This window comes from Halorubrum sp. Ib24, from assembly GCF_002252745.1.
GTDB lineage: Archaea > Halobacteriota > Halobacteria > Halobacteriales > Haloferacaceae > Halorubrum.
This window is the reverse complement of sequence record NZ_NHOX01000032.1, coordinates 56,389-105,091: the sequence shown is the minus strand read 5'-3', so window position 1 is coordinate 105,091 and position 48,703 is coordinate 56,389. Positions and strand designations below refer to the sequence as shown.

The 48,703-nt window shown below is 69.2% G+C and carries 45 protein-coding genes and 3 pseudogenes (1 of these 48 cut by a window edge); 28 read left to right on the top strand and 20 right to left on the bottom strand.

The window, feature by feature from the left end; genetic code table 11:
* Positions 1–1,126: 1,126 nt before the first annotated feature.
* Positions 1,127–1,687, bottom strand: coding sequence for a hypothetical protein (locus DJ82_RS08695; protein WP_094581587.1), 561 nt, complete (start codon positions 1,685–1,687; stop codon positions 1,127–1,129).
* A 415-nt stretch (positions 1,688–2,102) separates the two neighbouring features.
* On the opposite strand from DJ82_RS08695, the gene DJ82_RS08690 reads away from it, so the two are divergent.
* From DJ82_RS08690 to DJ82_RS08655, 9 genes and pseudogenes are all read left to right on the top strand, one after another.
* Positions 2,103–2,972, top strand: a complete 870-nt coding sequence (locus DJ82_RS08690; RefSeq protein WP_094581586.1) for a TasA family protein — start codon at positions 2,103–2,105, stop codon at positions 2,970–2,972.
* A gap of 98 nt (positions 2,973–3,070) precedes the next feature.
* Positions 3,071–4,798, top strand: a complete 1,728-nt coding sequence (locus tag DJ82_RS08685) for a vWA domain-containing protein (RefSeq protein ID WP_094581585.1) — start codon at positions 3,071–3,073, stop codon at positions 4,796–4,798.
* A 145-nt stretch (positions 4,799–4,943) separates the two neighbouring features.
* Positions 4,944–6,632: a VWA domain-containing protein gene (locus tag DJ82_RS08680; protein WP_094525423.1), complete on the top strand. Its 1,689-nt coding sequence runs from the start codon at positions 4,944–4,946 to the stop codon at positions 6,630–6,632.
* Positions 6,633–6,845: 213 nt separating this feature from the next.
* Positions 6,846–7,598, top strand: a complete 753-nt coding sequence (locus tag DJ82_RS08675; RefSeq protein ID WP_094525424.1) for a hypothetical protein — start codon at positions 6,846–6,848, stop codon at positions 7,596–7,598.
* The gene (locus DJ82_RS08670; protein ID WP_143420530.1) at positions 7,595–9,070 is read left to right on the top strand and encodes a SipW-dependent-type signal peptide-containing protein; all 1,476 of its coding nucleotides are present in this window, start codon (positions 7,595–7,597) and stop codon (positions 9,068–9,070) included. Before DJ82_RS08675 ends, DJ82_RS08670 begins: the two co-directional genes overlap by 4 nt.
* Positions 9,070–10,265, top strand: a pseudogene (locus DJ82_RS15725) (signal peptidase I). Before DJ82_RS08670 ends, DJ82_RS15725 begins: the two are co-directional and overlap by 1 nt.
* Positions 10,265–10,870 carry a hypothetical protein gene (locus tag DJ82_RS08660; protein WP_094525426.1) on the top strand — a complete coding sequence of 202 codons (606 nt, stop codon included), beginning with the start codon at positions 10,265–10,267 and terminating at the stop codon, positions 10,868–10,870. Before DJ82_RS15725 ends, DJ82_RS08660 begins: the two are co-directional and overlap by 1 nt.
* Positions 10,871–10,872: 2 nt before the next feature.
* On the top strand, positions 10,873–11,031 hold the full coding sequence (locus DJ82_RS14805; RefSeq protein WP_158217299.1) for a hypothetical protein: 159 nt from the start codon (positions 10,873–10,875) through the stop codon (positions 11,029–11,031).
* 67 nt (positions 11,032–11,098) lie between these two features.
* Positions 11,099–11,896, top strand: a complete 798-nt coding sequence (locus DJ82_RS08655) for a ZIP family metal transporter (RefSeq protein WP_094581584.1) — start codon at positions 11,099–11,101, stop codon at positions 11,894–11,896.
* 34 nt (positions 11,897–11,930) lie between these two features.
* Here DJ82_RS08655 and thiD read toward each other — a convergent pair whose 3' ends face one another.
* The gene (gene thiD / locus DJ82_RS08650; RefSeq protein ID WP_094581583.1) at positions 11,931–12,818 is read right to left on the bottom strand and encodes a bifunctional hydroxymethylpyrimidine kinase/phosphomethylpyrimidine kinase; all 888 of its coding nucleotides are present in this window, start codon (positions 12,816–12,818) and stop codon (positions 11,931–11,933) included.
* Positions 12,819–12,903: 85 nt separating this feature from the next.
* Between thiD and DJ82_RS08645 the strand changes: the two genes are divergently transcribed.
* Positions 12,904–13,575, top strand: a complete 672-nt coding sequence (locus DJ82_RS08645) for a DsbA family protein (protein WP_094581582.1) — start codon at positions 12,904–12,906, stop codon at positions 13,573–13,575.
* Position 13,576: 1 nt separating this feature from the next.
* Here DJ82_RS08645 and DJ82_RS08640 read toward each other — a convergent pair whose 3' ends face one another.
* The 4 genes from DJ82_RS08640 to DJ82_RS08625 all read right to left on the bottom strand — a co-directional run bounded on the left by DJ82_RS08640 (position 13,577) and on the right by DJ82_RS08625 (position 18,013).
* On the bottom strand, positions 13,577–14,416 hold the full coding sequence (locus DJ82_RS08640) for a phosphatase PAP2 family protein (protein ID WP_094527665.1): 840 nt from the start codon (positions 14,414–14,416) through the stop codon (positions 13,577–13,579).
* Entirely contained in the window at positions 14,413–16,296 is a 1,884-nt protein-coding gene (locus DJ82_RS08635; RefSeq protein WP_094581581.1) for an ABC transporter substrate-binding protein, read from the bottom strand. The genes DJ82_RS08640 and DJ82_RS08635 overlap by 4 nt, the downstream gene beginning before the upstream one ends.
* Before the next feature lie 138 nt (positions 16,297–16,434).
* Positions 16,435–17,625, bottom strand: coding sequence for a hypothetical protein (locus DJ82_RS08630; protein ID WP_094525432.1), 1,191 nt, complete (start codon positions 17,623–17,625; stop codon positions 16,435–16,437).
* Positions 17,626–17,710: 85 nt separating this feature from the next.
* The gene (locus tag DJ82_RS08625; protein ID WP_094525433.1) at positions 17,711–18,013 is read right to left on the bottom strand and encodes a hypothetical protein; all 303 of its coding nucleotides are present in this window, start codon (positions 18,011–18,013) and stop codon (positions 17,711–17,713) included.
* 720 nt (positions 18,014–18,733) lie between these two features.
* Between DJ82_RS08625 and DJ82_RS08620 the strand changes: the two genes are divergently transcribed.
* The 7 genes from DJ82_RS08620 (at position 18,734) to lpdA (ending at position 26,417) form a co-directional block, all read left to right on the top strand.
* The gene (locus DJ82_RS08620) at positions 18,734–19,660 is read left to right on the top strand and encodes a replication factor A (RefSeq protein WP_094581580.1); all 927 of its coding nucleotides are present in this window, start codon (positions 18,734–18,736) and stop codon (positions 19,658–19,660) included.
* A 1-nt stretch (position 19,661) separates the two neighbouring features.
* Positions 19,662–20,324 carry an RPA family protein gene (locus DJ82_RS08615; RefSeq protein ID WP_094581579.1) on the top strand — a complete coding sequence of 221 codons (663 nt, stop codon included), beginning with the start codon at positions 19,662–19,664 and terminating at the stop codon, positions 20,322–20,324.
* 125 nt (positions 20,325–20,449) lie between these two features.
* On the top strand, positions 20,450–20,872 hold the full coding sequence (locus DJ82_RS08610) for a CopG family transcriptional regulator (protein ID WP_094525436.1): 423 nt from the start codon (positions 20,450–20,452) through the stop codon (positions 20,870–20,872).
* A 335-nt stretch (positions 20,873–21,207) separates the two neighbouring features.
* The gene (gene pdhA, locus DJ82_RS08605) at positions 21,208–22,311 is read left to right on the top strand and encodes a pyruvate dehydrogenase (acetyl-transferring) E1 component subunit alpha (RefSeq protein WP_094525471.1); all 1,104 of its coding nucleotides are present in this window, start codon (positions 21,208–21,210) and stop codon (positions 22,309–22,311) included.
* Positions 22,312–23,298 carry an alpha-ketoacid dehydrogenase subunit beta gene (locus tag DJ82_RS08600; RefSeq protein WP_094581578.1) on the top strand — a complete coding sequence of 329 codons (987 nt, stop codon included), beginning with the start codon at positions 22,312–22,314 and terminating at the stop codon, positions 23,296–23,298.
* 48 nt (positions 23,299–23,346) lie between these two features.
* Positions 23,347–24,990 (top strand): 2-oxo acid dehydrogenase subunit E2, encoded by a 1,644-nt coding sequence (locus DJ82_RS08595; protein WP_094581577.1) that lies wholly within the window; start codon positions 23,347–23,349, stop codon positions 24,988–24,990.
* Positions 24,990–26,417: a dihydrolipoyl dehydrogenase gene (gene lpdA / locus DJ82_RS08590; protein ID WP_094581576.1), complete on the top strand. Its 1,428-nt coding sequence runs from the start codon at positions 24,990–24,992 to the stop codon at positions 26,415–26,417. Before DJ82_RS08595 ends, lpdA begins: the two co-directional genes overlap by 1 nt.
* 40 nt (positions 26,418–26,457) lie before the next feature.
* Here the strand turns inward: lpdA and DJ82_RS08585 are convergent, their stop codons facing one another.
* Entirely contained in the window at positions 26,458–26,655 is a 198-nt protein-coding gene (locus DJ82_RS08585; RefSeq protein ID WP_094525440.1) for a heavy-metal-associated domain-containing protein, read from the bottom strand.
* Between the two features lie 132 nt (positions 26,656–26,787).
* Here DJ82_RS08585 and DJ82_RS08580 point away from each other — a divergent pair, with 132 nt between their 5' ends.
* On the top strand, positions 26,788–27,387 hold the full coding sequence (locus tag DJ82_RS08580; RefSeq protein ID WP_094527658.1) for an AsnC family transcriptional regulator: 600 nt from the start codon (positions 26,788–26,790) through the stop codon (positions 27,385–27,387).
* A gap of 101 nt (positions 27,388–27,488) precedes the next feature.
* Here DJ82_RS08580 and DJ82_RS08575 read toward each other — a convergent pair whose 3' ends face one another.
* Positions 27,489–28,121 (bottom strand): IS6 family transposase, encoded by a 633-nt coding sequence (locus DJ82_RS08575; RefSeq protein WP_094581575.1) that lies wholly within the window; start codon positions 28,119–28,121, stop codon positions 27,489–27,491.
* 92 nt (positions 28,122–28,213) lie between these two features.
* Here DJ82_RS08575 and trpB point away from each other — a divergent pair, with 92 nt between their 5' ends.
* On the top strand, positions 28,214–29,377 hold the full coding sequence (gene trpB / locus DJ82_RS08570; protein WP_094581574.1) for a tryptophan synthase subunit beta: 1,164 nt from the start codon (positions 28,214–28,216) through the stop codon (positions 29,375–29,377).
* 34 nt (positions 29,378–29,411) lie between these two features.
* Here the strand turns inward: trpB and DJ82_RS08565 are convergent, their stop codons facing one another.
* On the bottom strand, positions 29,412–30,029 hold the full coding sequence (locus tag DJ82_RS08565; protein ID WP_094581573.1) for an N-acetyltransferase: 618 nt from the start codon (positions 30,027–30,029) through the stop codon (positions 29,412–29,414).
* A 193-nt stretch (positions 30,030–30,222) separates the two neighbouring features.
* On the opposite strand from DJ82_RS08565, the gene DJ82_RS08560 reads away from it, so the two are divergent.
* The gene (locus DJ82_RS08560; protein ID WP_241881479.1) at positions 30,223–30,669 is read left to right on the top strand and encodes a peptidylprolyl isomerase; all 447 of its coding nucleotides are present in this window, start codon (positions 30,223–30,225) and stop codon (positions 30,667–30,669) included.
* A 569-nt stretch (positions 30,670–31,238) separates the two neighbouring features.
* On the opposite strand, the gene DJ82_RS08555 is transcribed toward DJ82_RS08560, so the two are convergent.
* Positions 31,239–31,523: a hypothetical protein gene (locus DJ82_RS08555; RefSeq protein ID WP_094522126.1), complete on the bottom strand. Its 285-nt coding sequence runs from the start codon at positions 31,521–31,523 to the stop codon at positions 31,239–31,241.
* A 246-nt stretch (positions 31,524–31,769) separates the two neighbouring features.
* Between DJ82_RS08555 and DJ82_RS08550 the strand changes: the two genes are divergently transcribed.
* Both DJ82_RS08550 and DJ82_RS08545 read left to right on the top strand, forming a co-directional pair.
* A complete protein-coding gene (locus DJ82_RS08550) occupies positions 31,770–32,978 on the top strand; it encodes a pyridoxal-phosphate dependent enzyme (RefSeq protein ID WP_094581571.1) in 1,209 nt (402 codons plus the stop codon).
* A gap of 58 nt (positions 32,979–33,036) precedes the next feature.
* Positions 33,037–33,471, top strand: a complete 435-nt coding sequence (locus DJ82_RS08545; RefSeq protein WP_094581570.1) for a hypothetical protein — start codon at positions 33,037–33,039, stop codon at positions 33,469–33,471.
* Between the two features lie 46 nt (positions 33,472–33,517).
* Here the strand turns inward: DJ82_RS08545 and DJ82_RS08540 are convergent, their stop codons facing one another.
* From DJ82_RS08540 to dgoD, 5 genes and pseudogenes are all read right to left on the bottom strand, one after another.
* Entirely contained in the window at positions 33,518–33,805 is a 288-nt protein-coding gene (locus tag DJ82_RS08540; RefSeq protein WP_094522123.1) for a lipoyl domain-containing protein, read from the bottom strand.
* Positions 33,802–33,927: pseudogene (locus DJ82_RS15720) on the bottom strand (alpha-ketoacid dehydrogenase subunit beta); the annotation flags it as partial. The pseudogene DJ82_RS15720 and the gene DJ82_RS08540, both read right to left, overlap by 4 nt.
* Before the next feature lie 29 nt (positions 33,928–33,956).
* Entirely contained in the window at positions 33,957–35,120 is a 1,164-nt protein-coding gene (locus tag DJ82_RS08535) for a hypothetical protein (RefSeq protein ID WP_094581569.1), read from the bottom strand.
* A gap of 631 nt (positions 35,121–35,751) precedes the next feature.
* A complete protein-coding gene (locus DJ82_RS08530; RefSeq protein WP_094581568.1) occupies positions 35,752–36,573 on the bottom strand; it encodes an SDR family NAD(P)-dependent oxidoreductase in 822 nt (273 codons plus the stop codon).
* Positions 36,574–36,642: 69 nt separating this feature from the next.
* On the bottom strand, positions 36,643–37,797 hold the full coding sequence (gene dgoD / locus DJ82_RS08525) for a galactonate dehydratase (protein ID WP_094581567.1): 1,155 nt from the start codon (positions 37,795–37,797) through the stop codon (positions 36,643–36,645).
* Positions 37,798–37,918: 121 nt separating this feature from the next.
* Here dgoD and DJ82_RS08520 point away from each other — a divergent pair.
* Positions 37,919–38,562 (top strand): annotated as a pseudogene (locus DJ82_RS08520) (bifunctional 4-hydroxy-2-oxoglutarate aldolase/2-dehydro-3-deoxy-phosphogluconate aldolase).
* Between the two features lie 15 nt (positions 38,563–38,577).
* Here DJ82_RS08520 and rdfA read toward each other — a convergent pair.
* From rdfA to DJ82_RS08505, 3 genes are all read right to left on the bottom strand, one after another.
* Positions 38,578–39,201, bottom strand: a complete 624-nt coding sequence (gene rdfA, locus DJ82_RS08515) for a rod-determining factor RdfA (protein ID WP_094522117.1) — start codon at positions 39,199–39,201, stop codon at positions 38,578–38,580.
* Positions 39,202–39,300: 99 nt separating this feature from the next.
* Complete coding sequence (locus tag DJ82_RS08510; protein WP_094581566.1) at positions 39,301–41,268, bottom strand: archaea-specific SMC-related protein; 1,968 nt, start codon at positions 41,266–41,268, stop codon at positions 39,301–39,303.
* Positions 41,269–41,310: 42 nt separating this feature from the next.
* Positions 41,311–42,660: a DUF362 domain-containing protein gene (locus DJ82_RS08505; RefSeq protein ID WP_094526340.1), complete on the bottom strand. Its 1,350-nt coding sequence runs from the start codon at positions 42,658–42,660 to the stop codon at positions 41,311–41,313.
* A 467-nt stretch (positions 42,661–43,127) separates the two neighbouring features.
* On the opposite strand from DJ82_RS08505, the gene DJ82_RS08500 reads away from it, so the two are divergent.
* From DJ82_RS08500 to DJ82_RS08490, 3 genes are all read left to right on the top strand, one after another.
* A complete protein-coding gene (locus tag DJ82_RS08500) occupies positions 43,128–43,889 on the top strand; it encodes an IclR family transcriptional regulator (protein ID WP_094522114.1) in 762 nt (253 codons plus the stop codon).
* Positions 43,890–43,940: 51 nt separating this feature from the next.
* A complete protein-coding gene (locus DJ82_RS08495; RefSeq protein ID WP_094581565.1) occupies positions 43,941–45,143 on the top strand; it encodes an MFS transporter in 1,203 nt (400 codons plus the stop codon).
* Between the two features lie 62 nt (positions 45,144–45,205).
* A complete protein-coding gene (locus DJ82_RS08490; protein ID WP_094522112.1) occupies positions 45,206–46,462 on the top strand; it encodes a CaiB/BaiF CoA-transferase family protein in 1,257 nt (418 codons plus the stop codon).
* A gap of 15 nt (positions 46,463–46,477) precedes the next feature.
* Here DJ82_RS08490 and DJ82_RS08485 read toward each other — a convergent pair whose 3' ends face one another.
* Entirely contained in the window at positions 46,478–47,461 is a 984-nt protein-coding gene (locus DJ82_RS08485; protein ID WP_094522111.1) for an NADPH:quinone reductase, read from the bottom strand.
* Between the two features lie 125 nt (positions 47,462–47,586).
* Between DJ82_RS08485 and DJ82_RS08480 the strand changes: the two genes are divergently transcribed.
* Complete coding sequence (locus tag DJ82_RS08480) at positions 47,587–47,976, top strand: VOC family protein (RefSeq protein ID WP_094581564.1); 390 nt, start codon at positions 47,587–47,589, stop codon at positions 47,974–47,976.
* Positions 47,976–48,413: a cupin domain-containing protein gene (locus tag DJ82_RS08475; protein ID WP_241881476.1), complete on the top strand. Its 438-nt coding sequence runs from the start codon at positions 47,976–47,978 to the stop codon at positions 48,411–48,413. The genes DJ82_RS08480 and DJ82_RS08475 overlap by 1 nt, the downstream gene beginning before the upstream one ends.
* A 77-nt stretch (positions 48,414–48,490) precedes the next feature.
* Here DJ82_RS08475 and DJ82_RS08470 read toward each other — a convergent pair whose 3' ends face one another.
* On the bottom strand, positions 48,491–48,703 hold the 3' portion of the coding sequence (locus DJ82_RS08470) for a Zn-ribbon domain-containing OB-fold protein (RefSeq protein WP_094581563.1). 114 nt of this gene lie beyond the right edge of the window; the window shows 213 of its 327 coding nt (coding positions 115–327); its start codon lies beyond the right edge, outside the window — the gene reads right to left on this strand; it ends in the stop codon at positions 48,491–48,493.

Genomic DNA, 48,703 nt, shown 5'->3' with positions numbered 1-48,703 from the left:
TCTAGCTCGGAACATTTTCGCGGCGTTGCAGGCGGCAACAAGCGCCTGCGATCACGTCGCTAGCTCGTAGCAGGCAGACTTGGACGACGCGCTTCTTCGGAGACTCACGTGTGGCCCTCGCAGGGCGGGGGCACTCCTCGACGAACAGTCGGAGCGGCGCCGAGCACGGCCGCTCCGGTCGGCGGAGCGGGAGGGCCGTCCAGGTCGTCGAGCCGGTCGGTCAGCACGCGGGTCGGCGGCGACGTCGCGGCAGAACAGAACTGACGCGGCGCTCGACTCGCCGCGCGCCCGCAAGCCGCGTTGACGTCAACGCCTGACGTCGTCCGCGAGCGCACCCAAAACACGCGAGCGCCCGCGCGTGCGCCGTCCCGCGCGCCAGTCGCAGCGAGGATGCGAGTTCGTTTCGTCGGACGTCGGGCGAGCGACCGAAGCGGCCGCCAGGGTTCCGCGTTCGAAGTCGGAACCGCTCCTGCTGCGGAGCGTCCGTCCCCTCGGCACCGGCCTCGCGGCAGCACTCGCGGTCGATTCATCCCGTCGGAGCGGCGCGCCACGTACGAACCAACCCAACCCCAGGTCCCCCCCCGTCGCGTCTCGACGGAAGAGATCCAGAACCGTCGTGAGTCCGCAGGTCTGCTGCACGTGAGTGGAGATATTCCTGCAGCAAGTACCTCACGGCTGGTCGACCGCCGTCGCCCTCTGATCGGGGATGGTTGACTGGCGGGCGTGAGCGGGCCGCCCTCCCTTCCGAAAGAGGGCCGCAGGACGGCGGCTGGCGCGGTGAGGAACCTCCGAAAGCCCAGCCGTGAGGGGCACGCACGCTCGCTGGCGCTCCTAGTTAGTCGCTTCGCTCCCTCCTTGCGGTGCTTGGGCTTCGCCTCCGCGCCCTCGAACTCGGCTGCTCTCCCCTTGTGGTGCCAGGACCCGTACTCGACGCGCCGTCACTCGCCCCCTCGGTCAGGACCGACCCCAGCCTCGTCGTTTGGTCCTCCGCGTTGCTCCGGACCACCGACTCCCTCGCGTGTGCGACTCGCGGCCACCGAGGGCGGCCGCTCGCCGGCGCGCGCCGACCGCGGCGTTCGTTTGTTTATAAATAGAATCGGTACGGTCGCAGAATTCGTCGTTCGTCTCAGCTCCGGCGCCGCGACAGCAGGCCGTTGCGTCCGATCCGGAACTGCCGGAGCACGGAGAAGCGGTTGACCCACAGCTGGTACGCGCCCGTGAGGGCGAACGCGCCGAGCGCGAGGCTCGTCCAGAGGACCGGGTCGACCGCGGAGACGAGCGGGACGCCGAGCAGCGCCGCGACGACGACGGTCAGCGATGCGACGCCGAGCGCGCGGTACAGCTCCGACCACGTCACGCCGCCCTTCGCGACGATCTCGGTGTAGAGGGCGACGTCCCGCGCGTGCCGCGACAGCTCGATCGTCTGCGTCTCCCGGTCGTACTCGACCACACCCAGCTCCTCCAGCTTCGGCAGGTGCGTCTGGACGAGCGAGGTGTACACGCTCTCGCGGCACCGCTTCGGCGGCGGGCTCTCGCCCGTCTCGCGGCCCGCCACCAGCGTCGACAGCTCGTTGACCGTCACCACGCCGCCGACGCTCCCGAGCTGCTCGAGGGCGCGCCGACGGCGCTCGTTCGCGAGGATGGCGTACACCTGTTCTGCCGGAAGGACGTCGGTTCTGAGTTTCATGAGTGAGGGTCCGACGCTCCGCGCGGCACGGAGATCGGTCGTTGACGTTACATCTTCCTTCGAGGGGATATGTATGGGCCAGCTACCGCCGACTCCCGGTTGCCGACGGGACGAACCGTCTCGGCGAAACCGATAGCCCCTCGCCCGGTACGGCGTCCTTGCGGCCGCGGTTCGGGCCTCGCGTCGCCGCCGTGACGGCACGCTGTTCGTACCGTCGTTTCGCCCGAAGTAGGGTGTTCGTGCCGCCGTTTTTGCCCCGAGTAGGACTTCCGGACCGCCGGTTACACGGCCCGTTCCACCGAATCGCATCTCGCATTCCACAGTGACGTGGCTGCTCGTAACTAGGTCGATAGCTCGCTGATAGAGGAGTAACCGATCCGCTCCCGAGTGGGGGTGCGTCGGACACCAACCAATCATGAAACCCGAAACCAACGACATCGGACTCTCGCGGCGTAAGATGCTTCTCGGCCTCGGCGCGGTCGGCGTCGCCTCCGCGGGTGCGGGACTCGGCACCACGGCGTACTTCAGCGACACTGAAACCTTCGAGAACAACAGTCTCACGGCCGGGACGCTCGACATGAGCGTTACCGCGGAGATCGTCGCGGCGGACGAGTACTGGAGCAGCGCAGGCGTGGTCGGCATGACCGAGACGGCCGACGGCGAGGGCGTCACCGCGGGCCTCGTCGTCGACGACGTGAAGCCCGGCGACTGGGCGATCGTCTGCTTCGACATCGAAGTCGGCGACAACCCCGGCTACGTGCAGGTGCGCACGGAGAACTTCACCGAGACGGGCGGCGCGAACCCCGAGCCCGAGCAGGCCGTCGAGGGCGACACGGACAACGATGCCGACCTCGGCGAGTTCCTCCTCACGACTGTGTGGCAGAGCTACGACGACACCAGCGGCGACAAGACCGGGCTGTCGACGCTCGACCCCGTATTCAACAACGCCTCGAACTCTCTCGGTATCAACTACGCCCCCTCTGATGTCGGTGGCGTCGTCGACGCCGACGCTCACTACACGAACGCGCGCGAGGCGGACGCCCAGCTCAACGCGGGCTACCTCATCAAGGATGACAACGGGGATCTCCTGCCGATCAACGACGAGGCGAACGAGGGCGTCTACTCGTTCTGCCTCCTGCTCGAAGTTCCGTTCGAAGTGGGCAACGTCATCCAGGGCGACAGCCTGTCGTTCGATCTCGTCTTCGAGACCGAACAGGTCCGCCACAACGAGGACCCCTTCAACAACTCGGCGCCGGTCAACTCCACCAACTCCACCGCGAACTGATCTCGGTGAGATCGGCGTGAAAAGCTCGAACCGCCCCACGGCGACGCGGTAGTCGCCGCGGGAGGTCGTGACTACCCATACGGCAGACAACAGACACAATGACAAACGATTCAACCAATTTCGACCTCTCGCGGCGCAAGCTGCTGGCCGGCCTCGGTGCGGTCGGCGTGGCCTCTGCGGGTGCGGGGCTCGGAACCACGGCGTACTTCAACGACACGGAGACCCTCGAGGGGAACTCCCTCACGGCCGGCGAGCTCGACCTGCTCGTCGACTGGCAGCAGACGTACGACTACGGCGAGGGCCACACCTTCGTCAACGCGCACCCCGACCACGACGAAGACGGGGAGCAGTCGATCCCGGACGGCGAAGGCGGACAGATCAAGTACAGCGACTTCCTCGACCCCGACGACGAGGACAGCACCGGTGAGAACCTCCCGACCCTGGACTGCGAGAACATCCCGCCGATCAGCGAGGCCACCTTCGGCACTGACCCCGTGACGGGTGACGAGATGAACACGCTGGTCCAGCTGTCCGACGTGAAACCCGGCGACGAAGGTGAGATCACCTTCTCGCTGCACCTCTGTGACAACCCCGGATACGTCTGGATGCAGGCGGACAACGTCTCCGAGAGCGAGGGAGTCAACACGGACGCGGAACTGGCGGTCGACACCCCTGACGGCGGCGACCTCGCACAGTTCATCAACGCGACGCTCTGGTACGACGCGGACTGCGACAACGTCCGCGACGAGGCGGAGCCCGCCGACATCATGCTGACGCTCGACTTCTCGGGCTCGATGCTGTACCGCGAGTACGGCGGCGTCATCAGCGATGACCCGATCCAAGTCAACGGCGATAATTTCCCTGAGACGACGAAGATCGACCTCGTCGAACTCGCGGCCAAGGAGTTCGTCCAGTACCTCGACGCACAGAACGCGGACGTGCAGGTCGGGATCGCCTACTTCGACGGCGAGAAGACCGACGATGCCGAGCCGCGTACGGGCATCCTCCAAGACATGACCAGCGACCTGTCGGCTGTCGACGCCTCGCTAAGCGACCTGCGACAGAAGCTGGCTAACGTCGTCACGAGCGTTAATGACGCTGCAGGAGACGACCCCCTGATCAGCGACCCGTTCGACGGCGACGGTGACCCCGACCCCAACAGCAACGCGGGCGCTATCGCAACTGGCACCTACATCGGCGAAGGTGTCGACGACGCACAGGACGAGCTTGCCTCTGCCGGCCGGCCGGGGACCAAAGCGGTGAACATCGTGCTCTCGGACGGCGAGTCGTTCAACGGCACCGGATCCACGCAGTTCAGCTCGCCGCAGGACGCGGCGACGGACGCCCGTAGCCCCTCGCCCGGCCCGGAGACGGACCTGTACACCGTCTCGGTGGGCAGTGCCAACGACAGCGTCCTTCAGGACATGGCCGGTGCAGCGACATCACCGGGGAACGATCCCCAGTTCTTCTACGATGTCGACGACCCGGTGGCGATCCCGACGGTGTTCGGTGTCCTCGCCAGTCAGTTCGTCGCCGAGAAGATCATCATGGAAGACAGCCTCGACAACGTGCTCGCGGCGCTGTCTTCTGGGAACGGCATCCCGCTCGACGGCAACATCCTCACGATGTACAACGAGCTGACCGAGCCCGCGACCGACGCGGACCGCGACGCGTTCGAAGGCAACGGCCTGATGTACTGTATCGGACTGGATTGGGTGCTGCCCTTCGAAGTTGGCAACGTGATTCAGGGCGACACGCTCGCCTTTGACCTCGGCTTCTACACCGAGCAGGAGCGCCACAACGACGGCGCGGGGGTCTCGGCCTGACCCCGAACCGAAGCTGAGACACAGACTCCAAGCGGGCCATCTGCTCGCCACTGAGGCGACACGCCTGCTTCCCGACTCGGCGCTTCCGGCGGCCGACGCGACGGTTCACGACCGCGGTCGGGATTCCCTTCGGGGATGATACAGGATGAATGACGACACAACCGGGCTCTCGCGGCGCAAGCTCTTGGCCGGCCTCGGTGCGGTCGGCGTGGCCTCTGCGGGTGCGGGACTGGGTACGACCGCGTACTTCAACGACACCGAATCGTTCAACAACAACACGCTCACCGCGGGCGCTCTCGACCTCAAAGTCGACTGGGAGGAACACTACTCCTTCCCGCAGTATTACGGTTTCGCGGACCCGACAAACGGGTTGAACGTGAGGTGGTCGATGCCAGCAGAAGACGATACGACATCGTACACACCACTTCCGGACCCGGCAAATCCGCTCATCTGGGTCGCGACGGCGGACCTCGACGCGTACATGGACAACACCGCGATCGAGTCGTACCCTGACACGGATGGCGACGGGAGCCAGGACCCGTTCGACGCTACCACGAACGACGTCGCGGTCGGCGATGTCTGTACCGATGGGGCGGACCTCTCGGCGGACCTCGACCCGACGGCGGCCGGTGCGCTGCGGACGGACAACGCGGACACGTACAGTGACGGGTCCGCGCTCCCACTCGTCAATCTTCAGGACGTCAAACCGGGAGACTTCGGTGAGCTCACGCTGAGCTTCCACCTCTGTGACAATCCCGGCTACGTGTGGTTCCAAGGCCAGCCAACCACCGCTGCGGAAGGTGGACACACGGAGCCCGAAGCGAGCGACGCTGACGAGTCCGGGGCAGCGGACGAGTCGTACGATGTCGCTGCCGGCGACACGGTTTCGGACATCCTCGGCTCTGACGTGGAGCTGCTGAGCGAGATTCAGACCGTCCTGTGGTATGACGACGGCGACAACGTCCTCGGCAGCGGCGGGGAGACCAGTTCCGGAAAAGTCGACATCGCGTTCCTACACGACCGGTCTGGGAGCATGGGAAACGAGGCGACGTTCCTCGAGAACAACATCGGGAACGTCGCAACCCAACTCGACAACTCGAACCTCGATACGGCGTTTGGACTGATTGCGTATGAGGACAACGATGACGGAGATTCGACCCCGACCATCGTAACGACAGACATCACGACGGATTCCAGTCAGCTGGATTTCAACTTCAGTATCGAGGGCGGGACGGAGAACGCTTCGGAAGCAATCGAGTTCGCGCTGGACAACTTGACGTGGCGACAGGGTACGAAGAAGATTCTCGTCGTCATCACTGATGAGGACGACGACGGGTCAGCCGCAGAACGCACCAGCGCACTCAACCGTATCGACAACGAGAACGCTTGCTTGCTCGCGGTTTCGCCAAATACCACGGGAGCGGACGAACTCAAGACGATATCGGAGCAAGTCCAGTGCGGTGACTGGATCAATATCACCGACGGGCTCTCTACCCAGATCCTCAATGACCTCGTGGGCTTCATCACCACGGTCGGCGGCGAGGAAGTCATCTTCCGTGGCTCGTTGCTGGACACGCTGACGAATCTTAGCTCGGGCAACGGGATTCCGCTCGACGGTGACGAATCGACTCCCTTCGACGAGATCAACGATCCGGAGGCCAGCAGTGCCCGGGAGTGCTACCAGCCGCTCACGACGAACTACATCGGGTTCGCGTGGTGGCTTCCGCCGTCGGTTGACAACGAGGTCCAATCCGATTCCATCGGCTTCGACCTCGGATTCTACACCGAGCAGTGCCGGCACAACGACGGCGCTGGTCCCGAGCAGACGGCCTGATCGTCCGGGTCGCCCGATCAGCCGAGCAGACGGGGCGGGTCGGTGGGGCTGTCAAACCGGACGACTGGGGCCGGGTACGGCGTCCGTACCGTCGGGTACGGTCACCGGACCGGACTGGGTAGGTCGCGCATACATACGAGCGCGGTGGTGGTAGAGAGCGGTGAGACGAGAGGCTATCGACGACACGGCCGTTCGAAGCCGCAACGACACACAATGACAACGAAAGACACACAACTGACGCGGCGACGGACGCTCCTGGGTATCGGAGCCGTCGGCTTCGCGACCACCGGACTGGCCCGTGGCCGGTCGACGGGGAGCTGGAGCGACTACGCGGACTACACGTACGCCCAGACGGACGGCCGCCGCCTGCTCGTCGGCTGGCAGGCGACGTACAACGGCTCCGGGGCGGAGACGGTGGTCGTCGACGGGCCGACGGACGCGACCGACTTCGTCGACGGCGTCACCGGCGTCCGCCTCGTCGACCTCGACGACGTGCTCCCCAGAGACGAAGGCACCGTGAGCGTCGGGCTACGAGTCGAAGACGACGTCGAGGAGGGGCTCCGCGCGTGGATGCGCTTGGCTCCCAATATCGGGAGCGACCCGGCGAGTCAGGCGCTCGCCGACCGGCTCCGCGTAACCGTTCGGTACGACGACGGGCTGCTCGGAGTCGGCGGCTGCGAAGGCGCGGACGGTCCCTTCGCGGAGTTCGGCACGCTGATCTTCTCGGGGAGTTTCGCCGACCTGACTGATGCCGACCTCGCCGACGGGGTCCTAATCGATCCCGGACTCTTCGACGGTGACTGCCTCACGCCGAGCGATCGGCGCTGCTTGGTGATCGACTGGGCGTTCCCGGTCGGCGACGGCAACGCCGGTAAGGGCGGCAGCGTCGACTTCGACGTCACGTTCGGTGTCGACCCGTGCGGTGCGGACGCCGCGAACCCGTTTGACGAGGAGGAGTCGACATGACCGCCGACCGACGTGACGACTCCGACGGCCGCGTCGCTGCCGATTCGCGCGGCCCGACGGTCGGACTGAGCCGGCGCCGGCTCCTCGCGAGCATCGGCGGCGTCGGCGCCGTCGGGATGGCGAGCGGCCTCGGGACCGGCGCGTACCTCTCGGACCGCGAGACGTTCCCGGACAACGTCTTCGGCGCCGGCTCCGTCAAGCTGGTCGTGAACAACGCGGTCTCCGACGGGACCTTCGCGGTCGACGTGTCGGGGATACGACGGGGGAATCCCGGGCGCGAGACGTTCGACATCGACGTGCGAACGAACCCCGTCCGGGTCTGGATCGCGACCGACTGTCCGGACGACAGCGCGCTCGCGCGCGCCCTCGAAGTCGAGATTTCTGTCGTCGACGGACCGTCGCTGACCGGCGGCTACCGCGCCCTCGCCGACGTCGAGCGCGACCTCGTCGCGGGCGAGCGGATCGATGCGGACTGTCTCGTCCCCGAGGACCCCGTTACCGTCGAGGTGGCCTGGCGGATGCCTGGCGACGCGCCCGAGGAGGCGGCGAACGACGCGACCGACCTTCGGTTCCGGCTGTACGCCGAGCAGTGTCGCCACGTCTCCGAGGCGGACGCGGCGGGGTCGAACCCCTTCGCCGACCGGGTCTGTGAGGAGTCGGAGAACGAGTGCCTCGCGTGCGACGACGAGTTCGGGAAGGCGGAATTCGGCGACTCGCCGGTCGCGGTCGGGGACACGCTCTCGCTGATCGAACTCCCCGCGGGCGCGGACGGTCACGAGATCGCTATCACCGCGGTCGAGACGAAAGACGAGGGGGGCAACGCCGAGACGGTCGGCGTCGAGTTCACCCTCCAAGACGCCGACGGGAACCCCGGACCGGACATGTGTAAGGTCGAGATCAAGGGCGGGCAAGAGACCGAGTCCTACGAGATCGATCCGGCCTCTTCGGAGACGGACGAGATCTTGTTCGCGCCCCTGAAACCCGACAAGGACAAGCGACACGGGATCAGCAACATCGTCGTCTTCGTCTGTTCCGATTCGGGCGACGGCGACGACCCCGACGAGGACGAGACGGTCGACTGCGTCGTCTGCGACGACGAGAACGCCTCGCTCGCGACGCTCGACGTCCGCTACCGCGGCGACGACGAGCCGTCGGTCACCGTCGTCTCGACGAAGGGGGGCACCGGCGGGACGCTCTTCGAGGGCACGGTCGCCAACGGAGACGTGTTCACCCTCGACGGGAGCGACGTGACTCGGAGCGGGAACAACGGCAACGGAAACGGCGGCGGCCAGACGGACAGACTCGGTCCGGAGGTCGAGATACGGGTCGAGGGCGGAGCGACGACCCCGATCCACGTGAGCTGCTCGGAGCTGCTCGCGGTCGGGATGCGGTTCGGACCCGACGACGAGTTCGAGATCGCGGGCGGAACGACCACTGACGAGAGACCGATATGCGGCACGGAGGCGAACTGATGACACAACTACTCACATCACCACGGACGAAACGCGCGGCGAACGTACTCGGGATCGTCCTGTTGCTAGCGCTCGTCGCGCCGTTCGCGGTGTACGCGGCCCCGGAGATCGTCGGCGCCGACGAGAGCTTCGTCGTGCTCACGGCGAGCATGACGCCCGCCATCGCGCCGGGCGACGTGGTGATCGTCGCCGATCGCGACCCGACGACGGTCGTCGACGGCGACGTGATCACGTTCATGCGCGGCACGAGCGAGGTGCCGGTGACGCACCGCGTGATCGACGTCGTCGGCGAGGGCGGGACCCTCGCCTTCGAGACGATGGGCGACGCGAACGAGGGGCCGGACCCGGGGCTCGTCCCCGCCGGGAACCTCGTCGGCGTGGTCGCGCTGGCGATCCCGTACATCGGGTACGTGATCCAGTTCGCGGGCACGCCGGCCGGGTTCGTCGCGCTGGTGCTGCTCCCGTTCGGCCTGCTCGCGGTCACCGAGGTCTGGTCGATCGTTCGCGGCCGCGAGGAGGCGGACGGGGGGTCGGACGCGCCGAACTCACCTGACGCGCCGAACTCGCCTGACTCGACTGCCGACGGAGTCGTCGGCGCGGACGCGACCGCGGCGCCCGTCACGCGGCGCCCGTCACCGCGGCGTCCGCCGGGACCGACGCGGCAGGCGTCGAAAACGCCGAAACCGACGTGACGCCAGCAGAGACCGCCGCGACCGGTTCCACGGGAGTCTCCGTCGACGCGGTCGGCGGGGCGGCGGCGGTGTTGCTGGTGTTCGCGCCGTACGCGGCCTACGTCGCGGTCCAGCTCCGCACCGCCGCGGCCATCGCGGTCGCGGTCGCGGCGGCGACGCTGCTGCTCGGCGCGCTCGCGACGTGGGTGCCGGCAAGCGGCGTCCTCGACCGGAACCGACCGAGCGCTGAGGCGGCGGACGACGACACGGCGATCGACCGCGCGGAGAGCGGCGATACCGCGGACGACGGGGCGGATGACGACTACGTGGCGAGCGCCGAGAGCGGAGCGGAGGGGGCCGAGCGCGGAGCGGAGGGGGCCGAGCGCGGAGCGGAGGGCGACGACGGAACGACTGACCCGGTCGATCCGTCGGGATCGGTGGCAGTGACGGACGGGTCCGGGGCGCGTCAGTCGCCGTCGACGACCCCACCGTCACAGCCGGACCGCGCCGGGGAGGTGGACTGATGGCCGTGAACCGCGGCCTCGTCGGCCTCGTCGCCGTCGCGGTGCTGGTGTGGGGAGTCGCCTTCGGCGGCGGCCTCACGCTCGCCGTGCTCACGTCGAACGCGACCGTGACGACGACGTTCGAAACGGTCGGGGAGTTCGCCCCGATCGAAGCGTCGCCGGACGGCGATCTCGGGACGTCGGCGCTCTCGGTGGAGAACGGGTCGACCACGACCGTGCCCGTGGACAACTCGACGGAGAACTCGGTGAACGCGAACGCGTCGGCTCACGAGACCGTCTCGGTGCCGCCGGGCAACGAGACCTCCTCGAACTCGGGGAACGTTTCGGATTCGGGCAACGAAACTGCGCTGCCCGAGACCGAATCGGTTCCGGATAACGAGACCGTGCCGTCCGAGACCGAATCGGGTCCGGACGATGAGCTCGCGCCGGACGACGAGCCGAAGACGGACGACGAGCTCGCGCCGGACGACGAGCCGAAGACGGACGATGAGCTCGCGCCGACGGGAGACGAACCGACGTTCAAGCGGAACGTTCCGGATCCTGCGGAGAAGGGGTCTGAAACGACCGGTTCTGACGCCGCAGCGTTCGCTCCGACCGGGGTGTGAGCGTGAGTTCGCTGATCGGGCTGCGGGGGTCCGAACCGAAACGCGGCGGTGGGGCGTGCGCTCGCCGGCCTCCGCCCGGGACGAAGCTCGGGGTGCTGCTGTTGTTCCTCGCGCTGTTCCTGATCCTGCTGCTCGCCGGTCTCGTTCGCGGTATCGGATGAACGCTCCCGGACTCCGGGTTTCGTCGGCGGGGTTATGTACCGGACTGACGAAGTTCTCCGCAAACGCATGGTCGCGCTCGACGCGTTCGCGTTCGTCTTCGTCGCCGGGCTGATCACGGCCCTCGCGACCGGGATCGGCGCGCTGCCGTTCTTCCTTTTCGACTCGATCAGCGACCGAGGGAACGTGGCGCTGTGGGGGTTCTCCTCGGGGATCATGCTCTCCGCGTCGCTGTTCGGGCTCGTCCGGGAGGGGCTCGCCGAGGGGACGCCGGTCGAGATCGGGATCGGCCTGGCCGCGGGCGTCGTCCTGGTCGTCGTCGCGCACGACGTGCTGTTGGACGCCGACATCGACCCGCGAGAGTACGAGGAGGCGGACTTCAAGAAGCTCGTGTTGATCCTCGGCGTGCTGACCGTCCACAGCTTCCCCGAGGGGGTCGCCGTCGGCGTCTCGTTCGCGGACCTCGGGCTGGCGGGCGGGGCCTCGCTGTTCGGCTTCGCCGTGCCGCTGCTCGCCGTGTTCATGACGGTCGCGATCTCGATCCACAACGTCCCCGAGGGGACCGCGATCTCGATCCCGCTGCGGGCGATGGGCGTCTCGAAGTGGAAGATGGTCTGGTGGTCGGTGTTCTCCAGCCTCCCGCAACCGATCGGCGCGGTCCTCGCCTTCGCGTTCGTCCGGTACGCCCGCGAGTTCCTCCCGTACGGCTTCGGCTTCGCCGCCGGCGCGATGATCTACCTCGTCGCCACCGAGTTCATCCCGGAGGCGCTCGAGACCGGCGCGGCGCTCCCCCGCGGCGGGAAGCCCGTGCTCGCGGGCGGGATCGCGCTCGGCGTCGTGCTGATGCTCCCGCTCAACTTCATCTGAGCGCCTCCGGTCGACCGTCGACGGCGCGTTCGACTCACCGACCGTCGTCGAACGCCGTCGGGTTCACCGCGCCCGGCCCGTCGCCCACGTCGTAGCCGCGGCGGATCGCCGTTCCCATCTCGTCGACCGCGTCCGCGACGGCCCCGCGCAGGGGTTCGCCGCGCGCCAGCCGGGCCGCGATCGCGCTCGACAGCGCGCAGCCGGAGCCGTGCGTCGCGTCGGTCGCCACGCGGGGGTTCTCGATGCGGACGACGGTCGGGTCGGTCCCCGCCTCGTCGTCGTCGCCCGCCTCGTCGCCGTCGCCCGCCTCGTCACCCTCCCCTCGGCCGCCGATCACGAGCGTGTCGACGACCCGATCGCCGTCACCGCTCAGGTGTCCGCCCTTCACGAGCGCGGCGCCGGCCGCGCGGGCGACGAGCTCCCGCCCGGCCGCCTCGGCGTCCGCCGGCGTCTCGACCGGCTCGTCGACGAGGACCGCCGCCTCGTCGGCGTTCGGGGTGACGAGCGTCGCGCGCTCGATAACCCCCTCGTAGGCCTCCTCGGCGGCCGGCGAGAGCAGCCGGTCGCCGGTCGCCGCGACCATCACCGGGTCGACGACGACCGGGGCCGAACAGCGGGCGAGCAGCCCGGCCGCGGTCTCGACGATCGGCGCCGTGGCCAGCATCCCCGTCTTCACCGCGCCGACGTCGAAGTCCTCGATCACGGCGTCGTACTGGCTCGCCACGTGGTCGGCCGGAACGACGTGGACGTCCTCGACGCCCCGGGTGTTCTGCGCCGTCGTGGCCGTCACGACCGCGGTCCCGAAGACGCCGTGGGCCGTCATCGCTTTCAGGTCCGCCTGGATCCCCGCCCCGCCGCCGGCGTCGCTGCCGGCGATCGTCAGCGCGACCGGCGGGGAGACGGGGTCGCGATCGCGTGCCATATACTGGTTGTACCACTTGGTAATATTAAGTCGTGGCGATCGCCGCCGCCGAACGCCCTTTGCCGTTCGCCGTCGAACCGGGGGTATGTCGAACGCTCACTCCGACGACGCGGCCGGCGGCGATCCGGCCGACGACCCGACCGAGTCGATCACCGTCTACTCCGACTACGTCTGCCCGTTCTGCTACCTCGGGCGGCGGTCGCTCGCCGAGTACCGGGAGACGCGCGAGGAGCCGCTCGCGGTCGACTGGCACCCGTTCGACCTCCGTGCCGGCAAGCGGAACCCCGACGGCACCGTCGACCACGAGGTCGACGACGGGAAGGGCGACGAGTACTACGCGCAGGCCCGCGAGAACGTCCGGCGGCTCCAGGAGCAGTACGGCGTCGACATGGCTCAGGAGATCGCGACCGACGTCGACTCGCTGCCCGCCCAGCTCGTCTCCGTGCACGTGAAAGAGACCGCCCCCGAGGCGTGGCCCGCCTTCGACGACGCGGTGTTCGCGGCGCTGTGGCGGGAGGGACGCGACATCGGCGACCGCGAGGTGCTCGTCGACATCGCGGAGGACGTCGAGGGGCTCGACGCCGAGGTCGTTGATGTCGCGCTCGGCGACGACGACCTCCGCGAGCGCGTGACCGAGCTGTTCGACGCGACGCGGCAGCGGGGGATCACCGGCGTGCCGACGTTCGCCTTCGACGGGCACGCGGCCCGCGGCGCGGTGCCGCCGGAACAGCTCGAACGGCTCGTCGAGGGCGCCTGAGCTACGCGTCGACGGCGGCGGTGTCGCCGCTGATCTCGCCGTCGGCCTCCTCCTCCTCGCCGACGATCCGGCACGAGAGGTAGACGGAGCCGAGCGCGAGCGCGATCCCGCCGATCACGTCGGTGAGCCAGTGTATCCCGAGGTACATCGTCGCGATCACCACCGACGTCGAGATCCACACGGCGACCGGCGTCCACAGCGGGTACTCATCGCGCGTCATGACGGCGAACGCCGCGACGGTCACCGACAGCGACGTGTGAAGCGAGGGAAAGACGTTCGCGGCCTCGTTCACCTCGCTCGTCAGCGCCGTGAACTCGGGGTTGTACGTGAAAAGCAGCGACGTCCCGACGTCCAGATTCCGCGGGCCGTGCGCGAACACGACCGTGTAGAGCGCGAGCCCGATCGCGTAGTTGAGGGCGTACGCGACGAGCAGCCGCCGCAGCGTCTTCGTCCGCGGAAGCGCGATGTACGCGAGGAAGGGGAACGAGAGCAGGAACGCGTATCCGTACACGTACACCGACGAGAAGTACATCGTCAGCTCGGGCGTGGCGTACGTCTGCTGTATCCACTCGACGAAGTCCCCCTCGACCGCGTAGATCAGTCCCGTCAGTCGCAGCCCGAACAGCTCCGAGACCGTCTGGAGCGAGCTCCGGCCGACCGCGCTCGCGAGCAGCACCGCGCAGAGCGCGGCGAACTCCCGCCGCGCGTCCGACAGGCGCGACGCGACGTCGTCCCGAAGCCCACGGATTCGACTCGGCCCGATTATTACCGCCGCGGCGACGAGTATCCCGCCGCCCACCCACAGCGCGAGCGAGCCGAGGACCGACGCGAGCCAGGTCATTCCCCCCTGGACAGCAGGCGTCCTCCCTCGTCGAACCGGTACCCCGCGTCGCGGAACAGCTCCTTCGCCTCGTCGGTGTCGATAGACCCCGACTCCCCGACGAACGGGTACACGGGATCCGTCTCCCTGTCGTCCCACGAGAGATCGGTCGGCACCCACTCGGAGGAGGCCGCGAGCGGCGACGCCGCCGGTCGGGCGTACCCGTCGAACGCCTCGTCGATCAGCGTCTCCTTGTCGATCAGCGACGCGATCACGGCCCGGAAGCGCGGGTTCGACAGGGGTGCCCGCCGCGCGTTGTATCCCACGTGGTAGAACCCGCCGGAGCGCCCGGTCACGAGCCGCGTGTCGGCGTCCCGCCCGATCCGAGGCACCGCGTCCGGGCCGAGGTTCGAAACGGTCGCGTCCGCGAGCCCGTCGCCGACCGCCGCCACGGCGGCGATGTCCGACGGCGACACCTCGATCCGCAGGCGCTCGAACGCCGGCTTCCCGCGGAACCGCTCCGGGACTCCCGCCGCGGGATCGGCCTCGTCCCGCGTCGAGTCCGCGCGAGCGAGGAAGTGGTCCGGGTTCCGATCGAAGACGACCGATTCCTCCGCCGTCGCCTCGGCGAACCGTATCGGCCCGCTCCCGACCGGGTCCCCGTTGTTCGACACCACCGCCTCGGTCGTCTCCACGTCGAACTCGAAGCCGGCGATCGTCGCGACGTCGGTCCGCTCCGACCAGACGTGTTCCGGCAGGATCGGGACCTGGAGCGCCCGGACCGCGACCGCGTCGTTCACGTCGTCGATCGCGAGCTCGACCCGCCCGTCGCCGACGACCGTCGCCGACCGGACGACCGAGCTCCGGCCGCGGAACCGCGGCGTCGGAACCTCCGTATCGAGGGACCCCATCGAGGTGTCGCGGAGGAACTCGTAGGTGAACGCCACGTCGCCCGCGGTCACCGGCTCGCCGTCGTGCCACCGGGCGTCTCGGAGGTCGACGACGACCGTCTCCTCGTCGACCCGTTCCCAGCCCGACGCGAGCCAGGGGATGACCTCCCCGCGGTCGACGAGCGCGAGTTGGTCGTACAGCAGCGACGTGAAGGTCCCGTCGCGTCGGTACTCGGCCGCGATCGGGTTCCAGTTCTCCGTGATCTGATCGTCGGTCGTGACGAGCCGAAGGACGGCGTCGCCGTCGGCGGTTTCCTCGTCCGCGGTCTCCTCCTCCGCGGTGGCGTTCTCGGCGGTCCCGGCGTCGCCGTCGTCAGCCGTTCCGTCCGTCGTCTCCGCGCGGTCCAGTCGCAGGAGCGCGCCGGGCGACAGCGGCTGTCGGTTCGTCCACCCCTCGAACCGATCCTCGCGGACCGCGCTGAGCGGGTCCGGAAACGCGACGACGGTGAACGGCTGCAGCTCGCAGAGCGAGCGCTGGAGCTCGGCCACCGCGTCGCGTCGCTCCCGCCCTTCGACCCGTCGCTGGCGTTCGAGCTGGTCGTCGACGCCGTTGATGTCGGTAAATCCGAACGGGTTCCGGCGGCCGGCCTCGGCGACGAACCGCGAATGGGTGAACGCGTACATCGCGTCCGGGTCGAACGGCTCCGACTCCAGGAACTGCCCGACGTAGACGTCGAAGCCCTGGTTGATGAGTACCTTCCGCCAGAGGTCGGTCCGGCTCAGGGTGTTGATCCGGGCGTCGACCCCCACGGCGTTCAGGTTCTCGGCGAGGTGCCTGGCGATCCGGATCGCGTTCGGGTCCCTGTCGGCCGGCGCCGTGTCGATCTGCAGCGTGAGCTGGGAGGGCCTGTTGCGCCCCGCGATGTTGCGGGTTCGACCGAGACAGCCGGCGCTCAGAGCCCCCAGACCGATCCCCGCGAGCGCCTCCCGGCGGCTGACGTGGCGGTTCATTCGTCCCTCACTCTTTCGTCGCCCGCCTATATCTCTTCTGTGGTGGCCTCGTACCGCACCGACCGGCCGATTCGGGGAGTCAGCCCCGATTTCGGCCTCGATCGCTTCAGACCTCGATCGCCTCAGACCTCGATCGCTTCAGATCACGTCCGCGAGCGGGAGCGCCAGTCCGACCGCCCACGCGAGGAGGCCCGCGACGAGGACGGGTCGATCGTCCGCCGCGCGCCCGACGGCGACCACGCCGACCGCCGCAAGCAGCGCGATCCGGTGGACGACGAGGGCGGGCGGCACCGCGACGCCGAGCGCGGCGAAGTCGAGCACGAACCCGGTCCCGAGCCCGGCGGCGACGGCGAGCGCGACCGCCGCCGGGTCGCACTCGCGCGACCGCGCGACTACGAGCGCCGGCACCCCGCCCGCGAGGACGAGGTACAGCGGGCCGGCGATCGCCTTCGGGGGAACGCTCGGATACGCGAGTTCCAGCCCGACGCCGGCGGCCCGCACGCCGACGACGACGGCGCCGAGAGCGGCCCCGAGCACCGCGGCGTCGGCGTGTTTCGTCGCCTCCCGTCGGGCCCGCCGCGCGAGGTCGACGGCCGCCGCCCGGGTCCGGCGCCCGAGCAGTGCGCCCGCGACGGTCACGAGTGACGCCAGCTCGATCACCGACAGCCAGCCGTCGCTCCACCCGCCCTCGATCCCGCGGTGCTCCCGGCGCACCTCGGCGTCGACCCGCCCGTGGATGAACTCGTCTTCCAGCCGGACCGCCGGGTCGTCGATCCCGGGGACCGTGTGGCGGAGCCGGAACCAGTCGTAGTACTCCTCGTGGGCCTGTATCGCGGTGTACTCACCGTCCGGGGACTCGTACGCCCGAACGTGGTCGCGAACGCCGAGGTACGCCCCGTCGTGGAGCTCGAACGTCTCCGTCAGCCAGACCCCGCCGGCGGGTCCCTCGACGTAGCCGTACCGCGTCGAGCTGCGGGCGTCGGCCCAGTCGCGCTCGACGAACGCCCGCACCCGCTCGGCGTCGGCGGTCGTTTCCGACTCGATCCCCTCGGTCTCCTCCCAGTCGGCCTCGGTTCCCCCCTCGATCGCCGCGCGCGTCGTCTCCGCGTCGGCGTGCACCACGACGTTGATCGCGAGCGTCCGCCCCTCGACCGACGCGCTCCGGCTCGTGTACGGCCACAGCCGGTAGTCGCCGTCGACCGCGATGAGCGACTCCTCCGGGACCGTCGCCGACGGTTCCCCCGCGGGCGGTCCGGCGAAGGCGCCGGAGAGCGCCAACCCGACCGCGACGACGACGAGGAGTCCGACGACCACCGTCGCTCGCTTCATGGCCGCTTCGAGGGCGTCCGCATAAAAACGCCTTCGGGTGGGGGCCGGCGCGGTTCGCCCTCCCTCGCACCGGCCGCGACCGGCTTCACCAGGTCTCGACGAAGCCGTCGCGCACGTCCTCCGCGCAGCCCTCGCAGTCGGGGTGGCCCGCGTCGAAACACGAGGGGCGCCCCTCGGCGTCGACGGCGACCGCCCGCCGCTCGGCGTGCCGCCGACAGACGATCCGCGCCCGTCCGTCCTCGTCGGTCGGGAGGTCGTACCGCTCCGCCCCCGCGGTGTCGTCGTCGGGGTCGTCCTTTCCCTCGGTGTACGCCCGCCGCGCCTCCTCGAACTGCTTGCCCGCCTTGCGGAGCTGCTGGCGGATGACGCGTTCGAGTCGGTCGTCCATAGGGACCGTACCGGCGCGTCGGATATAGGTCCGTTGGCGAATGCGAGGTTGATCGGTCCGCGGGCGGCGGACCCGTCGTGAGGGGTTCGTAAATCGTCGCCGTCGCGGTGGACTCCTTAGAAGTCCCAGTCTCCCGCTTATAAATAATCGACTGTAGATCTAGAGCGAACACGTCCGAAGCCCCAGCCGTGAGGTGCACGCACGCTCGCTGCGCTCCTCGTCACTCGCTCCGCTCGTTCCTGCGGTGCTTGCGTCGTCATCAGAACGCTCCGCGTTCTGATTGGCTCACGAGAGCAGAGCTCTCGTGAACGCCTCCGCGCACCTCACGGCTGCCCCTTTGAGTCCCGCACCGCAACCGCACCGCAGCCTCGCGCCTCCCCAGCCTCGTCAGTCGCCGTCGCTTCGCTCCGGCGACTGACTCCCTCGCGCTCGGTTCGCGCCCTCACGGGCGCTCACCGGCGCGCCACCGCCATCGTTTATTTTCATTCGACCCTGATACGTGCGGACGCTTCACGCGGTATCGTTCCACTTGAAACGAAGCCCGCGCGTGGCGTACGGGCGTCTGACGCGGCCGGCCGTCGAAACCGCGAAACCGCCGGAAGCGGCCCGTCAGCGCGTCGGAGACGACCACTTTCACCGTGGTTGCGGGATTTTTAATACCGTGAGGAACCAATCGCCGTACGCCTCCCATTGAAACAAGACCGGAGGCGGAGACACCCCATGAGCGAACTGCGACAGGAAGCGGAAGCGATAGCGGAACAGTTCTCGGACCACTTAGACGTGGACGCCGACGAGGTCGAGGAGCGGCTGGAGAACCTCGTCAACGAGTACCGCGTCCCCCTCGACGAGGCGCGCCGGAGCGTCACCAACAGCTACCTCGAAGACGCCGGGATGGAGCGCGACGAGCTCGGCCGCGGCGGCAGCGAGTCCGTCTTGGTCGACGAGATCGACGAGGACGAGCAGTGGGTCGACCTGCGCGTGACGCTCGTCGACCTCTGGGAGCCCCGCAGCGACTCGATCTCGCAGGTCCGGCTCCTCGGCGACGAGTCGGGCACGATCAAGTTCGTCGCCTTCGAGACCTCCGACCTGCCCGAGCTGACGGAGGGGCAGGCGTACGAGCTCTCGAACGTCGTCACCGACGAGTACGAGGGCAGCTACTCGGTGAAGCTCAACCGGACGACTCAAATTACCGAGATCGACGAGGAGATCGAGGTCGGCGACAACGCCGACACCGTCGAGGGCGCCTTGGTCGACATCCAGTCCGGCTCCGGGCTGATCAAGCGCTGTCCCGAGGACGACTGCACGCGCGTCCTCCAGAACGGCCGGTGCTCCGAGCACGGCCAGGTCGAGGGCGAGTTCGACCTCCGGATCAGGGGCGTCCTCGACGACGGCGAGACCGTCACCGAGGTCATCTTCGACCGCGAGGCCACCGAGAAGCTCACCGGCATGGGACTCGAGGAGGCCAAGGACATGGCGATGGACGCGCTCGACACGACTGTCGTCGCCGAGGAGATGGCCGACGACGTGCTCGGGCGCTACTACCGCGTCACCGGTCCCACCTTCGGCCGGTACGTCCTGGTCGACGAGATGGAAGACCCCGGGAGAGTGGACGTCGAGAGCGCGCTGATCGAAGCGAGGTCGATCTGACATGAGTCAATCCGCACCCACCCGAGAAGTCGCCCGGCGCGTGTTCGCGACCGAGTTCAACGACGCCGGCTACACGTTCACCGAGTCCGACGACGAGCGCGCCCCCGTCTACGCGCTCCTCCCGACGGGCGAGTCCTCGAACCGCGTGTTCTTCGTCGGCACCCTCACCGAGAAGGAGGACGTCGGCGAGGACAGCGAGTACTGGCGCGGCCGCATCGTCGATCCGACGGGCACGTTCTTCGTGTACGCCGGCCAGTACCAGCCCGAGGCCGCCTCCAAGCTCCGCGACCTGGAGCCGCCCGCCTACGTCGCAGTCGTGGGGAAACCCCGGACGTACGAGACCGACGACGGCACCGTCCGGGTCTCCGTCCGCCCCGAGTCGATCACCGAGGTCGACGCCGCCACCCGCGACCGCTGGGTCGCCGAGACGGCCACGCGGACGATCGAGCGCGTCGCCGCGTTCGACGACGACGGGAACGAGTACGCGCGGATGGCCCGCGAGGAGTACGACCTCGACCCCCAGACGTACAAGGCCGCCGCGCTGTCGGCGCTGGAGGACCTCGACGAGGGCGACGAACTCGCCGGCGACGCCGCGGACGAGGACCGCGCCGACGGCGACACCGCCGGCGACGCGACGGATCCGGCCGGAACGCCGGAGCCCTGACCGGCGGCGGCCGACCGCCCAGACGGACCGATCGGGCGCTTTAGGTCCGTAACGCCCGCTATTTCCCCTTTTTGTGGCACCGTCTGACAAACGCTTAAGTAGATAGCGCGACCACCGTTCCGGCAATGGGCAACAAGAACAAGACGATCTCGTTCCGCGTCAACGAGGACGCGTTCGAGGCGCTCCGAGACATCGCCGAGGAGCGGGACATCTCGCTGTCGGCGGTGTTCCGGGACTACGTGGACACGCTCGTTGCCCACGACGGACAGGTCCGCGCCGTCCCGGAGGCGGAGCTCAAGAGCGCGGGCGAGCCCGGCGAGTCGTTCCCCCCGCGCGTCGAGGTCCCGAAGAGCTTCATCCGCGAGCACGAGCGGCTGGAGCTGGAGGCCGACCACCTCCGCGAACAGCTGGACGAGTACAAGCGGTACGTCAATCACCTCCGCGAGCGGCTCGACGACGACGGGGAGGACGTGATCCACCTAGAGGACCTCGACGGTGAGCGCGACGACCGCGGCGAGCGCGACGAACCCTCCTTCCGGCTCGGGTGATCTGCCGCCCCGACGGCCGCCGGTTCCGCTCCGATCGATCCCGCCGAGCCGCGGCGTCGCCTCCGGCCGCCGTCTTCGCCCCGACCGATCCCGCCGAGCCGCGGCGTCGATCTCTCGGAAAACCTTCCCGTTTGTCCGTTACTGTTCGTGGAAACCGCCGAGTCGACGAAAATATTGCCGGCCCTGACGAGATTTGTTCAAAAACGTCCGGTTCTCTGGGAATCTGATGGACAGTTTCTCAGCGCGCCCACCGATTTCTGATTATAATAAACTATGTACGAAAACGATATTACCCGGGCGGCGAACCGTTCTGACATGAACAGGTGGGTTCCACGGTGAGCGTATTCGACAGGGCGTACGACGACCCGGTCCGCGTGATCGACGAGGACGGCGAGGTCGTCGGCGACGTCCCCGATCTCGACGACGGGGAACTCGTCGAGATGTACCGGCACATGCGGCTCGCGCGTCACTTCGACGGCCGGGCGGTGAGCCTCCAGCGACAGGGGCGGATGGGGACGTACCCGCCGCTGTCGGGACAAGAGGGGGCTCAGATCGGTTCCGCGACGGCGCTCGCCGAAGACGACTGGATCGTTCCCTCGTACCGCGAGCACGGCGCGGCCCTGGTCCACGGGCTCCCGCTGAAACAGACCCTCCTCTACTGGATGGGCCACGAGTCCGGCAACAAGGCGCCGGCGGACGTCAACGTCTTCCCGGTCGCCGTCCCCATCGCGTCGCAGGTGCCCCACGCCACGGGCGCGGCGTGGGCCGCGAAGCTCCGCGGGAGCGACGAGGCCTTCCTCTGTTACTTCGGCGACGGCGCGACCAGCGAAGGCGACTTCCACGAGGGCGTCAACTTCGCCGGCGTGTTCGACACGCCGACCGTCTTCTTCTGTAACAACAACCAGTGGGCGATCTCGGTACCCCGCGAGCGGCAGACCCGGAGCGCGACGCTGGCGCAGAAGGCGGAGGCGTACGGGATCGACGGCGTGCAGGTCGACGGGATGGACCCGCTGGCGGTGTACGGCGTCACGACGGCCGCACTGGAGAAGGCGCGCGACCCGGAGACGGACCGGCCGCGCCCGACGCTGATCGAGGCGGTGCAGTACCGGTTCGGCGCGCACACGACCGCCGACGACCCCACCGTCTACCGCGACGACGACGAGGTCGAGCGCTGGAAGGCGAAGGACCCGATCCCGCGGCTGGAGGCGTACCTCCGCTCGGAGGGGATCCTCGACGACGAGCGGGTCGCGGAGATCGAGGCCGCGATCGAGGAGCGCGTCGCCGACGCGATCGACGCGGCGGAGGCGGCCGCGCGGCCGGACCCGAGCGAGCTGTTCGAGCACGCGTACGCGGAGCTCCCGCCCGAGCTGGAGCGGCAGTACGAGGAGTTCGCGGCGTTGCGGGAGACGCGCGGCGACGAAGCGTTCCTGGAGGAGTAAATGAGCGACACACAGAACCTCACCGTCGTACAGGCGGTACGTGACGGGTTGTACAGCGAGATGCGCGAGGACGACGACGTCCTCGTGCTCGGGCAGGACGTCGGGAAGAACGGCGGCGTCTTCCGGGCGACCGAGGGCCTCTACGACGAGTTCGGCGGCGACCGCGTCGTCGACACCCCGCTGGCGGAGTCGGGTATCGTCGGCTGCGCGGTCGGCATGGCCGCGATGGGGCTCCGCCCGGTCCCGGAGATCCAGTTCTCCGGGTTCATGTACCCCGGCTTCGATCAGATCGTCTCCCACATGGCGCGGTTCCGCGCCCGGAGCCGGGGCCGGTTCACCCTCCCGATGACCCTCCGCGCCCCCTACGGCGGCGGGATCCGCGCGCCGGAGCACCACTCGGAGTCGAAGGAGGCGTTCTACGCCCACGAGGCCGGCCTCAAGGTCGCCATCCCCTCGACGCCGTACGACGCGAAGGGCCTGCTCGCGGCGTCGATCCGCGACCCCGACCCGGTCGTCTTCCTCGAACCGAAGCTCATCTACCGCGCCTTCCGCGACGAGGTGCCCGAGGACCCGTACACGGTGCCCCTCGGCGAGGCCGCGACCCGCCGCGAGGGCGACGACGTGGCGGTGTTCACCTACGGCGCCATGACGCGCCCGACGCTGGAGGCCGCCGAGAGCCTCGCCGAGGTGGGGATCGAGTGCGAGGTCGTCGACCTCCGCACCGTCTCTCCGCTGGACCGCGAGGCGATCGTCGACGCGTTCGAGCGCACCGGTCGCGCGGCCGTCGTCCACGAGGCGCCGAAGACGGGCGGGCTCGCCGGCGAGATCACGGCGATCATCCAGGAGGAGGCGCTGTTGTACCAGGAGGCGCCCGTGAAGCGCGTCACCGGATTCGACGTGCCCTACCCGCTGTACGCGCTGGAGGACTACTACCTCCCGACCGCGGCGCGGATCGAGGACGGCATTCTGGAGGCGGTCGAGTTTTAAGATGGCTCCCGCGGAGATCCACCACATGACAGTCCCGGAGGTCGACGCATGACGGTCGAGGAGTTCAGACTGCCGGACGTCGGCGAGGGCGTCGCGGAGGGCGAGTTGGTGTCGTGGCTCGTCGCCCCCGGCGACCGCGTCGAGGAGGACCAGCCGGTCGCGGAGGTCGAGACCGACAAGGCGCTCGTCGAGGTCCCGTCGAGCTACGACGGGACCGTCGAGGAGCTGTTCGTCGAGGAGGGGGAGATGGTCCCGGTCGGCGACGTGATCATCTCGTTCCGCGTTGACGGCGCGGAGGCGGACGCGGACGACTCCGGCTCCGCCGACGAGGGGGCCGTCGACGAGACGAGCCCCGACGCGAGCGAACCGGAAGCGGCAGACGAGTCGGAGGCGGCAGACGAGTCGGCGCCGGCGACCTCGTCCGGCCGGACGTTCGCGCCGCCGTCGGCCCGTCGGCTCGCCCGCGAGCTGGGCGTCGACGTCGCGGCCGTCGACGGGAGCGGTCCCGGCGGCCGCGTCACCGAGGCCGACGTGAGAGCGCACGCCGAGGCAGCCGACGAAGACGCCGCGAGCGGCGGCGGCGACGCGCCCGAACCGCGGCCCGCGCCGACCCCGACAGATGTCGACTCCGGCGACCGGAAGTCCGCCGTGCGCAAGCGCGGCGAGGGGGGCACCGCCGAGCCCTCGGTGACCGCCGATGCCGGGTCGGCGCCCGAGCCGGCCGGTCGCGACACGACGCTCGCGACGCCGGCGACCCGGAAGCTCGCCCGCGACCTCGACGTCGACATCGACGATGTGCCGACCGACGAGACCCGTGACGGCGAGGCGTTCGTCACGGGCGAGGACGTGCAGGCGTACGCGGACGCCCCGGAGTCGGAGACGGCCGAACCGGAACCCACGCCCGAACCGGTCGACGTCGACGCGGGCGCGGAGCCCGCCGCGAGCGATACCGCCGCCGACCGGGCCGCCGCCGCGACCGAGACGGGCGCGTCCGCCGGCGACGAGACCGTTCCCTACCGGGGCGTGCGCCGCACCATCGGGGAGCAGATGGAGCGGTCGAAGTTCACCGCGCCGCACGTCACCCACCACGACACCGCCGAGGTCGACGCCCTCGTGGCGGCGCGCGAGGAGCTGAAGCCGAAGGCGGACGCCGAGGAGGTGAAGCTCACCTACATGCCGTTCGTGATGAAGGCGATCGTCGCGGGGCTGAAAGAGCACCCCTATCTCAACAGCGAACTGCGCGAGGACGACGGAGAGATCGTTTTGAAAAAGGAGTACAACCTCGGGATCGCGGTCGCGACCGACGCCGGGCTGATGGTCCCCGTCGTCGACGACGTCGACGAGAAGGGGATCTTCGAACTGGCCGCCGAGGTTCGCGACCTCGCCTCTCGCGCCCGCGATCGCAAGCTCAAGCCCGCCGAGATGAAGGGGAGCACGTTCAGCGTCACCAACTTCGGCGCCATCGGCGGCGAGTTCGCCACGCCGATCATCAACTACCCAGAGACCGCGATCCTCGGGCTCGGCGCCATCGAGGAGCGCCCCGTCGTCCGCGACGGCGAGGTCGTCCCGGTGCCGACGTTACCGCTGTCGCTGTCGATCGACCACCGCGTCGTCGACGGCGCGGTGGCGGCCGAGTTCGCGAACACCGTAATGGAACACCTTGAACACCCGCTGCTGCTGTTGACTCAATAATGGTCGTCGGAGACATCGCAACCGGAACGGAGGTACTGGTGATCGGCGGCGGACCGGGCGGCTACGTCGCCGCCATCCGCGCCGCACAGGAGGGGCTCGACACGACGCTCGTCGAGCGCGACGCGTACGGCGGCGCCTGTCTGAACCGCGGCTGTATCCCCTCGAAGGCGCTGATCACGGGGAGCGGGCTCGCTCACGAGGCGGGCAACGCGGAGTTCATGGGCGTCCACGCGGACCCCGCCGTCGACATGGGGAAGATGGTCGAGTGGAAGGACGGCGTGGTCGATCAGCTGACGAGCGGCGTCGAGAAGCTCTGTAAGGCGAACGGCGTCAACCTCGTGCCCGGGACCGCCTCCTTCGTCGACGAGCACACGGCCCGCGTCGCGCACGGCGGCGAGGGGCAGGGCTCCGAGTCGATCGAGTTCGAGCACGCGGTCGTCGCCACGGGCGGCCGCCCGATCCAGATCCCCGGCTTCGACTTCGCCGAGGACCACGTCTGGACCTCCGCCGACGCGCTCGACGCCGACACGGTCCCGGACCGACTCGGGATCGTCGGCGGCGGCTACATCGGGATGGAGCTGGCGACCGCGTACGCGAAGCTCGGCGCCGACGTGACGGTCGTCGAGATGCTGGACGACATCCTCCAGCCGTACGAGGACGACGTGAAGCGGATCGTCCGCAAGCGCGCCGAGGAGCTCGGCGTCGAGTTCGGCTTCGGCGAGGGCGCGAGCGAGTGGTCGGAGGCCGCCGACGGCGGCTACCTCCTCCACACGGAGACGGACGAGGGCGAGGAGTCGAGGTACGGCGTCGACAAGATCCTCGTCGCGGTCGGCCGCCGACCCGTCACCGACGGGCTCGACCCGGAGAACGCCGGGATCGAGACGGACGACAGCGGGTTCATCGAGACGGACGACCGGACGCGGAGCGCGGTCGACCACGTCCACGCCGTCGGCGACGTGGCGGGCGAGCCGATGCTCGCGCACGCGGCCTCGAAGGAGGGGATCGTCGCCGCCGAGGTGATCGCCGGCGAGCCGGCCGCGCTCGACCAGCAGGCGATCCCCGCGGCCGTCTTCACCGACCCCGAGATCGGGACGGTGGGACTGACCGAGAGCGAGGCCGAGGCGGAGGGGTTCGACCCGGTCGTCGGCGAGATGCCGTTCAACGCCTCCGGCCGCGCGATGACGACGGGTCACACCGAGGGGTTCGTCCGGCTCGTCGCCGACGGGGAGACCGGCTTCCTGCTCGGCGGGCAGATCGTCGGGCCGGAGGCCTCCGAGCTGGTCGCCGAGGTCGCGCTCGCCATCGAGATGGGCGCGACGCTGGAGGACGTGGCGGCGACGGTCCACACGCACCCCACGCTCGCGGAGGCGGTGATGGAGGCCGCGGAGAACGCCCGCGGACAGGCGATCCACACGCTGAACCGGTAGGAGCGAGGCGTCCGAGCGGACGCCGATCGCGCGGTTCGTTTCAGGGAGACGCGTCGTAGCCCGCCTCGCTCACCGCGGCCACGAGCGCGTCCGGATCCGCGTCGCCCTCGACGGTCGCGGACGCGCTCTCGCGGTCGGCGGTCGCTCCTTCGACGCCGGCGACGCCCTCCAGCGCTTCCTCGACGCTCTGCTCGCAGTGGTCACACGACATCCCTTCGACGGTGAGCGTTCGGCTCATGGTACCCGCTCGTACGTGTGGGAGACGTTTTTCGCTTGTCGCTTCGCGACCGGGGATATCTGTTCATTCTGACTTCGGAATCCGAAGCGAATCCGGGTAACTGTCTTGTATCGCGAGGCCGTCTCTCGCGACATGAGAGACCTCGACGAGACGGACTTGGAGATCCTCTCGCTGCTGGCCGAGGACGCCCGGCGCCCGTACAGCGAGATCGGCGACCGCGTGGGGCTCTCGGGGCCGGCGGTCTCGGACCGCGTCACGCGGCTGCAGGAGACCGGCGTCATCGAGGGGTTCACGGTCGACGTCGACCGCACGAAACTGCGGGCCGGCGTCCCCGTGCTGATCGACGTGGAGCTGCCGCCGAACCGCCCCGAGGCGCTCGGCGCGGCGCGGGACCGCGTCCGCGAGGCCGACGCCGTCGAGCACGTGTTCGTCACGGCCGAGGGCGATCTGCGCGTGTACGGTCGGGTCGAGGGGCGGAACGTCCGGGAGTGGGTGCAGGGGCTGCTCGAGGGGGTCGCCGTCGAGGAGTACGCGGTCACGCTGGTCGACGAGTTCGAGTGGACGCCGTCGATCGAGGGCGTGGAGTTCGCGCTGACCTGCGCGGAGTGTTCCAACACCGTCGATAGCGAGGGCGAGACGGCCCGAATAGACGGCGACGTCTATCACTTCTGTTGCCCGTCCTGCCTGTCGCGGTTCCGAGAGCGATACCAGCGGCTGGAGGAAGGGGCGTGATAGGGTGCATGAGCGGGTGACCGCGGATCGTCGGTGAACGCCTGCATCGACCGAGCTGATCGTTTATAAACGGTTGACGCCGTATCGGCCGTCGTGTTAACTTAAGCATGATTCCACCAGACGGCGTGGGCTTGCAACCACGTTTCCGCGGTCGGCGGATCGACGTGGCTGAAACAGTTTGAAAACGAAGAGGTTCGGCGTTGTACTTCTCTAAAGACACGTTCGACAGAATTTCTCAAACCGTGTTGTTCGACGCGGTAACTGTAGTTTTCGCGGCGGAGACCACCGATCAGATCGTCTGCGTCATCGACGAGAAACAGAGCATCTTCGATATCGTGTTTCTCAGCTAATTCAGTGAGAAATTCTCGTGCAATTGGAATCGTATACGTCGGAAACAGCCGCGAGTGAAGGATTCTGTTCGTTTGCGGATCGACAGCAGCGTACAGCCAGTACTGCTCGTCGTTGATCCGGATCGCTTTCTGATCGACCGCAACACGATCCGGGTTCTCACCATCAGCTGGCTGTAGATCGGCTTTCTGCACCCAATTGTGAACGGCAACACGACTTCGATTGACACCCAACTCCTCAAGAAGAATAACTGTATTCGAAAGTGATAGACCAGCAAGATGGTGGCGAATACCCTTTTCAATGATCTCGCGGGGTGTCCGCTCTCGCTCCACAAACTCCAAGTCGATCCACTCGGTAGACTCGGTGAGGCGGGCGGTTTTCGGCATAGGCACTGAATCCTCGTCCCGCCTCGTTCTTAACTTAACACGGCGCCCGCCGCCGCACGTAGTTTTTTGAAATCCGACGCCTCACATTAGTCATGGCCACACCTGGCGAGTTTGGTGAGTTCGGTGGTCGTCACGTTCCCGAACCGCTCGAAGAACCGCTGGCCGAGTTAGCGGCCGCGTACGAGGACGCGATCGGTGACGAGGAGTTCATGGCCGAGCTCCGGCATCTCCTCGAACACTTCGCCGGTCGTCCGACGCCGGTGTTTCACGCGGAAACGCTGAGCGAGCGATACGGCGCCGACATCTACCTCAAACACGAGGACCTCCTCCACGGCGGGGCCCACAAGCTCAACAACACGCTCGGACAGGCCCTGTTGGCGAAGCGCGCCGGTAAAGAGCGGCTGATCGCCGAGACGGGGGCCGGCCAACACGGCACCGCGACCGCGATGGTCGGCGCCCTCCTCGACCTGGACACGACGGTGTACATGGGCCGCCACGACATGCGGCGACAGGAGATGAACGTCTTCCGGATGCGGCTGATGGGCGCCGACGTGGAGCCGGTCGAGCGCGGCAACGAGGGGCTCGCGGAGGCCGTCGACGCCGCCTTAGAGGACTTCGCCGCCAACGTCGACTCGACCCACTACCTCGTCGGGAGCGTCGTCGGCGCCGACCCGTTCCCGCGGATGGTGCGCGAGTTCCAGTCCGTCATCGGCACCGAGGCGCGCGAACAGATCCGAGAGCTGCACGGGTCGCTCCCCGACGCGTGCGTCGCGTGCGTCGGCGGCGGGTCGAACTCCATCGGGCTCTGGCACGCGTTCAAAGACGACGACGTCAAGTTCTACGGCGCCGAGCCGGGCGGGATCGACGACGAGAACCACTCGGCGCCCCTCTCGAAGACTGAACAGGACGAGCCGCGGATCTTCCAGGGGATGAAGACGAAGACGATCGGCGACGACACCCAGAACCACTCCGTGTCGGCCGGTCTCGATTACCCGGCCATCGGGCCGGAACACGCCGCGCTACAGGAGATGGGCCGCGCCGAGTACCACGCCGTCTCCGACGACGAGGCGCTGGCCGCGTTCCGCGAGCTGAGCGAGGCCGAGGGGATCATCCCGGCCCTGGAGCCGGCGCACGCCCTCGCGCTGGCCGCCAAGCTCGCCGAGGACGACCGCCACGACACGCTGCTGGTCAACCTCTGCGGCCGCGGCGACAAAGACATGCAGACGGCCGCCGAGCACTTCGACCTCGCGGACTGAGTCGGGGCGACGCGACGGGAGCGCGCGTCGGCGCTCACAGCTCTTTTTCGAAGTGAACGAGCTCGTACGCGCCGGCGACGGAGCGGGCCGCCTCTTCGTAGCCGTGCGCGCGGTAGAACTCGAGGGCCGCCGCCTGCCGAGTCGACGTCGTGGCGAGCAGGGTCCCGAAATCTGCGGCGGCCGCGCGGCGTGCGAGCTCGTCGAGGAGCGCCCGACCGTACCCGCGTCGCTGGTACGGGGGAGCGACGCGCATCCGATGGAGCTCGGCCGCGCCGGGTCGGTCTCGCTCCTCGCCGTGGCCGGCGCGGTTCGGGAGGTAACCGCCCATCGCCGCGAGCGTGCCGTCGCGGGTGGCGAGACCGGTCTCGGACGCCTCGGCGGCGTCGGCCGCGGCGTCGGTTGAGCTGTCCGCGGGACCCGTCAGGCCGTTCGTGGGGGCGGCCGGGCCGTCCGAGGGATCGGTCGCGTCGACGACGCCGACGACGAACTCGCCCCCGGCGTCGAGGTACGACGCCTCGACCGCGCTCAGGTCGTCCGTGCCGGGAACGTCGGTCGGGTCGACGCCGGCGTCCCTGAGCGCCCACTCGTGGAGGGCCCACACGGCCGCTTCGTCCCGCGGATCGTACGTCCGGAGCCGCAATCCAGCCGTCACTACGTGCGACGGTACTCGCGCGTCGGCTTGAACATACGGGTCTCCGTCGAACTCCCCGACCGACGACTGACACCGAGCCAATCCCGACCGGTGCAGGGGGCTCGCGGACGGGTCCCGACCGCAGGCGCTCGATGCAACAGACTTTCCGTCTGGCACCTCTCGTGTTCGTATGACGATAGAGACCGGCGATTCTGTGACGCTCGAGTACACTGGGCGGCTCGACGACGAGACTGTGTTCGACACCTCTCGGCAGTCCGTCGCCGAGGAGACGGGCCTCGCCGAGGCCCAGCCCGATCGAGAGTACGCGCCGCTCACGGTCGAAATCGGCGACGAACAGGTCATCGAGGGGATGGAGGAGGGACTCATCGGCCTCGAGGCCGGGGAGACGGACACCCTGACCATCCCGCCGGAGAAGGCCTACGGCGAGCCAACCGACGAGAATATTCAGACGTTCGACACCGACGAGCTCCGCGAGATGCTCGGAGGCCAGACGCCCGAGGAGGGCTCGTATCTCGAGGCTCAGAACGGCCGTCAGGGCGAGGTCGTCCACGTCGACCGTGAGGTCGTCCGAGTGGACTTCAACCCGCGCCTCGCCGGGGAAACGCTGACGTTCGACGTCGAAATCGTCGACGTCAACTGATCCCGAACGGAGGCGTCTCCGGCGGTCGACGGGAGCGGCGGCGAGCGGGGGACGATGGCCCGGTCGGACTTCTCGGGCTTCGGCGGAACCGGCCCGAGACGCGGGCGCCGCGTAATCAGCCGTTTAATCCGTTTCGTACTCGGAGGGCCGGCCGCCCGAGAAGAGACGCGCGGCTCTCGCGAGGTCTCGCTTCGGGCGGCGTCGCGCCCGGTTTTGACGGACGCGGGTCGCTCGGGACGGCCTTCCGACCTGACAACGAAGCATAGAATGCGGTTATCCCCGACAGCGACGTAGCTCTCTCCGGAGTACTGATACCCAAATGATAGACACCCGTCCGGTCCTCTGCAGGCGGTGCGGCGGTCCGACCGACGTCACCGACGTGGTCGTGAGACATTCCCCGTCCGATCCGCTGGTCGTCTCCGAGTGCGCCGGCTGCGGCGCGATAGTCGGCGTCGGCGCCCATCGGTAGCCCTCAGGAGTCTCGGTGTCGTCGGACGCGCCGCTCGTCTCGGCGCGGAGGCGACCGGTCCGGCTGCGCCGCCCCGCCGAAACGAGCGGCGGCCCGGGGGTCAGAACGAGGTCTCGTCCGACTCGACGGCGGCGCGCCCGCGGTCGTCGTACCCCTTTCGACCGACGGCGTCCTCCGGGAGCAGCGAGGTGACGAACTCCTCCAGTTCGGCCTCGGACCGGAAGGCGTCCGGCTCGTCGTCGACCACGTCGAGGATCTCCGGAAGCGGCATCGTCTCGCCGTTCGCGAACTCGACGACGCCGTCGTCGCACTCCTCGACGACGGTGTCGTACGTGACGGGGTACTGGCAGTCGCAGACGTCGGTCATCGCCGCTTCCACGTCCATGTTTATTTTTCGTGATGAATACTGAAAAGGCTGGTGCCGGCGGCGCTCGCCGGCGATCGCGGTCGGTGGTCGTGTACCGTGTGCCGTTCGGTGGTCGCGGAACGGATGCCGTTCGATGGTCGCGGAACGGATGCCGTTCGGTGGTCGCGGAACGCGTACCGGGCGGCGGTCTGACGGGAGCGGCGAGATGGGTGAGGGCCTCCGCGGGTCGGAGAGTATACGTTGCCGCGCGCCGCAGAACGCTCCATGTCTCCCGCACTGCGGTGTTACCGATGTGGAGATCGCTACCGGGACCCGCTCCGCGTCCGTTGCGACTGCGGAGAGCCGCTCTGGTTCGAGCCCGACGCGGCGGCGTTCGGCTGGGAGGACTGCCGGGCGTACGACGGCGCGTGGCGGTACGAGCCGCTCTTGCCGATCGACCGTCCCGAGGGCGTCGCTCGCGCCGCGGGCGGCACCCCGCTGGTCAGGAGCGAGGGCCTCGACGACGCCGCGGGCTGTCGCGTGTACGTCAAAGACGAGGGCGAACACCCGACCGGCGCGTACAAGGACCGGGGCAGCGCCGCGGCCGTCCCGCACGCGGTCGCCGCGGCGGACGGCGCCGTCGGAACCGTCTCGTACGGCAACATGGCGATGAGCCCGGCCGCCCACGCCGCGAGCCTCGACAGGGAGTGCGTCGTCCTCGTTCCCGACGACATCTCCCCGGTCCGACTCGAGCTCATCGGCCAGTACGAGCCGACGATCGTGCGCGTCGACGGCGACTACGGGGCCCTCTACGGCGACGCGCTCGACCTCTCCGACGAACTCCCGGTCCGGTTCCTCGTCAGCGACGCCCCGGCTCGGATAAGCGGATACGCGACCGCGATGTTCGAGATCTGCGAGGCGTTCGCCCCCGACGCGCCCGACGCGGTCGTCCTGCCGACGAGCTCCGGTGGGTTCGCCTCGGGGCTCTGGCGCGGGATCCGCGACCTCGAGGCCGCCGGACGCCTCGACGACCCCCCGCGGCTGTGCCTCGTCCAGACCGCCGCATCAGACCCGATAACGCGGGCGTTCGAGTCGGGCGCGACCGACCCGACGCCCATCGCGCCCGACGAGACCGGCGAGACGATCGCTCACTCGATCGGGAACCCAGGACCGCGAGCGCGGGTTCGCGCGCTCGCCGCGGTCCGCGACACCGCCGGCGCCGTCGTCTCCGTCGACGACGACCGAGATACGAGCCGCGCAGCGGCGGTTCCGGTCGACGGCGGATTCTGCGTCGAGCCGGCGTCGGCGGCGTCGCTCGCGGGCGCGACCCGGCTGTCGGAGCGCGGCGAGATCGACGACGACGACGCCGTCGTCCTCGTTCCGACCGGGACGGGGTTCAAAGAGCTCGGGACCGGCGACGCGTCGGTGGCGACCGAGCGGACGAACCGGTCGGCCCTCCCGGAACGGCTCGCCTCGCTGCTCGGCGCCCGCTGATCCCGACGGCGGAGAATCTCCGCGTCCGCTTTTCTCGTCGCGGTACGAACGCCGACTGATGAGACTCACGCCCGGATCGAAAACGGGGTCGGTTCGACCGCACGCGCTCCTGTATCCGCTGGGCGTCTGGGCGGTGATGGCTGTCATCGCCGTCGCCAACGGCGTCTTCCGAGAAGTCTTCCTCATCCCCCGCATCGGCGACTACCTCGGACACGTGGCGAGCACCGCGCTCCTCGTCGCCGCGATACTCCTCGTCTCGTTCGCCTACTTCTCGCGGACGCCGATCGAGTACGGACGGACCGAACGCATCGGTGTCGGCGTTCTCTGGACGACGCTCACCGTCGGCTTCGAGTTCGTCGTCGGGTACGCGGAAGGGACGCCCGTCTCGGTCACGCTCGGGCAGTACGACGTGCTCGCGGGGCAGGTCTGGATCGCCGTCCCGATCGCGCTGCTCGTCTCCCCGCTGCTGTTCGGACGGTATTTGGCTCGCTGACGCCTCGTGTCCCCGACAGTCGAGGGATGTCGGAAGCGGCGAGCGGTCACTCGGTCCGGAGCCATCCGAGCGTGTCGCCGATCTCGAACGCGTCGTCCTCGGCCACGACGACCTCGTCGAGCGTCCCGGCCACGGGCGCGGGGACGTCGACGCTCACCTTCTCGACCTGTATCTCACAGAGCGTGTCGCCCGCCTCGACCGACCGGCCCTCGCGGGCGAACCAGTCGACGAGGATGCCCTCGGTCTCGTCGACGTCCGCTTCCCAGTCGCCGGTCGCGCGGACCGCGACCCGCATCCCGGTGCCGCCGTCGGCCGCCAGTCGTCGCTCGCTCATTCCGCGGACAGGACCGCTCGAACGCGCTCCTCGATATCGCCCGCGTCCGGGATCACCTCGTCCTCCATCGGACGGGCGTACGGGATCGGGACGTCCGGGACGGCCACTCGCTCCACGGCGTCGGTCCGCCTTCGATCGCGGCTCCGGACGCCTAGCCCGGGTCGGCGACGATCCACGGCTTCTCGTCGGGGTCGTACTCGGCGATCGCCCCGCTGTGACTGCGCGTTTCGGGCGCGAGCACGCCGACGTGTTTCAGCTGCTGGACGAAGTTGAACAGGACGTTGGTGCGGATCACGTCCCGCCAGACCGACGGGTCTCGATAGAGCCGAGCGGTCTTCCCCCGCTCGATCAGCTCTCGGGCGCGGGCGGCGCCCCGCGTCGTGCAGAACGCGCTCAGGAACACGTTCGGGTACTCGCGGACCAGCCGCTCGACGAGGTCGAGGAACTGCACGCGCGGCCCCTCCTTGCGGAGCGCGTCGAGCAGCAGGCCGAATTCGGGGTGTCTGGAGAACGAGTTCCGGAGGAGCACCGCGAGCGGCGGGTGGACCTCGGCGACCGTGTCCCGGCCGACGTCCGCCTTCGTCAACCGGAGGTCGTCGAGGTCCTCGATCCCGTACCCGCGGAGCACCGTCGCGGCCAGCTCGCCCTGCGAGGTCAGCTCGTTCGGCGAGCCGAGCGCGAGGAGACCGAGGGTCCGAGCGCTCGCGACGGTCTCGTCGCCGGCGCCGAACCCGTACTCGTCGGCGATGACGTCGACGAGTTCGTCGCGCGCGAGCGGCCCGTACCGATCGAGGGCGACGACCGGCGCGAGGTAGTTCAGCGGTTGCGCGAGGCTCAGGGTCGTGACGTCGCCGCCGAACGCGTCGCTCCGAAGCCTGACGGACAGCTGTCCCTCGATGTCGGCGACCTCCTCGGCCGACTCCGCGCTCGGCGGGTCGCTCCACGAGGTCGCCCCGTCGGCGTCGACGCCGATGACGCCGACCCCCTTCGACCGGAGCAGGTTCGCGTGCGGCGCGACGGGCTCGCCGTCGCCCGCGAGGTACGAGACGTGCGCGCCCTGCTGGTACGTCATCGCCTGCCCGATGCCGCGGAGGAGGTTCGTCGACCCCTTCACCTCGATCGCGAACACGCGGTCCGCGTCGGTGAAGCCGAGCACGTCCGGGTACCGCCCCCGGATCGCGATCTCGTGGCGGCGACAGCGGTCGAGCACGTCGGCGTACGTCTCGCTGTGGGCGTCCGGGACGTGCACCAGCGGCTCGTAGTTCCGCTCGTCGAGCGCGGTCACGACGCGGTCGAACACCGCCGCCTCGTCCATACGGGGCCGTGCGCCCCGCGGGCAATAAACGGTTCTCCCGCTCGATCGATGAGGTTCTCGACGACGCGGTGTTGACACGGCCGCGGATCGACGAATTACCAGATATACAGCTATTATATATTTCTTATATATGACGGTTACGTGGATCGTCTCTGTTCGTTCCGTATCGGCGATCGCAGCGGCGTTTCGCGTCGACCGAGACGCTGATCCGTCACGACGACGGTCGTCGATATACGCCGTAAAAGGCCGTATGAACCGTTCGACTGGGATTCGAATCCGACGACGGGCCGCTCGGCCGAGGGGATCGACAACCGAGGACTGAGTGTTGACGGTCGAACGAGTCGTAGACGCGCCGATCGATGGTGATCGTTCGTCGACGAGTCGGCGTCAGAGGCGGTTTCCGGCGTCTGATAACCCGAGAACGCAAACGGAACGAACACCGACGTATCGACCGACTCCGAACGACTGACTCTCACGATCGAAATAACATCTATCCAGTATTTATCTATAACAATACGATTACTTATATAAATGTCGGCCCGGTCTCGGCTCGACCGCCGCCGTCGACGGACCGCACTGCCACCGCACCGCCGTCACAGCCGTCGCAGCCGTCGGAGGGGTCGCCGCCTCGTCACCGATTCCGGCGGTAGTCGAGGTAGCTGTCGTCCTGCATCACCTGCGAGCGCCCGCCGTCGACGAGGACGCTCTCGCCGGTGATGAAGTCCGCGTCGTCGCTCGCGAGGAACGCAGCGAGTCCGGCCACGTCGGCCGGTTTCCCGAGGCGACCGACCGGGTGGATGTCCTCCGTGTGCTCGTAGTCGTCGCCCAGTTCCTCCCGGGTCCGTTCGATCTCGATCCAGCCGGGGTTGATCGTGTTCACCGTGATCCCGTCCGGGCCGAGCTCCAGCGCCAGCGCGCGGGTCATCCCGTTGATCCCGGCCTTGACCGCGTTGTACGGGAAGAGGCCGGGCATCGTGAGGAACGCGTGGTTCGAGGAGGTGTTGAGTATCGTCCCGCCCGCGGGCATCCGCTCGGCCGCGTGCTTCGCGCACAGCCAGAACGACCGGAAGTCGGTCTCGACGACGAACTCCCAGTCGTCGATCGTCGCCTCGCGAGCGGTCGTCTCCGTCTGGACGCCCGCGTTGTTCACCAGCACGTCGATCCGCCCGTGCTCCGCGACGGCGTGGTCGACGAGCGCCTCGATCTCCGCCGGCTCGCGCATGTCGGCCCGGACGAACGTCGCGTCGCCGCCCGCCGACTCGATCTCGTCGACGACGGCCTCGCCGCGGTCGGCGGAGCGCCCGGTCACCACGACCGCGGCGCCCTCGGCGGCGAAGCGACGGGCGACGCCCGCGCCGATCCCTCGGGTGGAGCCGGTGACGAGGGCGACGGTGTCCGCGTGTCTGTCCGCGACGGCGTTCTCGGTCGGATCGCTCGGTGACATACGTGTCATGCCGGCGCCGCCGGTCAAATAATCACCGCCCGCGGGTCCCCGCTCCCCTGGACGACCCCCGCTCTCGCCTCACCACTCGGCGACGCTCCCGTCGGCGTGCCGCCACACGGGGTTGTGCCAGTCCACGTCCCTCTCGGCCTGCTCGCGGACGTGCTCCTCGTCGATCTCGATCCCGAGCCCGGGGCCGTCGGGGATCCGCACGTACCCGTCCTCGTAGTCGAAGACGGACGGGTCCGCGAGGTAGTCGAGCACGTCGCTCGTCTCGTTGTAGTGGATGTCGAGGCTCTGCTCCTGGATGAAGGCGTTCGGCGAGCAGGCGTCCACCTGCAGGCAGGCGGCGAGCGCGATCGGGCCGAGCGGGCAGTGGGGGGCCATCGCCACGTCGTACGCCTCGGCCATCGCGGCGATCTTCCGCACCTCGGTGACCCCGCCCGCGTGCGAGAGGTCCGGCTGGATCACGTCGACGGCGCCGCTCTCGAACACCTCCTTGAAGTCCCACCGCGAGTACATGCGCTCGCCGGTCGCGATCGGCGTCGTCGTGTGCGCGGCGATCTGCGGGAGGGCGTCGTTGTGCCCCGACAGGACGGGCTCTTCGACGAACATGGGGTCGTACGGCTCCAGCGCCGCCACGAGGCGCTTCGCCGTCGGCTTGGACACCCGCCCGTGGAAGTCGACGCCGATCCCGACCTCGTCGCCGACGGCCTCCCGGACCTCGCGCAGTCGCCGCGCGGCGGCGTCGACGGTCGCGGGGTCGTCGACCCGCTCCATCTCCTCGGTCGCGTTCATCTTCAGCGCCGTGAACCCGGCCTCGACCTGTGCGCGGGCCTGCTCGGCCACGTCGGAGGGCCGATCGCCGCCGATCCACTGGTACACCCGAATGCGGTCGCGCGCCGCGCCGCCGAGCAGGTCGTGGACGGGGACGCCGAGTTGCTTCCCCTTGATGTCCCACAGCGCCTGGTCGACGCCGGCGATGGCGCTCATCAGCACCGGCCCGCCGCGGTAGAAGCCGCCGCGGTACATCGCCTGCCAGTGGTCCTCGATCCGACCGGCCTCCTCCCCGAGCAGGTAGCTCTCGAACAGCTCCTCGACGGCGGTCCGCACCGTCTTCGACCGCCCCTCGACGACCGGCTCTCCCCACCCGACCGTTCCGTCGGCGGTCTCGACGCGCAGGAAGAGCCACCGCGGCGGCACCTCGAACAGCTCGTAGTCGACGATTTCGCTCATCTGATCGCCTGGGAGTACCCCACCGGCGCTGTTAGTCGTTTCGGGTGGATCGGCGGTCGCCGGGAGCGAGCGTTGCCCGCGAGCCGTCCCATTTATTAGGGTCGCCGTCGCGGATGCGGGTATGCACTCACGACGAGCCGACCGGATCCGCGAGGGCGGGGTCGTCGCGATCCTCCGCGGCGTGGACCCGGACGCGGCGATCGACGTGGCGGACGCGGTCGTCGACGGCGGCGTCACGGCGCTCGAAGTGACCGCGGACACGCCGGCCGTCACGGAGACGATCGGCGCGCTCGCCGACCGGTTCGACGACGTCCTCGTCGGCGCCGGGACGGTCCTCGACGCGGAGACCGCCCGGGCGGTCCAGCTCGCGGGCGCCCAGTTCCTCGTCACGCCGACGGTCGACGCCGGCGTGATCGAGACCGCGAACCGCTACGGGACGCCGGTCGCGACCGGCGCGTTCACGCCGACGGAGGCCCTCCGCGCGTCCGAGGCCGGCGCCGACTTCGTGAAGGTGTTCCCGGCCGCGACCGGCGGACCCGAACACGTCGCGGCCCTGGGCGGCCCGCTCCCGCAGATCCCCCTGGTGCCCACCGGCGGGGTCGTCCCGCGAACGCCGTTTCGACTACGTCGGAGGCCGGCGCCGTCGCCGTCGGGTCGGCAGCGCGATCGTCGACGACGACGGCCGTCGCGAACGGGGAGTTCGAGCGCATCGCGGAGAACGCGCGCCGGACGGTCGACGCGGTCGCGGCGGCCAGAGAGCGGTAGTCGGCCGGTCGCGAGTCAGTCGCCGTCCGCCGCGGCGTCTCCGGTCTCGCAGCCGCAGCCGCCGCGCCGGATGAGCTCGCTGACAGGCGCGTCAGCCCCGCAGTGGGGACAGACGGCCCGCACGTCGACGAGGACATCGTAGTCGTCTCGGTCGAGCTCGTCGGCGTTCGCGAGCGACGAGATCGCCGACTCGCTGACCGCCGAGAGCCGCCCCTGCAGCTTCTCGATCGTCTGGATCTTCCGTTCGACGCGGCCCTCATCGTCGGTCGGGAGGCTCGCTCCGCGGTCCTCGGTGAGGTACGTGTGGATCGCCTGGTGCGTGACGAAGTCTCCCGTCAGCTCGTCGACGTCCACGCCCTTGCGTTCGAGCCGCCGTCGCGCCCGAGTCACTTCCGAGCCGGTCCCGTCCTGCAGCGCCTCGTACGTGCTCGATATCTCGACGTCGAGCGACGGGTTGGCGGTCTCGCGGACCGCCGCCGTCAACACCGCCTCGTTGAACTCGTCGGCGAGATCCCGCAGGCTCGTGCGCTCGCCCGTCTCGCCCGTCCACTCGGCCTCGAGCGTCGGCCCCATCTCGTCGAGGTCGTACGCCTCGATCACTCGGCCGACCTTCGTGTTCGGTCCGTCCTCGCCGGTCATACCGATCGATCGAGGGGTAGCGTTACAAGGGTATCGGTGTCACGCCGCGTTCCGGCACCGGACGGCGCCGGTTCCGAACCGATCAGTGGCGGTCCGGAGTCACTCGATCTGCTCGACGTACGCGTACTCGTCGGGGAGCGCGGCGGCGTCCTCGGGGAGCAGCGCGGCCACGAGGTAGTCGGCGTGGTCGCGGAAGTAGTCGACCACGCGGGCGATGCGGTCCGAGTCGATCGCCTCCAGCGAGTCGAGGATGATGAACGGCACCGTCTCGTGGACGTCGTGAACCAGGTATCCCGCCAGGGCGAACACCAGTCCGGTCACCTCGCGCTCGCTCTCGGAGAGGTGGTCGACGGTGTCCTCGTACGCCGCGCCGTCGGGAGACGAGCGGACGATGTGGAGGTCGAACCGCGTCTGCGTGACCTTCTGCCGCCCCTCGCGCACGTCGGTCTCGCGGCGCTCGATCCAGATCCGGTCGAGGTTCTCGTACTCGAGGATGTCGAGGACGGTCGCCATGTGTTCGTTGAACTCCTCGACGGCGCTCTCCTCCAGCCGGTCGACCCGCGTTCGCAGCTCCGTCAGCCGGTCCGCGACCGCCTCCCGCTCGGCTTCGAGATCCTCGCGGCGCTCGATCGCCTCCTCCCGCTCGTCGATCTGCGCTTCGATCTCCTCGATCTCGTCCTCTAGCCGCCCGATCCGGAGTTCGATCTCGTTGGCCTCGCGGTGGCGCTCCAGCGCCTCGTTGTGACCGTCCACGTCGATCGACTCGGCCTCCGCCTCCAGCTCCTCGATATCCGACTCCTTCGACTCGATCCGCGATTCGAGGTCGGCGATTCGAGACTCCGTCGCCTCTATCTCCGAGTGGACCGTATCGAGCCGCTCCTCGGCGCGCTCGACCTCGCGTTCCGCCTCGCGCAGCGCGGACTGTCGGTCGGTGAGCTCCTGGATCTCCGAGCGCAGCTCGCTGCGCTCGTCGAGCCGCTCCGACCGCAGGTCCCGGAGGCGGTCGAGCGTCGTCTCGATCTGTTCGGTCTCGACCTCGGAGCCGCAAGTCCAACACGTCGTCCGGTCGTCGCCGGTCAGCGCGTCGGTCGGACTGTCGCCGGCCCGGGACGCCCCGTCGGCGTCGGCCGCGCCGTCGCCGCTCCGACCGACGTCGATGGGGGGCGCCGACCCGTCGAGCATGTCCTCGTTGAAGTTGATGACGCTGCCGAGCTCGTTGATCGCGTCGTCGAGCGCCCGCTGGCGGCGGCGCAGCTCGTCGACGCGTCCGGCGAGCTGATCGGGGCTCTCCTCCGGCTCCTGTGCCGACTCGATCGTCTGCCGGAGCTCGTCCCGCTCCGCCTTCAGCTCCGTCAGCGTCGACCGCTCGGTCTCGAGGTCGAACTCGAGGTCGTCGAGCTCCGAGCGAGCGTCGCGAACGCGCTGGAACGCCTCCTCGAGCTCCCGCTTCCGGGTGCGGCTCTCCTCGACGCCGGCGTCGAGGTCGTTCAGCTCCTCCCTGACCGCTTCGAGCTCCGCCTCGGCGTCGTCGAGGGCCGACCGCTTCTCCCGGAGCTCGGCCTCGAGCTCGGGGAGGTCCCGTTCGAGCCCGTCGAGTCGGTCGATCTCGGATTCGATCTCGGACCGCTCCTGTTTGCACTCCCGGATCTCGGCGTCGATCGAGTCGGTGTCGATCGGGCGCATGATGATCTCCTGGAGGTCGTCGCCGCGCGCGACGGCCCGACGCGCCTCGTTGTTCTCTAACAGGAACGCGAACAGGTCCGCGAGCTCCGGGTCGTCGAGGTACGGGTCGCCGCCGAACGCGACCGAGTCGCCGCGTCTCGTCAGCGTCCGGGTGTACGTCTCGTCCCCGACTTCGAGGGTCACCGCGCCCTCGTCTGCGTCGCCCTTCAACGAGCTCCGACGACTCCCGAGCCCGGCCATCAGCGCCTGCAGGAAGGACGTCCGGTTCGTCGCGTTTCGCCCGGCCAACACCGAGACCCCCTCGGGGAGGGTCACGGACGCCTCGTCGATGCCGCCAACGTTTCGAACGTCGACGCGCACGACCGATTGAGAGGTCTGAACCATCGGTTATCTTACTCAATCCTCTCACGGACTTAAATCTATCTTTCAATCGCCGCCGTCTCCGGTTTCGTGCGGCGTCGGCGCGACGAACCGGCCGTCGTCGAACTCGATCGGACTCGGCTCCGCGAGGACCCGCAGGTCGTCGCGTTCGCGCGCCTCCTCGACGAGCGCCGGAGAGGCGTACAGCCGGCCGAGCCGCATCGTGTCCGTCGCCCGAAGCACGCGGGCGTCGTCGGGGCCGACGACGCCGACGGTCGACAGCGAGGCGACGAGGCCGGCGCGGTCCGTCTCGACGACCGGCGGGAGTCGAACCCCCCGCGTCGTACTCGCGGTGATCGCGTTGATGAGGGTGGTCGAGCTGTCGAGTTCGGCGGCCAGGTCGCGGCCGACGAAGTCCGCGGAGCCCATCCCCATGGCGTTGCCGTGTGTCGTCTCCGTCAGCCCTCGCACGAAGATCCGCTTGACGTCCGGCAGCTCCGGCTCCGGCTCGTTGATCGCGAACGGGCGGCGACCGATCACGTTCGTGTCCATCCCCTGTCCGCTGACGTCTTTGCCCTGTCGGTCGAGGACTAACACGTCGACGTCGTCGAACGGGATCGTCGGCAGGCGGTCGTACGCGAGCTCCAGCAGCTCCGCCTCGCGGTCGAGGAAGCCGGACGGGGGGACGCCCTCGATCACGGCGGTGTCGTCGAACTGGTCCTCGACGATCGCGACGCCGCCCGCGACCGGGAGCTCGGCCAGCAGCTTCTCCGCGATCTCCGGGATCATGTTCCGGAAGCTCCAGTCGATCGCCCACTCGTGTGCGGTCTTCGCCCCTCGCTGTTTCCCCATGCCGATGACGAGCATCTTCGAGAGGCCGCTCTCGACGGGGCCGTCGTAGTCGGTGTGGGGCTTCACCCGGTTGACCGGGACGATCGCGTCGGCGCCGGCGGCGTGCGCGTCCGCGTACACGGGAACGCCCCGGTCCGGCGTCTCGCCGACGCGGACGACCTCCATGCTCGACCGGATCTCGCAGCCGATCGCCGCAGGGGTCACGCCGAGGGATTCGAGCATCTCCCGCTGTCCCTCCGCGGTCGCCCCGCCGTGGCTCCCCATCGCCGGGAACACGAAGGGGTCGTAGCCGGCGTCCTCGATCGCGCCGACGACGCCGCTCACGATCGACGGGAGGTTCGCTATCCCGCGGCTGCCGGCGCCGACGGCGACCTCGCCGCCCTCGGGAACACCGGCGAACTCCAGCGACGCCACCGCCTCGGCGGCCGCGGCCTCGACGCGATCGCTCGGGATCGGATCGGTGTCCCAGTCGCGCTCGACGAGCCCCAGATCCGGGAGCGGTCGGTCGCCGCACGCGTCGAGCACGGTCGCCTCGGGCACGACGAGGTCGTCGAGTGAGTCCATGCGAACGACTCCCGCTCGACCGACATAAACGTGGGGGCCGCGGCACGATTCGTCCCGAAACCGACCCCCCGCGACCGTCCCTTCGCGACCGTCCCCCCACGATCGGCACCTGCGACCGTCCCTCCCGCGACCGGTCCCGGCGCCCGTCCCCCGCGATCGGTACCTGCGAGGCGTCGATCCCGCGTCGCCGGTCCGACTGCCGTTACAAACGTACGGATGTAATGAACTTCGTCGAGATCCGATCTGGATCCGAACATACCGGATCGACGTCTGTAGTCGGCACGTCTCTCTTTTTCGCCTTACTCGCCGATATTAAGCGTCAGAATCCGGGACGAGTCGTCCCGCGAAATCAGATTTCGGTCCGATTCGGCCGCGTCTGCCCGGGATATAGGCCGGCTCACGCGGTCAAATATTCTTTATTATCCGAGTACACGGGAAGTTAAGTGGCTTGGGGCGGAGTACTGTGTATGGCAAAAGAGCTCAAATCGGTCGCGAAAACGACTGAAACGTCGTTACGACTGATCGACGTACTGCGAGATACCGACGGGATGACTATCGTTGATTTATCCGAGCATCTCGGATTGGCTCCGAGCACGGTCCACCGCCACCTCGCCACCCTGAAGAAACACGGGTACGTCGTCCGCGACGGCGACGTGTACGCCCTCGGCCTCCAGTTCCTCACGATCGGCGGGCAGATCCAGCGACGGGTGACGGCGTACCCCATGATCAAGGAGAAGGTCGACGCCCTCGCCGACGAGACGGGCGAACGCGCGCAGTTCATCGTCGAGGAGAACGGCGAGCGAGTGTACCTCTACACCGAAGTCGGACAGAGCGCCGTCCAGACCGGCGCCCACGTGGGCAAGCGCGGCGCGATCCACACGAGCGCGGGTGGGAAGGCGATCCTCGCGGCCTACGACCGGGACCGCGTCGAGGCGATCCTCGACGACCGCGGACTGGACGCCGGACACGACGCCATCACGACCCGCGAGGAGCTGTTCGCGGAGCTCGACGCGATCAGCGACCGCGGCTACGCGTTCAACCGACAGGAGACGACGGCGGGCGTCCACGCGATCGGCGCGCCGGTGATCGCCGGCGGCGAGGTGGTCGGCGCGCTGAGCGTCTCCGGACCCGCCAACCGGATCACCGGCGATCGCTTCACGGAGGCGCTCCCCGAGCGGATCCTCGGCGCGGTCAACGAGCTGGAGCTCCACATCGAACACTCCGTGTGAGGATCGCCGGGCCCCGAGAGTTTATTACGTCTCTCGGCGCTCGTCAACCCAATGAACGCGAACGACCGGGCTCTCGTGCGATTTACCTCTCTCGCCCACGGGATGTTTCACACGTACGAACTCTCCATACCGCTCTTCGTCGGGCTCTGGATGGCCGAATTCGACGTCTCGGCGGCCGTCATCGGCACCGTCATCGGCGCCGGATACGCGTTCATCGGGCTCGGCGCGCCGGTGAGCGGCGTCCTCTCCGACCAGTTCAGCTCGCGGCGGCTGATCTTGGCCTCCATCGTCGGGATGGGGATCGGGTTCGGGATCGTGGCCCTCGCGCGCGGCGTGGTCTCGCTCGCCGTCGCCGTCCTCCTGTGGGGCTGTTTCGCGAGCGTCTACCACCCCGCCGGGCTCTCGCTCATCAGCCGCACCGCGGACGCCCGCGGCACGGTGTTCGCGTATCACGGCGTGGGCGGCAACGTCGGGACGGCGTTCGGCCCGCTCCTCACGGCGCTGCTCCTCATGTTCGCCGACTGGCGGCTCGCGGCCGGCGCGCTGTCGGCCGTCGCCCTGCTCGTCGGGCTGGCCGGCACGCGGATCGAGTTCGAACTCGGCGGGGGCGAGGACGCCGGCGAGACGGGCTCGATCGCCCAGGAGCTCCGGAAGACCGCTCGGGACTCCCGCACCCTGTTCGCGACCGCCTTCACGGTCGCGCTCGTCGCGGTGCTGCTGTACGGCACGTACTACCGCGGCCTGCTGACGTTCCTCCCGGACGTCCTCGCCGAGTCCCCGGCGCTGCGCCCCTTCGAGCTGTTCGACCAGACCGTCCAGCCGGCCCAGTACGTGTACACCGGCCTCCTGACCGTCGGCATCGGCGGCCAGTACGTGGGCGGGCGGCTGACCGACCGCGTCTCCAGCACCACCGCGTTCTTCGGCTTCTTCGCGGTCCTCGCCGGCCTCGCCGCGGCCTTCCCGTTCGTCCGGGGACTCGGGACCGTCGCGCTCGTCGGGGTCTGCCTCCTGATCGGTTTCTTCGTGTACGGCACGGCGCCGATCTATCAGGTCGTCGTCGCCGAGAACGCCGGCGAAGCCGTGCAGGGGCTCTCGTACGGGTTCACGTATCTCGCGATGTTCGGCGTCGGGGCCCTCGGCGCGTCGCTCGCGGGGTTCGTGCTCACGCACGCGACGAGCTCCGTGCTGTTCTTGCTCCTCGCGGGGATCGCCGGGCTCGGCGGCGCCGCGGTACTGTTATTGATGCGGCTGTAGCCGTCCGCCGGGCACCCCCGAAATCTCCCAACCTTTATGACCTCGTCGTCGGAGTGGTAGGTATGAGCGCAGACGAGAAGCGACAGCGACTCTTAGAGGAGATCGTCGTGATCGACCTGACGACGTTCGTCACCGGCGGCTTCGCCACATTGATGTTAGCGAACCAGGGAGCCGAAGTGATCAAGGTCGAGCGGCCGGGCGTCGGCGACGACAGCCGGTACTCCGGGCCGCCGTTCGTCGACGTCGAGGGGTACGAGGGCCCCGGGAAGCCGGCGTCCGAGGAGGGCGAGTCGCCGTACTTCTGGACGGTGAACTACGGCAAGCAGAGCATCGAACTGAACCTGAAGACCGAGGAGGGGCTGACGGCGCTGTACGACGTCGTGGCCGAGGCCGACGTCGTCGTCGAGAACTTCCGACCGGGCACCGCCGAGCGGCTCGGCGTCGACTACGGGACGCTCCGGGAGCGGAACGACGAGCTGATCTACTGCTCGATCTCGGCGTTCGGCGAGACGGGCCCGTGGAGCGACCGACCGGGGTACGACCTGCTCGTGCAGGGGATGAGCGGCATGATGAGCGTCACGGGCTACCCCGACGCCCCGCCGGCGAAGGTCGGGCTCCCGCAGACGGACCTCATCACGGCGATGTGGTCCGCGTTCGGGATCGTCACCTCGCTGTACAACCGCGAGCGGACCGGGGAGGGCGAGCGCGTCGAGCTCGGGATGCTCGACGCGGCGCTCCCGTGGCTCACGAAGCAGGCCGGCAAGAGCTTCGTCGGCGAGGAGACCTCGCGGATGGGGACGAAGGACCCGGTGCTCGCGCCGTACCAGATGTACCCGACGGCCGACGGTCACCTCAACGTCGCCTGCGGGAACCAGAAGCTCTGGGAGGAGTTCTGCGCGGCGATCGGCCGCGAGGACCTCTCGACGGACGAGCGCTTCGCCACGAACTCGGCGCGGGTGAACAACATGGACGCGCTCGAAGCGGAGCTCTCGGAGGTCCTCCGAACCAAGACGACCGACGAGTGGGTCGACCTGCTCGCCGACGAGCGCGGGCTCCCCGTGGGGCCGGTGTTCGACGTCGACGAGGCGCTGGATAACGAGCAGGTGCGCGCCCGCGGCGCCGTCGGCTCGATCGACCACCCCGCGGCGGGGGAGATCCCCGTCATCGAACACCCGCTCAACTACGACCGGGCCGACTCGGGGTTCGAGAAGGCGCCGCCGCTGCTCGGCGAGGACACGGTGCGCGTGCTGAAAGCGGCCGGCTACGACGACGCCCGCATCGACGAGCTGATCGAGGCGGGCGCGATCCCGGAGCCCTGACCGGCGCGCCGGCGATCAGCGAGACGTGTCGAGGACGACCTTTCCGAGCGTCCCGGAGGAGCGCAGCTCGGCCAGCGCCTCGGGCACCGAATCGAGCCCGAACACGGAGTCGACCGCCGCGGTGAACGTCCCGTCGGCGAGGCGCTCGCCGACCCGTTCGAGGATCGCCGCCTGATCGCCCGCGGAGGCCACGATCGACATGAACCGGAGGTCCGCGTCCGCCTGCTTCGCCGCCATCGACGTCCCGCCGTCGACGGCGATCGGCCCGTCCTCCCCGATGACGACGATCCGGCCGCCGCGCGTCAGGCACGCCAGGTTCGCCGCGAGGTGCGCGTCCGCCCGCGGCTCGAACACCACGTCGACCTCGCGCCCCTCGGCCGCCGCCGCGACGTCGTCGGCGAGGCGCTCGCTCCGGTAGTCGACGACCGCGTCGGCGCCGAGTTCCCGCGCGAACGCGGCTGGCTCGCCGTCGCGGGCGGTGCCGACGACGGTCGCGCCCGCCGCCGCGGCGACCTGCACCGCCGCGTGGCCCACGCCGCCGGACGCGCCGTGGACCAGCGCGACGTCGCCCAGTCGGAGGTCGCCGCGGGTCACGAGCGCGCGCCAGGCGGTCGCGAACGCCATCGCGGCCGCCGCCCCCTCCCGGAACGGGACCGACTCGGGCAGCGGCGCGAGCTGGTCGACCGGCGCCGCGGTGTACTCCGCGTACGTCCCGGGCGAGAACAGGCCGAGGCCGGTCGCGAACACGCGATCGCCCGGCTCGAACGCGGTCACGCCGTCGCCGACCGCCTCGACGACCCCGGCGAGGTCGGACCCGCCGACGTGCGGGAGGCCGGACGGTGGGCTCACGCTCCCCTCGCGCACGTACTCGTCGATCGGGTTCACGCTCGCCGCCTCGATCCGCACGAGCGCCTCCCCCGGGCCGGGATCGGGCCGGTCGACGGTCTCTACGGTCAGTACGCTCTCGTCTCCGTGGTCGTGGAATCTGACGGCACGCATACGGCTCCGTACGACGAACCGACGTATAGTGTTGTGCCCGCGGTCGGGCCCCGCGGCGAGCGCTCCGACGCGGCGAGCGCTCCGCCCCGCCGAGCGCTTATGTGCTCGCCGTTCCCACAGAACGCATGCACGTCACCGGGCTCGATCACGCGGTGTTGACCGTCGCCGACGTCGACCGCGCCGTCGACTTCTACGCGGGGACACTCGGCGGCACGGCCGAGACGTTCGACGGCGGTCGGCGGGCCGTCTCGTTCGGCGACCAGAAGATCAACTTCCACCCGGCGGACGCCGTGTACTCGCCCCACGCGGATCGGCCGACGCCGGGGAGCGGGGACCTCTGTCTCGTCGTCGACGACTCCCTCGAAGCGCTCCGCCGTGAGCTCGGCGACCGCGGCGTCGAAGTCGTCCACGGCCCCGTCAAGAAAGTGGGCGCTCGCGGCCCGATGGAGTCGATGTACGTCCGCGACCCCGACGGCAACCTGGTCGAGTTGGCCCGGTACGACGCGAATGCTTAATGCGCTCCGAGCAAAGTAACTGGTACATGACCGATGGTTGGACACACGTGACGCCCGAGGAAATCGGTCGACGCGAGGACAAGCCCGGACGGCGCTGGGAGCTTTCCCCGGAACTGGAGATCGACGCATTCAATCTCAACGTCGCCGTCTTAGAGCCCGGCGAGCGGCTCTCGGAGAATCACTTCCACTACCATGACGACCAACAGGAGGTGGTGTACGTCGCCGACGGGACGTGCCGGGTCGAGGTCGACGAGGGCGGCTTCGACGCGACGGCGGACGACGTCGTCCGGTTCGACGCGGGCCGCGACGGCGCGCACCTGATCCACAACCCGTTCGACGAGCCGGTCCGGCTCGTCGCGATGGGTTGGCCGCCCGAGGGCCGCCACCCCGTCCACAAGATCGCGACGCTCGACGAGCTCGACGGCGGCGACGTGTAGCCGGTCGGCGACTAAGCGGGTCTCCGCCGGTTCTCCCGGGCGACGGCCCCCTCGGGGGCGGCTCATTCAACCCCGGCTCACTCGACGGCCGCGAGACGGACGCCCCGGAGCGGCCCGTCCTCGGTGACCCGGAGCTCCCGCTCCCCGACCAGCCGCACGTCGTCGCCGATCGAGAGCGCCTCGTCGAGCTGGGCGACGACGTTCGCGCCGCCGGGGAACGCGGCGAGCCCGAGCGCGTTCGGCTCCCGGACCCCGTCGGGCGTGACGTGCACGGTCGTCACCGACAGCAG

What these genes read in the sequence shown, in the direction of transcription:
- DJ82_RS08645 (WP_094581582.1), top strand. Translation starts at nt 12,904, where the DNA reads ATGTCGAACGCTCACTCCGACGACGCGGCCGGCGGCGATCCGGCCGAC.
- DJ82_RS08550 (WP_094581571.1), top strand. Translation starts at nt 31,770, where the DNA reads ATGTCTCCCGCACTGCGGTGTTACCGATGTGGAGATCGCTACCGGGAC.
- lpdA (WP_094581576.1), top strand. Translation starts at nt 24,990, where the DNA reads ATGGTCGTCGGAGACATCGCAACCGGAACGGAGGTACTGGTGATCGGC.
- DJ82_RS08675 (WP_094525424.1), top strand. Translation starts at nt 6,846, where the DNA reads ATGACAACGAAAGACACACAACTGACGCGGCGACGGACGCTCCTGGGT.
- DJ82_RS08690 (WP_094581586.1), top strand. Translation starts at nt 2,103, where the DNA reads ATGAAACCCGAAACCAACGACATCGGACTCTCGCGGCGTAAGATGCTT.
- DJ82_RS08485 (WP_094522111.1), bottom strand. Translation starts at nt 47,461, where the DNA reads ATGCGTGCCGTCAGATTCCACGACCACGGAGACGAGAGCGTACTGACC.
- trpB (WP_094581574.1), top strand. Translation starts at nt 28,214, where the DNA reads ATGGCCACACCTGGCGAGTTTGGTGAGTTCGGTGGTCGTCACGTTCCC.
- DJ82_RS08600 (WP_094581578.1), top strand. Translation starts at nt 22,312, where the DNA reads ATGAGCGACACACAGAACCTCACCGTCGTACAGGCGGTACGTGACGGG.
- DJ82_RS08630 (WP_094525432.1), bottom strand. Translation starts at nt 17,625, where the DNA reads ATGAAGCGAGCGACGGTGGTCGTCGGACTCCTCGTCGTCGTCGCGGTC.
- DJ82_RS08555 (WP_094522126.1), bottom strand. Translation starts at nt 31,523, where the DNA reads ATGGACGTGGAAGCGGCGATGACCGACGTCTGCGACTGCCAGTACCCC.
- DJ82_RS08610 (WP_094525436.1), top strand. Translation starts at nt 20,450, where the DNA reads ATGGGCAACAAGAACAAGACGATCTCGTTCCGCGTCAACGAGGACGCG.
- DJ82_RS08685 (WP_094581585.1), top strand. Translation starts at nt 3,071, where the DNA reads ATGACAAACGATTCAACCAATTTCGACCTCTCGCGGCGCAAGCTGCTG.
- DJ82_RS08670 (WP_143420530.1), top strand. Translation starts at nt 7,595, where the DNA reads ATGACCGCCGACCGACGTGACGACTCCGACGGCCGCGTCGCTGCCGAT.
- DJ82_RS08475 (WP_241881476.1), top strand. Translation starts at nt 47,976, where the DNA reads ATGCGCTCCGAGCAAAGTAACTGGTACATGACCGATGGTTGGACACAC.
- DJ82_RS08620 (WP_094581580.1), top strand. Translation starts at nt 18,734, where the DNA reads ATGAGCGAACTGCGACAGGAAGCGGAAGCGATAGCGGAACAGTTCTCG.
- DJ82_RS08530 (WP_094581568.1), bottom strand. Translation starts at nt 36,573, where the DNA reads ATGACACGTATGTCACCGAGCGATCCGACCGAGAACGCCGTCGCGGAC.
- DJ82_RS08505 (WP_094526340.1), bottom strand. Translation starts at nt 42,660, where the DNA reads ATGGACTCACTCGACGACCTCGTCGTGCCCGAGGCGACCGTGCTCGAC.
- DJ82_RS08500 (WP_094522114.1), top strand. Translation starts at nt 43,128, where the DNA reads ATGGCAAAAGAGCTCAAATCGGTCGCGAAAACGACTGAAACGTCGTTA.
- DJ82_RS08575 (WP_094581575.1), bottom strand. Translation starts at nt 28,121, where the DNA reads ATGCCGAAAACCGCCCGCCTCACCGAGTCTACCGAGTGGATCGACTTG.
- DJ82_RS08585 (WP_094525440.1), bottom strand. Translation starts at nt 26,655, where the DNA reads ATGAGCCGAACGCTCACCGTCGAAGGGATGTCGTGTGACCACTGCGAG.
- rdfA (WP_094522117.1), bottom strand. Translation starts at nt 39,201, where the DNA reads ATGACCGGCGAGGACGGACCGAACACGAAGGTCGGCCGAGTGATCGAG.
- DJ82_RS08595 (WP_094581577.1), top strand. Translation starts at nt 23,347, where the DNA reads ATGACGGTCGAGGAGTTCAGACTGCCGGACGTCGGCGAGGGCGTCGCG.
- DJ82_RS08635 (WP_094581581.1), bottom strand. Translation starts at nt 16,296, where the DNA reads ATGAACCGCCACGTCAGCCGCCGGGAGGCGCTCGCGGGGATCGGTCTG.
- DJ82_RS08495 (WP_094581565.1), top strand. Translation starts at nt 43,941, where the DNA reads ATGAACGCGAACGACCGGGCTCTCGTGCGATTTACCTCTCTCGCCCAC.
- DJ82_RS08510 (WP_094581566.1), bottom strand. Translation starts at nt 41,268, where the DNA reads ATGGTTCAGACCTCTCAATCGGTCGTGCGCGTCGACGTTCGAAACGTT.
- DJ82_RS08660 (WP_094525426.1), top strand. Translation starts at nt 10,265, where the DNA reads ATGGCCGTGAACCGCGGCCTCGTCGGCCTCGTCGCCGTCGCGGTGCTG.
- DJ82_RS08625 (WP_094525433.1), bottom strand. Translation starts at nt 18,013, where the DNA reads ATGGACGACCGACTCGAACGCGTCATCCGCCAGCAGCTCCGCAAGGCG.
- dgoD (WP_094581567.1), bottom strand. Translation starts at nt 37,797, where the DNA reads ATGAGCGAAATCGTCGACTACGAGCTGTTCGAGGTGCCGCCGCGGTGG.
- DJ82_RS08535 (WP_094581569.1), bottom strand. Translation starts at nt 35,120, where the DNA reads ATGGACGAGGCGGCGGTGTTCGACCGCGTCGTGACCGCGCTCGACGAG.
- thiD (WP_094581583.1), bottom strand. Translation starts at nt 12,818, where the DNA reads ATGGCACGCGATCGCGACCCCGTCTCCCCGCCGGTCGCGCTGACGATC.
- DJ82_RS08480 (WP_094581564.1), top strand. Translation starts at nt 47,587, where the DNA reads ATGCACGTCACCGGGCTCGATCACGCGGTGTTGACCGTCGCCGACGTC.
- DJ82_RS08695 (WP_094581587.1), bottom strand. Translation starts at nt 1,687, where the DNA reads ATGAAACTCAGAACCGACGTCCTTCCGGCAGAACAGGTGTACGCCATC.
- DJ82_RS08655 (WP_094581584.1), top strand. Translation starts at nt 11,099, where the DNA reads ATGGTCGCGCTCGACGCGTTCGCGTTCGTCTTCGTCGCCGGGCTGATC.
- DJ82_RS08640 (WP_094527665.1), bottom strand. Translation starts at nt 14,416, where the DNA reads ATGACCTGGCTCGCGTCGGTCCTCGGCTCGCTCGCGCTGTGGGTGGGC.
- DJ82_RS08545 (WP_094581570.1), top strand. Translation starts at nt 33,037, where the DNA reads ATGAGACTCACGCCCGGATCGAAAACGGGGTCGGTTCGACCGCACGCG.
- DJ82_RS08580 (WP_094527658.1), top strand. Translation starts at nt 26,788, where the DNA reads ATGAGAGACCTCGACGAGACGGACTTGGAGATCCTCTCGCTGCTGGCC.
- DJ82_RS08540 (WP_094522123.1), bottom strand. Translation starts at nt 33,805, where the DNA reads ATGAGCGAGCGACGACTGGCGGCCGACGGCGGCACCGGGATGCGGGTC.
- DJ82_RS08615 (WP_094581579.1), top strand. Translation starts at nt 19,662, where the DNA reads ATGAGTCAATCCGCACCCACCCGAGAAGTCGCCCGGCGCGTGTTCGCG.
- DJ82_RS08680 (WP_094525423.1), top strand. Translation starts at nt 4,944, where the DNA reads ATGAATGACGACACAACCGGGCTCTCGCGGCGCAAGCTCTTGGCCGGC.
- DJ82_RS08490 (WP_094522112.1), top strand. Translation starts at nt 45,206, where the DNA reads ATGAGCGCAGACGAGAAGCGACAGCGACTCTTAGAGGAGATCGTCGTG.